Source organism: Nocardioides pyridinolyticus, assembly GCF_054653575.1.
The window spans coordinates 1-54,368 of the sequence record NZ_BAAIFY010000023.1 but is presented as its reverse complement, the minus strand read 5'-3'; the positions used below and the strand labels follow the sequence as shown (position 1 = coordinate 54,368).

Annotated in this window: 62 protein-coding genes and 1 pseudogene (1 of these 63 running past the window's edge); 42 read left to right on the top strand and 21 right to left on the bottom strand. The window is 72.3% G+C overall.

Annotation, left to right across the window (positions count from 1 at the left end; all coding sequences use genetic code 11):
• Positions 1-8: the beginning of a sugar ABC transporter ATP-binding protein gene (locus ACYQ0U_RS17795; protein ID WP_459975220.1), read on the bottom strand. It extends 1,522 nt beyond the left edge of the window; the window shows 8 of its 1,530 coding nt (coding positions 1-8); the start codon lies at positions 6-8; the stop codon falls past the left edge of the window.
• Positions 9-85: 77 nt separating this feature from the next.
• The gene (gene torT / locus ACYQ0U_RS17790) at positions 86-1,189 is read right to left on the bottom strand and encodes a TMAO reductase system periplasmic protein TorT (protein ID WP_459975219.1); all 1,104 of its coding nucleotides are present in this window, start codon (positions 1,187-1,189) and stop codon (positions 86-88) included.
• A gap of 220 nt (positions 1,190-1,409) precedes the next feature.
• Here torT and ACYQ0U_RS17785 point away from each other — a divergent pair, with 220 nt between their 5' ends.
• Entirely contained in the window at positions 1,410-2,897 is a 1,488-nt protein-coding gene (locus ACYQ0U_RS17785) for a PucR family transcriptional regulator (RefSeq protein ID WP_459975218.1), read from the top strand.
• Between the two features lie 85 nt (positions 2,898-2,982).
• On the opposite strand, the gene ACYQ0U_RS17780 is transcribed toward ACYQ0U_RS17785, so the two are convergent.
• The 3 genes from ACYQ0U_RS17780 to gabT are packed head-to-tail and all read right to left on the bottom strand — an operon-like array spanning position 2,983 to position 7,096.
• Positions 2,983-4,440: an NAD-dependent succinate-semialdehyde dehydrogenase gene (locus tag ACYQ0U_RS17780; protein WP_459975217.1), complete on the bottom strand. Its 1,458-nt coding sequence runs from the start codon at positions 4,438-4,440 to the stop codon at positions 2,983-2,985.
• Positions 4,437-5,768 (bottom strand): Glu/Leu/Phe/Val family dehydrogenase, encoded by a 1,332-nt coding sequence (locus ACYQ0U_RS17775; protein ID WP_459975216.1) that lies wholly within the window; start codon positions 5,766-5,768, stop codon positions 4,437-4,439. The genes ACYQ0U_RS17780 and ACYQ0U_RS17775 overlap by 4 nt, the downstream gene beginning before the upstream one ends.
• The gene (gene gabT, locus ACYQ0U_RS17770) at positions 5,765-7,096 is read right to left on the bottom strand and encodes a 4-aminobutyrate--2-oxoglutarate transaminase (RefSeq protein WP_459975215.1); all 1,332 of its coding nucleotides are present in this window, start codon (positions 7,094-7,096) and stop codon (positions 5,765-5,767) included. The genes ACYQ0U_RS17775 and gabT overlap by 4 nt, the downstream gene beginning before the upstream one ends.
• Positions 7,097-7,257: 161 nt before the next feature.
• Between gabT and ACYQ0U_RS17765 the strand changes: the two genes are divergently transcribed.
• A complete protein-coding gene (locus tag ACYQ0U_RS17765) occupies positions 7,258-8,136 on the top strand; it encodes a LysR family transcriptional regulator (RefSeq protein WP_459975214.1) in 879 nt (292 codons plus the stop codon).
• A 138-nt stretch (positions 8,137-8,274) separates the two neighbouring features.
• Here the strand turns inward: ACYQ0U_RS17765 and ACYQ0U_RS17760 are convergent, their stop codons facing one another.
• On the bottom strand, positions 8,275-8,517 hold the full coding sequence (locus ACYQ0U_RS17760) for a DUF6458 family protein (protein ID WP_459975213.1): 243 nt from the start codon (positions 8,515-8,517) through the stop codon (positions 8,275-8,277).
• Between the two features lie 87 nt (positions 8,518-8,604).
• A complete protein-coding gene (locus ACYQ0U_RS17755; protein WP_459975212.1) occupies positions 8,605-9,753 on the bottom strand; it encodes a saccharopine dehydrogenase family protein in 1,149 nt (382 codons plus the stop codon).
• A 44-nt stretch (positions 9,754-9,797) separates the two neighbouring features.
• Between ACYQ0U_RS17755 and ACYQ0U_RS17750 the strand changes: the two genes are divergently transcribed.
• The gene (locus ACYQ0U_RS17750) at positions 9,798-10,067 is read left to right on the top strand and encodes a DUF2277 domain-containing protein (RefSeq protein ID WP_459975211.1); all 270 of its coding nucleotides are present in this window, start codon (positions 9,798-9,800) and stop codon (positions 10,065-10,067) included.
• 18 nt (positions 10,068-10,085) lie between these two features.
• Positions 10,086-10,898, top strand: coding sequence for a Sir2 family NAD-dependent protein deacetylase (locus tag ACYQ0U_RS17745; RefSeq protein WP_459975210.1), 813 nt, complete (start codon positions 10,086-10,088; stop codon positions 10,896-10,898).
• Here the strand turns inward: ACYQ0U_RS17745 and ACYQ0U_RS17740 are convergent.
• Together ACYQ0U_RS17740 and ACYQ0U_RS17735 are read right to left on the bottom strand one after the other, a co-directional pair.
• Positions 10,891-11,244, bottom strand: coding sequence for a hypothetical protein (locus tag ACYQ0U_RS17740; RefSeq protein ID WP_459975209.1), 354 nt, complete (start codon positions 11,242-11,244; stop codon positions 10,891-10,893). The genes ACYQ0U_RS17745 and ACYQ0U_RS17740 overlap by 8 nt on opposite strands.
• A 135-nt stretch (positions 11,245-11,379) precedes the next feature.
• Positions 11,380-12,066 (bottom strand): iron-dependent transcriptional repressor DtxR, encoded by a 687-nt coding sequence (locus ACYQ0U_RS17735; RefSeq protein WP_459975208.1) that lies wholly within the window; start codon positions 12,064-12,066, stop codon positions 11,380-11,382.
• A gap of 46 nt (positions 12,067-12,112) precedes the next feature.
• Here ACYQ0U_RS17735 and ACYQ0U_RS17730 point away from each other — a divergent pair, with 46 nt between their 5' ends.
• Genes ACYQ0U_RS17730 through ACYQ0U_RS17720 form a run of 3 tightly spaced genes read left to right on the top strand, consistent with a single transcriptional unit; the run spans position 12,113 to position 15,850 of the window.
• Positions 12,113-13,435 (top strand): cryptochrome/photolyase family protein, encoded by a 1,323-nt coding sequence (locus ACYQ0U_RS17730; RefSeq protein WP_459975207.1) that lies wholly within the window; start codon positions 12,113-12,115, stop codon positions 13,433-13,435.
• Positions 13,436-13,495: 60 nt separating this feature from the next.
• A complete protein-coding gene (locus ACYQ0U_RS17725; RefSeq protein WP_459975206.1) occupies positions 13,496-14,236 on the top strand; it encodes a hotdog family protein in 741 nt (246 codons plus the stop codon).
• Between the two features lie 27 nt (positions 14,237-14,263).
• Positions 14,264-15,850 carry a glycoside hydrolase family 13 protein gene (locus tag ACYQ0U_RS17720; protein ID WP_459975205.1) on the top strand — a complete coding sequence of 529 codons (1,587 nt, stop codon included), beginning with the start codon at positions 14,264-14,266 and terminating at the stop codon, positions 15,848-15,850.
• Here ACYQ0U_RS17720 and ACYQ0U_RS17715 read toward each other — a convergent pair.
• The 8 genes from ACYQ0U_RS17715 to ACYQ0U_RS17680 all read right to left on the bottom strand — a co-directional run bounded on the left by ACYQ0U_RS17715 (position 15,847) and on the right by ACYQ0U_RS17680 (position 21,893).
• Entirely contained in the window at positions 15,847-16,014 is a 168-nt protein-coding gene (locus ACYQ0U_RS17715) for a hypothetical protein (RefSeq protein WP_459975204.1), read from the bottom strand. The two genes, ACYQ0U_RS17720 and ACYQ0U_RS17715, sit on opposite strands and share 4 nt — an antisense overlap.
• Positions 16,015-16,183: 169 nt before the next feature.
• Positions 16,184-16,639, bottom strand: coding sequence for a MarR family winged helix-turn-helix transcriptional regulator (locus ACYQ0U_RS17710; protein WP_459975203.1), 456 nt, complete (start codon positions 16,637-16,639; stop codon positions 16,184-16,186).
• A gap of 58 nt (positions 16,640-16,697) precedes the next feature.
• Positions 16,698-18,284, bottom strand: a complete 1,587-nt coding sequence (locus tag ACYQ0U_RS17705; RefSeq protein ID WP_459975202.1) for an MDR family MFS transporter — start codon at positions 18,282-18,284, stop codon at positions 16,698-16,700.
• 89 nt (positions 18,285-18,373) lie between these two features.
• The gene (csrA, locus tag ACYQ0U_RS17700) at positions 18,374-18,634 is read right to left on the bottom strand and encodes a carbon storage regulator CsrA (RefSeq protein ID WP_459975201.1); all 261 of its coding nucleotides are present in this window, start codon (positions 18,632-18,634) and stop codon (positions 18,374-18,376) included.
• Between the two features lie 37 nt (positions 18,635-18,671).
• Positions 18,672-19,091, bottom strand: coding sequence for a flagellar assembly protein FliW (gene fliW / locus ACYQ0U_RS17695; RefSeq protein ID WP_459975200.1), 420 nt, complete (start codon positions 19,089-19,091; stop codon positions 18,672-18,674).
• A gap of 7 nt (positions 19,092-19,098) precedes the next feature.
• A complete protein-coding gene (gene flgL, locus ACYQ0U_RS17690) occupies positions 19,099-20,019 on the bottom strand; it encodes a flagellar hook-associated protein FlgL (RefSeq protein WP_459975199.1) in 921 nt (306 codons plus the stop codon).
• Complete coding sequence (flgK, locus tag ACYQ0U_RS17685; RefSeq protein ID WP_459975198.1) at positions 20,016-21,410, bottom strand: flagellar hook-associated protein FlgK; 1,395 nt, start codon at positions 21,408-21,410, stop codon at positions 20,016-20,018. The genes flgL and flgK overlap by 4 nt, the downstream gene beginning before the upstream one ends.
• Positions 21,411-21,413: 3 nt before the next feature.
• Complete coding sequence (locus tag ACYQ0U_RS17680) at positions 21,414-21,893, bottom strand: flagellar protein FlgN (RefSeq protein ID WP_459975197.1); 480 nt, start codon at positions 21,891-21,893, stop codon at positions 21,414-21,416.
• Between the two features lie 245 nt (positions 21,894-22,138).
• Here ACYQ0U_RS17680 and ACYQ0U_RS17675 point away from each other — a divergent pair, with 245 nt between their 5' ends.
• From ACYQ0U_RS17675 to ACYQ0U_RS17515, 33 genes are all read left to right on the top strand, one after another.
• Positions 22,139-22,981, top strand: coding sequence for a sigma-70 family RNA polymerase sigma factor (locus ACYQ0U_RS17675; RefSeq protein WP_459975196.1), 843 nt, complete (start codon positions 22,139-22,141; stop codon positions 22,979-22,981).
• Between the two features lie 194 nt (positions 22,982-23,175).
• On the top strand, positions 23,176-24,309 hold the full coding sequence (locus ACYQ0U_RS17670) for a flagellin N-terminal helical domain-containing protein (RefSeq protein ID WP_459975195.1): 1,134 nt from the start codon (positions 23,176-23,178) through the stop codon (positions 24,307-24,309).
• Positions 24,310-24,434: 125 nt separating this feature from the next.
• The gene (gene fliD / locus ACYQ0U_RS17665) at positions 24,435-25,778 is read left to right on the top strand and encodes a flagellar filament capping protein FliD (protein WP_459975194.1); all 1,344 of its coding nucleotides are present in this window, start codon (positions 24,435-24,437) and stop codon (positions 25,776-25,778) included.
• Positions 25,779-25,795: 17 nt separating this feature from the next.
• Positions 25,796-26,203, top strand: a complete 408-nt coding sequence (gene fliS / locus ACYQ0U_RS17660) for a flagellar export chaperone FliS (protein WP_459975193.1) — start codon at positions 25,796-25,798, stop codon at positions 26,201-26,203.
• An 8-nt stretch (positions 26,204-26,211) separates the two neighbouring features.
• The gene (locus tag ACYQ0U_RS17655; RefSeq protein ID WP_459975192.1) at positions 26,212-26,535 is read left to right on the top strand and encodes a hypothetical protein; all 324 of its coding nucleotides are present in this window, start codon (positions 26,212-26,214) and stop codon (positions 26,533-26,535) included.
• Positions 26,536-26,744: 209 nt separating this feature from the next.
• A complete protein-coding gene (locus ACYQ0U_RS17650; protein WP_459975191.1) occupies positions 26,745-27,107 on the top strand; it encodes a flagellar basal body rod protein FlgB in 363 nt (120 codons plus the stop codon).
• Positions 27,107-27,499, top strand: coding sequence for a flagellar basal body rod protein FlgC (locus tag ACYQ0U_RS17645; protein ID WP_459975190.1), 393 nt, complete (start codon positions 27,107-27,109; stop codon positions 27,497-27,499). Before ACYQ0U_RS17650 ends, ACYQ0U_RS17645 begins: the two co-directional genes overlap by 1 nt.
• Positions 27,499-27,822: a flagellar hook-basal body complex protein FliE gene (fliE, locus tag ACYQ0U_RS17640; RefSeq protein WP_459975189.1), complete on the top strand. Its 324-nt coding sequence runs from the start codon at positions 27,499-27,501 to the stop codon at positions 27,820-27,822. Before ACYQ0U_RS17645 ends, fliE begins: the two co-directional genes overlap by 1 nt.
• Before the next feature lie 10 nt (positions 27,823-27,832).
• Positions 27,833-29,446, top strand: a complete 1,614-nt coding sequence (gene fliF / locus ACYQ0U_RS17635; RefSeq protein WP_459975188.1) for a flagellar basal-body MS-ring/collar protein FliF — start codon at positions 27,833-27,835, stop codon at positions 29,444-29,446.
• Positions 29,443-30,456: a flagellar motor switch protein FliG gene (gene fliG, locus ACYQ0U_RS17630; RefSeq protein WP_459975187.1), complete on the top strand. Its 1,014-nt coding sequence runs from the start codon at positions 29,443-29,445 to the stop codon at positions 30,454-30,456. Before fliF ends, fliG begins: the two co-directional genes overlap by 4 nt.
• Entirely contained in the window at positions 30,440-31,117 is a 678-nt protein-coding gene (locus ACYQ0U_RS17625) for a FliH/SctL family protein (protein ID WP_459975186.1), read from the top strand. The genes fliG and ACYQ0U_RS17625 overlap by 17 nt, the downstream gene beginning before the upstream one ends.
• Complete coding sequence (locus ACYQ0U_RS17620; RefSeq protein WP_459975185.1) at positions 31,114-32,427, top strand: FliI/YscN family ATPase; 1,314 nt, start codon at positions 31,114-31,116, stop codon at positions 32,425-32,427. The genes ACYQ0U_RS17625 and ACYQ0U_RS17620 overlap by 4 nt, the downstream gene beginning before the upstream one ends.
• On the top strand, positions 32,424-32,867 hold the full coding sequence (gene fliJ / locus ACYQ0U_RS17615; protein WP_459975184.1) for a flagellar export protein FliJ: 444 nt from the start codon (positions 32,424-32,426) through the stop codon (positions 32,865-32,867). The genes ACYQ0U_RS17620 and fliJ overlap by 4 nt, the downstream gene beginning before the upstream one ends.
• The gene (locus ACYQ0U_RS17610) at positions 32,864-33,805 is read left to right on the top strand and encodes a transglycosylase SLT domain-containing protein (RefSeq protein WP_459975183.1); all 942 of its coding nucleotides are present in this window, start codon (positions 32,864-32,866) and stop codon (positions 33,803-33,805) included. The genes fliJ and ACYQ0U_RS17610 overlap by 4 nt, the downstream gene beginning before the upstream one ends.
• On the top strand, positions 33,802-34,914 hold the full coding sequence (locus tag ACYQ0U_RS17605) for a flagellar hook-length control protein FliK (protein ID WP_459975182.1): 1,113 nt from the start codon (positions 33,802-33,804) through the stop codon (positions 34,912-34,914). The genes ACYQ0U_RS17610 and ACYQ0U_RS17605 overlap by 4 nt, the downstream gene beginning before the upstream one ends.
• Positions 34,915-34,924: 10 nt before the next feature.
• The gene (locus ACYQ0U_RS17600) at positions 34,925-35,404 is read left to right on the top strand and encodes a flagellar hook assembly protein FlgD (RefSeq protein ID WP_459975181.1); all 480 of its coding nucleotides are present in this window, start codon (positions 34,925-34,927) and stop codon (positions 35,402-35,404) included.
• Positions 35,405-35,422: 18 nt separating this feature from the next.
• The gene (locus ACYQ0U_RS17595) at positions 35,423-36,304 is read left to right on the top strand and encodes a flagellar hook protein FlgE (protein WP_459975180.1); all 882 of its coding nucleotides are present in this window, start codon (positions 35,423-35,425) and stop codon (positions 36,302-36,304) included.
• 203 nt (positions 36,305-36,507) lie between these two features.
• Positions 36,508-36,807, top strand: a complete 300-nt coding sequence (locus ACYQ0U_RS17590; RefSeq protein WP_459975179.1) for a flagellar FlbD family protein — start codon at positions 36,508-36,510, stop codon at positions 36,805-36,807.
• Position 36,808: 1 nt separating this feature from the next.
• On the top strand, positions 36,809-37,573 hold the full coding sequence (locus ACYQ0U_RS17585; RefSeq protein ID WP_459975178.1) for a flagellar motor protein: 765 nt from the start codon (positions 36,809-36,811) through the stop codon (positions 37,571-37,573).
• Between the two features lie 3 nt (positions 37,574-37,576).
• Complete coding sequence (locus tag ACYQ0U_RS17580) at positions 37,577-38,431, top strand: OmpA/MotB family protein (protein WP_459975177.1); 855 nt, start codon at positions 37,577-37,579, stop codon at positions 38,429-38,431.
• Entirely contained in the window at positions 38,428-38,865 is a 438-nt protein-coding gene (locus ACYQ0U_RS17575; RefSeq protein ID WP_459975176.1) for a flagellar basal body-associated FliL family protein, read from the top strand. Before ACYQ0U_RS17580 ends, ACYQ0U_RS17575 begins: the two co-directional genes overlap by 4 nt.
• A 5-nt stretch (positions 38,866-38,870) precedes the next feature.
• Positions 38,871-39,863, top strand: a complete 993-nt coding sequence (locus ACYQ0U_RS17570) for a flagellar motor switch protein FliM (protein WP_459975175.1) — start codon at positions 38,871-38,873, stop codon at positions 39,861-39,863.
• On the top strand, positions 39,860-40,636 hold the full coding sequence (gene fliN, locus ACYQ0U_RS17565) for a flagellar motor switch protein FliN (protein WP_459975174.1): 777 nt from the start codon (positions 39,860-39,862) through the stop codon (positions 40,634-40,636). The genes ACYQ0U_RS17570 and fliN overlap by 4 nt, the downstream gene beginning before the upstream one ends.
• A 2-nt stretch (positions 40,637-40,638) precedes the next feature.
• A complete protein-coding gene (locus tag ACYQ0U_RS17560; RefSeq protein WP_459975173.1) occupies positions 40,639-41,085 on the top strand; it encodes a flagellar biosynthetic protein FliO in 447 nt (148 codons plus the stop codon).
• Positions 41,082-41,873 (top strand): flagellar type III secretion system pore protein FliP, encoded by a 792-nt coding sequence (gene fliP / locus ACYQ0U_RS17555; protein ID WP_459975172.1) that lies wholly within the window; start codon positions 41,082-41,084, stop codon positions 41,871-41,873. The genes ACYQ0U_RS17560 and fliP overlap by 4 nt, the downstream gene beginning before the upstream one ends.
• Complete coding sequence (gene fliQ / locus ACYQ0U_RS17550) at positions 41,873-42,142, top strand: flagellar biosynthesis protein FliQ (protein WP_459975171.1); 270 nt, start codon at positions 41,873-41,875, stop codon at positions 42,140-42,142. The genes fliP and fliQ overlap by 1 nt, the downstream gene beginning before the upstream one ends.
• A gap of 6 nt (positions 42,143-42,148) precedes the next feature.
• On the top strand, positions 42,149-42,910 hold the full coding sequence (locus ACYQ0U_RS17545; protein WP_459975170.1) for a flagellar biosynthetic protein FliR: 762 nt from the start codon (positions 42,149-42,151) through the stop codon (positions 42,908-42,910).
• 7 nt (positions 42,911-42,917) lie between these two features.
• Positions 42,918-44,072, top strand: a complete 1,155-nt coding sequence (locus tag ACYQ0U_RS17540) for an EscU/YscU/HrcU family type III secretion system export apparatus switch protein (protein WP_459975169.1) — start codon at positions 42,918-42,920, stop codon at positions 44,070-44,072.
• Between the two features lie 7 nt (positions 44,073-44,079).
• Positions 44,080-46,128, top strand: a complete 2,049-nt coding sequence (gene flhA / locus ACYQ0U_RS17535) for a flagellar biosynthesis protein FlhA (protein ID WP_459975168.1) — start codon at positions 44,080-44,082, stop codon at positions 46,126-46,128.
• 1 nt (position 46,129) lies between these two features.
• Positions 46,130-46,372, top strand: a complete 243-nt coding sequence (locus ACYQ0U_RS17530) for a hypothetical protein (RefSeq protein ID WP_459975167.1) — start codon at positions 46,130-46,132, stop codon at positions 46,370-46,372.
• A 487-nt stretch (positions 46,373-46,859) separates the two neighbouring features.
• Entirely contained in the window at positions 46,860-48,479 is a 1,620-nt protein-coding gene (locus ACYQ0U_RS17525) for a sensor histidine kinase (protein ID WP_459975166.1), read from the top strand.
• Positions 48,476-49,114 (top strand): response regulator, encoded by a 639-nt coding sequence (locus ACYQ0U_RS17520; protein ID WP_459975165.1) that lies wholly within the window; start codon positions 48,476-48,478, stop codon positions 49,112-49,114. Before ACYQ0U_RS17525 ends, ACYQ0U_RS17520 begins: the two co-directional genes overlap by 4 nt.
• Positions 49,115-49,275: 161 nt before the next feature.
• Positions 49,276-49,905 (top strand): hypothetical protein, encoded by a 630-nt coding sequence (locus ACYQ0U_RS17515; protein ID WP_459975164.1) that lies wholly within the window; start codon positions 49,276-49,278, stop codon positions 49,903-49,905.
• A 33-nt stretch (positions 49,906-49,938) separates the two neighbouring features.
• Here ACYQ0U_RS17515 and pdxH read toward each other — a convergent pair whose 3' ends face one another.
• Positions 49,939-50,568: a pyridoxamine 5'-phosphate oxidase gene (gene pdxH / locus ACYQ0U_RS17510; RefSeq protein WP_459975163.1), complete on the bottom strand. Its 630-nt coding sequence runs from the start codon at positions 50,566-50,568 to the stop codon at positions 49,939-49,941.
• A gap of 24 nt (positions 50,569-50,592) precedes the next feature.
• On the opposite strand from pdxH, the gene ACYQ0U_RS17505 reads away from it, so the two are divergent.
• Positions 50,593-51,705 carry a citrate synthase 2 gene (locus ACYQ0U_RS17505; RefSeq protein ID WP_459975162.1) on the top strand — a complete coding sequence of 371 codons (1,113 nt, stop codon included), beginning with the start codon at positions 50,593-50,595 and terminating at the stop codon, positions 51,703-51,705.
• A 4-nt stretch (positions 51,706-51,709) separates the two neighbouring features.
• Here the strand turns inward: ACYQ0U_RS17505 and ACYQ0U_RS17500 are convergent.
• From ACYQ0U_RS17500 to ACYQ0U_RS17490, 3 genes and pseudogenes are all read right to left on the bottom strand, one after another.
• Positions 51,710-52,126 (bottom strand): annotated as a pseudogene (locus ACYQ0U_RS17500) (VldE C-terminal domain-containing protein); the annotation flags it as partial.
• A gap of 127 nt (positions 52,127-52,253) precedes the next feature.
• Positions 52,254-52,742, bottom strand: coding sequence for a GNAT family N-acetyltransferase (locus tag ACYQ0U_RS17495; RefSeq protein WP_459975160.1), 489 nt, complete (start codon positions 52,740-52,742; stop codon positions 52,254-52,256).
• The gene (locus ACYQ0U_RS17490) at positions 52,735-53,100 is read right to left on the bottom strand and encodes a zinc-ribbon domain-containing protein (RefSeq protein WP_459975159.1); all 366 of its coding nucleotides are present in this window, start codon (positions 53,098-53,100) and stop codon (positions 52,735-52,737) included. The genes ACYQ0U_RS17495 and ACYQ0U_RS17490 overlap by 8 nt, the downstream gene beginning before the upstream one ends.
• Before the next feature lie 51 nt (positions 53,101-53,151).
• On the opposite strand from ACYQ0U_RS17490, the gene serC reads away from it, so the two are divergent.
• Positions 53,152-54,273, top strand: coding sequence for a phosphoserine transaminase (gene serC, locus ACYQ0U_RS17485; RefSeq protein ID WP_459975158.1), 1,122 nt, complete (start codon positions 53,152-53,154; stop codon positions 54,271-54,273).
• The last annotated feature ends 95 nt before the right edge of the window (positions 54,274-54,368 follow it).

The following is a 54,368-nucleotide window of genomic DNA, read 5'->3' as shown; positions in this document are numbered from 1 at the left end:
GTGGTCATCCCTGGCTCCTACTTGTCGTCGGTGGAGCGGGGCGGGCGAGCAAGAGAGCCGGCCCGCCCCGCTGGTCGAGAGTTGGTCAGTCGGCGCTGACGTTGAAGACGGGGCTCCAGCCGTCGGGCGCCAGGGTGGTCTCCCGGTCGAACGACTCAACGCCCGACTCGTCGACCATGACCAGCTGCGGGCCGACGTGGATCATCAGCTCCTCCTCCTGCAGCGCGCGGACCGCCTGATCGACGGCGATGCGCGCCTGGATCACCGTGCTGTCGCTCGGCGCTGCGGCGACGCTCCCGGAGAGCAGGCCCTGGTGCGTACCCGGGGTGTAGTAGTAGCCCACCACCCCCACCTGGTCGCTGAGCCCGCGGTCTCGCAGGATCGGGCCCGCCGCCTCCGCGGTCACCGCGGTGCCGACGATGTAGTCCAGGTCCGGGTTGGCTGCGAGGGCGTCCTCGATGAGCGTCGACTGCGCCTCCTTGCCGGTGTCGCCCCACAGGGTGTCGACGACCTCGACCTCGCTGCCCTCGAGCGCCTCCTTGAAGCCTGCCTCGCCGGCCTCGGCCCAGCCCGCGCCCTTGGGACCGGGGAACCACGCGACCTTGATCGGCTCCCCGCCGCTCTCCTCGACCAGCCACTCCGCCGAGATGGTCGCCAGCTCGCCGAACGACACCAGCGACTTGGCCGTGACATCCGGCGACGACATCCCGTTGATGACGTCGATGACCGGCTTGCCGTCCTCGACCAGCTGGCTCACCGTGTTGTTGATGCCGTCGTAGGAGATCGCGCCGATGATCACGGCGTCCGCGCTCTGGGCGCAGTCCTCGATCTGCGAGATCTGCGTGGGGAGGTTCTCGTAGCCACCCGCCTCGACGATCGACAGGTTGACGCCGAGCTCCTTCGCCTGCTCGGTGGCACCGTAGGCGACGCCCAGCCAGTAGGCGTCCTTCATGTGCGGGACCGAGACGCACAGGTTCCAAGGCTCGTCGGCCTTCTCGAGGGGGACGTAGTCGGCGACGGAACGAGCGCTGTCCATCGACAGCTCCTCCCAGACGTCGACCTTGACCGGCGCCCAGTCGGCGGCCGGCGCCTCCTCCGCACTGGTGTCGGTGGCGCCGCCTCCGCAGGCGCTGACGGCCAGCACGAAGGCCGCCGATCCGGTGAATGCAGCCAGACGCTTCCTTGCCACGGGCACTCTCCTCCTTCTTGCCGGGGACGGTGTCCACGCGGCGGTGAATGGCGAACGGCCAGAAGTGAAACACGGTCGAAGGCGGAGTTCCCATGAGCACCTGCACAAAAGGCAGGTCCCTACTATCGTGCAGTTGCACGACGCGGAGCACGGTCGAGATCGACTGAAATCGGCCGGTTACGACCCGGAAACATGTCACCATCGAACGCCAGGAGAAGCCGTGAGCCTGACCGTCCGCCAGCTCATCGCGGAGCCCTCGCTCGAACTCGTTCTGGTGGCCGCTGCGACTCCGGCGGCCTTCGGCCGGGCCATCCGGTGGGTGGCGGCCTCCGACCTCGTCGACCCCACCCCGTTCCTGTCGGGCGGCGAGCTCCTGCTGACGACGGGCAGCGCCATCGCCTTCGATGACGACGACGCATGGGAAGCCTTCGTCGGACGACTCCTCTCGGTCTCCACGTCCGCAGTCGGGTTCGCCACCGGCCTGCGGCACGCCAGCGTGCCGCCCGCGCTCGCCAGGGCGGCCGGAGCCGCGGACCTCCCGTTGGTCGAGGTCCTGTACCACGTCCCCTTCGTGAAGATCACCCAGTTCGTCGCCGACGCGCTCGTGGCCGGTCAGCTGCGGGACCTCGGCAAGGCGGGTGCCCTGGCCTCCCGGCTCGCCACTGCCATCACCGGCGGCGCCGGTCTCAGCGAGCTGTTGCGCCAGATCGCTGAGGAGATCGAGGGCACGGCGGCGGTCCTGGACCTCGACGGGGCTGTCGTCGCCTCCTACCCCTCCACGACACGCTGGGAGGTCGAGGCTGCACTCGCCGGGCACCGAGCCGACGAGGCCGAGCTCCGGGTCATGCCGCTCGATCAAGCCGGCGTCCGGGACCACGTCCTCGTGGCGCGCTCATCCCTGCCGCTGCAGACCGCCGAGGCCGTGCTCTCGGCGGCCTCCACCCTCGTCGCCATCGACCTGTCCCGGCGGCTGGCCGAGGAGGACAGCAACGCGGATCGCATGAGCCGGCTGCTGGACGCACTGACCGACTGGACGACGCCGACCGCCACCCTCTCCCGGGCGATGCGGGTTGCCGGGCTCGCCAGCGACGCCCCGACGCTCGTGCTGGCAGCCGTCCTCGACGGGCGCGAGCAGTCGGTCTTCTCGTTCCGGCTGCGTCTGGCTGTGCAGAAGCACTGGTCGACGGTCCAACAGGTGCGCCGCGGGAAGGCGATGCTCCTCCTGGCGCAGCGCCCGGTGCCGGACACCGACGCCGGCCTGCTGGAGGACCTCCGCCATGAGTTCGGCAAGCGCCAGATCGTCGTCGCCGAGCCCGCCGCGGACGTCGACGAGCTGCGGATGGCCGTGGCCGCCGCCCGCAGCCGGATCGACGAGGCGACCGAACCGACGCAGATCCCGACCTACGACCTGTTGGCGATCGTCGCCTCGGCGGTGGGGCGGGGTGCCCGGCGGGCAGCGGCACACTTCCTGGCCCCGGTCGAGCAGCACGACGACCGCTACGACAGCGAGCTGGTGAAGACCTTGCGCGCGTACCTCCGAGCCGACGGGCGCCCGGCCGATGCCGCGGCTGCCCTCCACATCCACCGCAACACCCTGCGATACCGGCTGATCCAGGTCGAGAAACTGATGGGGGTCGACCTCCAGACCCTGGACGGGCGTACGGCGGCAGCGCTGGCGCTCCGGCTGCACGACGTCGGCACGAGCTGAGTCGCGGTGCGGCGCCGCGTGTCCGGGACGGTGTCGCAGCGTCGTCCCGGGCACGCGGCCACCGCGTGACGTCTCCGCAGGCCGGTCACCAACCGACACTGAGATACTGCGTCTCCTGGAACTCCTTGAGCCCCTCGTGGGCACCTTCGCGGCCCAGGCCGCTCTGCTTGACGCCGCCGAACGGCGCGGAGGGGTCGGACACCAGGCCACGGTTGACGCCGACCATGCCGGCGTCGAGGCTCTCGGCGATCCGGATGGCCCGCTGGAGGTCGCGCGAGAAGACGTACGCCGCGAGCCCGTACTCGCTCGCGTTGGTCATCTCGAGCAGTTCCTGCTCGGTGCCCCACACGACGATCGGCGCCACCGGGCCGAAGATCTCGTCGGCCACGATCGAGGCGCCGGGAGCCACGTCATCGAGGATGACCGGCGGGACGAAGTAGCCCGCGGCGTCGGGCCGCTCGCCGCGGAAGCGCACCGTGGCGCCCTCGGCGACGGCCTGCTCGACGGCCGCCTCGACACGGTCGGCCGCGCGGCGGGTGATCATCGGGCCCAGGTCGGCGCCCGTCTCCGCCGGACCGACGCGCAGCCTCGCGGTGCGCGCGGTGAGCTCCTCGAGGAACTGCTCGGCGACCGACTCGTGCACGTAGAACCGGTTGGCGGCGGTGCAGGCCTGACCGGCGTTGCGGAACTTGGCGATGATCGCGCCGTCGGCCGCGGCGGCGAGGTCGGCGTCGTCCGCGACGACGAACGGCGCATTGCCACCGAGCTCCATGCTCGCGTTGACGACGCGGTCGGCGGCCTGGCGCAGCAGCACCCGGCCGACGCCGGTCGAGCCGGTGAAGGAGATCTTGCGGACCCGCTCGTCGGACAGCCAGGTGCTCACGACACCCGCGGCGTCGAGGGTCGGGACCAGGTTGACCGCACCGGCCGGCACGCCGGCCTCGTGCAGCAGGTCGCTCACGGCGAGCGCGGTCAGCGGCGTCTCGGCGGCCGGCTTGAGCACCGTGGTGCAGCCCGCGGCGAGGGCCGGGGCGAGCTTCCGGGTCGCCATGGCGGCCGGGAAGTTCCACGGGGTCACGAGCGCGGCCACGCCCACGGGCTTGTGGGTGACGAGGTTGCGGACGCCGCCGGCCGGCGCCTCGGCGTACGCGCTGTCGTGGCGGACGGCCTCCTCGCTGAACCAGCGGAAGAACTCGGCCGCGTAGACGACCTCACCGGCCGCGTCGGCGCGCGACTTGCCGTTCTCGGCGCTGATCAGCTCGACCAGCCGGTCCTTGTCGTCGAGCATCGCCTCGTACGCGCGGCGGAGCACGTCCGAGCGCTGCCGGGGCGAGGTGCTGCTCCACTCCGGGAACGCCGCCGCGGCCGCGTCGACCGCGGCGGTCGCGTCGCCGACGCCGCCGTTGGCGACGGTCGCGATCGCGGCGGTGGTCGCCGGGTCGTCGACCTCGAAGGTGCCGTCGGCGCCGGCGCGGCGCTCGCCGCCGATGACGAGGGCGTGGGCGGGGTCGAGCTTGTCGATCTGCTGGGCACGGTCGGTCACGGGTAGAGCCCTCTCTGGCGGTGCGCCTCCGCGACCCGGTGGACCGCGAGGCAGGTGGCGGCGGTGCGCAGCGTCGTACGACGCCGCTCCGCCTCGGTCAGGACGTGGTGCCAGGCGGCGGTCATCCGGTCGGCGAGGCGGGCCTCGACCTCGGTCTCGCTCCACCAGTAGGCCTGGTTGGCCTGCACCCACTCGAAGTAGGAGACGAGCACGCCTCCGGCGTTCGCGAGGATGTCGGGCACCACCAGGACGCCGTTGTCCCGGAGCAGCTCGTCGGCGTCGGCCGTCGTGGGACCGTTGGCTCCCTCGACGACGACGCGTGCGGACACGTTGCCGGCATTGCCGGCGTGCAGGACGCCCTCGACGGCCGCCGGCACGAGCAGGTCGACGTCGAGCTCGAGCAGGTCGTCGCCCGGGATCGGCTCGGAGCCGGGGAACCCCACGACCGTGCCGTGCTCGTCGACGTGCGCCTCGAGGGCGGGCAGGTCCAGGCCGCCGGCAGCGCACACCGCGCCGTACTGGTCGCTCGCCGCGAGCACCCGCAGCCCGGCGTCGTGGAGGAACCGCGCCGCGCCGCGGCCCACCTTGCCGAAGCCCTGCACCGCCGCGGTCGCGCGCCCCGGCTCGATGCCGAGGTGGGCCAGGGCCTGGAGCGCCACGTGGACCACGCCGCGCGAGGTGGCGCTGGCGCGGCCCAGCGAGCCGCCGAGGCTGATCGGCTTGCCGGTGACGACGCCGAGGACCGTGTGGCCGTGGCTGACGGAGAACGTGTCCATCATCCAGGCCATGGTCTGCTCGTCCGTGCCGATGTCGGGCGCCGGTATGTCGCGCTGCGGGCCGAGGATCGGGGCGATCTCGGACGTGTACCGGCGGGTGACCCGCTCGAGCTCGGCCGTCGAGAACTGCCGCGGGTCGATGTTGACCCCACCCTTGGCGCCGCCGTACGGCACGTCGAGCAGCGCGCACTTCCACGTCATCCACATCGCCAGCGCCCGGACCTCGTTGAGGTCGACGTGCGGGCTGAACCGCAGGCCGCCCTTGGCCGGGCCGCGGGACAGGTTGTGCTGCACCCGGTGGCCGGTGAACACCTGCACCGAACCGTCGTCGCGGCGCAGCGGGACGCTGACGGTCATCTCGCGCCGCGGCGCGGCGAGCATGTGGTGGAGCCCCTCGTCGTAGCCGAGGTGCGCCACGGCCTCCGCGAGCTGCCGGTGGGCGTCGCCGAGCGGCCCGGCGACGGGTACGGCGACGGGTACGGCGACGGGTACGCCGACGGGTTCGTCGACCGCTCCGGGCGGCGCCGGCGGCGCCGGCGGCGCGATCGTCATCGGGCCACCGCAGCGAGGCCGGACTCGACCTCGTCCAGGCCCTCGTTCAGCAACTCGTCGGAGATGGTGAGCGGCGGCAGGAAGCGGATCACGTTGCCGTAGGTGCCGCAGGTCAGCACGATCACGCCGCGCGAGTGCGCGTATGCCGCGACGCTCTTGGCCAGATCGGCGTCGGGCTCGCTGGTCCCCGGGCGGACCAGCTCCACCGCGATCATCGCGCCGCGGCCGCGCACGTCGCCGATGCGGTCGTCGCGCCTCTGCAGGTCGCGCAGCCGGCCGAGCATGAGCTGCTGGATCTTGCCGGCGCGGCCGACCAGGTCGTCCTCAACGATCGTCTCGATGGCGCCCAGCGCGGCGGCGCAGGCGAGCGGGTTGCCGCCGTAGGTGCCGCCGAGGCCGCCGACGTGGGTGTCGTTCATGATCTCGCGACGGCCGGTGACCGCGGAGAGCGGCAGGCCGCCCGCGATGCCCTTGGCGGTGACGATGAGGTCGGGGACCACGCCTTCGTGGTTGCAGGCGAACAGGTCCCCGGTGCGCGCGAAGCCGGTCTGCACCTCGTCGGCGACGAACACGACGCCGTTGGCGCGGCACCACTCGACCAGCGCCGGCAGGAAGCCGGTGGCCGGCTCGATGAAGCCGCCCTCGCCCTGGATCGGCTCGATGACGACCGCGGCGAGGTTGTTCGCGCCGACCTGCTTCTCGATCACGTCGATCGCGCGACGGGCCGCGGCCGCGCCGTCGGCGCCGAGCTCGCCGTCGCGGTAGGGGTAGGACAGCGGCGCGCGGTAGACCTCGCCGGCGAACGGGCCGAAGCCGTGCTTGTAGGGCATGTTCTTGGCGGTCATCGCCATCGTGAGGTTCGTGCGGCCGTGGTAGGCGTGGTCGAACACGACGACCGCGTCCTTGCCGGTGTGGACGCGCGCGATCTTGACGGCGTTCTCGACGGCCTCGGCGCCGGAGTTGAACAGCGCGGTGGTCTTCTCGTGGTCGCCGGGGGTGAGCTCGTTGAGCTTCTCGGCGACGGCGACGTAGTCCTCGTACGGCGTGACCATGAAGCAGGTGTGCGTGAACCGGCCGAGCTGTTCGCGGACGGCGTCGACCACGCGCGGCGCGCTGTTGCCGACGGTCGTCACGGCGATGCCGGAGCCCAGGTCGATCAGGTGGTTGCCGTCGACGTCCACCACGATCCCGCCGGCCGCCTCCGCGGCGAAGACCGGCATGGTCGCGCCCACGCCGGTGGCGACCGCCGCCTGCTTGCGGGCGGCGAGCTCCTGGGACACCGGTCCCGGGATCGGCGTCACGAGTCGGCGTTCCTGGGCGATGGTCACGTGCTGCTCCTCGGTGTGCTGCGGCGCGCCCGTGGGTGTCCTTCGGTGCGGATGCCGGCGATGATCCTGGGGGTGTCCCCTCCATGGTCCGCCCCCGGACCTAGACTGTCCAAGACTGGTTCGGACTACATCCCATGCCGTGACGGCATAGAAGGGGCGTCATGGAGCTACGCAGCCTGCGCGCGTTCGTCGCCGTCGCCGACCGGGGCACCGTCAGTGCCGCGGCCGCCGGCCTGCACGTCGCCCAGCCCGCGTTGTCACGGACGCTGCAGCAGCTCGAGTCGGAGCTCGGCGTACCCCTCTTCGACCGGGCCCGCGGCCGGCTGTCGCTCTCGGCCGCCGGACGGCAGCTGTTGCCGCTGGCCCGCCGCTGCCTCGACGAAGCGGCCGAGCTGCGGTCCGCGGCCGGCTACATCGCCGCGGGGCGGCTCCGCGACATCACGATCGCCGCGTCGGCCACCACGCTGGCCGACGTCATCTCGCCGTTCGTCGCCACCCTCCGCGCGGACGACCCGACGCCGCACCTCCGCACGACCGAGGGACAGGACGCGGCCCGCGCCGTCGAGGGCGGGGCCGACCTCGTCGTCACCGCGGCCTCCGGGGTCGGCGCGCTCGACAGCGCGCGGGTCGGCTCGTTCCCGGTGTGGGCGTACGTGCCGGCGACCCATCCGTGGGCCGCGCGGGCGACCGTGACCCTCGAGGATCTCGGCACCACCACCGTGATCGTGCCACCCCGCGGCTTCCTGGCTCGCGCCGCCATCGACTCCGCCGGCGCGGCCGGCGCCGCGCTCGCCTGGAGCACCCGGGTCGAGGCCAGCGACGGGACGGTCGCACAGGCACTGGCCGCCGCCGGTCGCGGCGTCGCCCTGGTCTCCGACGACCCCCGCTTCGACCTGCGGCAGCTCCCGGTCGTCGACGCCGACGGTGCGTCCCTACGCTTCGACCTGCATGCGGTCTGGGACCGCCGCCACCTCGCCGCCGCCACGCTCCGCGACATGGCCGAGCGGATCGCAGCCTTCACGGCCGAGCGCTACGGCTGAGCCGAGTCGGCGTCCGGGCCGGTCAGCGGAACATCACGCCGCCGCAGGAGGCACAGCCGTACTCCTCGGTGGCGTGACCGTCCTCCAGCCACACCTCGCTCAGGTGCCAGTCGTGCTCGTGCACGGCCGGCGCGGCCATCAGATGTCCGAGCGGGACTCGCGCACCGACTGGCTGCCGTCGGCGTGCGTGGTGGTGGTGCGGACGCGCGACCCGTTGCCGCGGCTGTTGAGCGTCACCGCGGTCAGGACGAGCGCGAGCAAGCCGACCGCGGCCAGGATCCAGCCGATCATGGTCAGGTCCACACCGCTGATCGCGTCCTGGACGGCGAGCGCCAGGATCAGCCCGAGGGCAAGCAGGAACACACCTACGCCGTAACCCATGTCGATCTCCTCTTGTCAGGTCCCCCGACCGTTGACAAGGAGGTGACCGATCGGGCCGACCGGCAAACCAGCGGCCTGCTCCACGACCTACTCCACGACCTCGAACCGGATCCCCGCGGCCTGGAGCCGCGTGAGCAGGTTGTCGCCCATCGCCTGCGCCGTCGTGACCTGCCCGGCGGTCTCCGGGTTGTCGTCGAGGGCGAGGCACAGGGCCGACTCGGCGAGCATCTTGGCGGTCTCGTCGTAGCCGGGGTCGCCGCCGCTGACCCGGGTGTGCACGGACCGGCCGTCCCCCTCGGCGACGAAGTCGACGGTGAACCACGACGCCGACCGGCGCTGCTCGTCCGGGCCCTCGCCCTGCGGGACCTTGCCCAGCAGGAAGTTCCGCAGCGGCGGCACCTGGGCCGCGCCGAAGACGGCGGCCACGGCGACCACGCCGCCGGCGGCGTACCGCAGCGTCTTGGTGCCGGCGTAGTGGGAGTAGAAGAAGTCCGGGCCGTACGCCGGCAGCGCGGCCGCACTGCGCGCGACGACGAACGGGTCGATCGTCGGCATCGGCAGCAACCAGTAGCCGAGGACCGGGTCGCGGCGCGGCTTGCCCTGCACCGCCCGCGCCCTGCGGCCCTCCGGCCGCGGCTCGGCGCGGCGACGCTCCTGCAGGGCCGTGCGCATCTGCCGGGCCCGCGAGAACTGGCCGAGCGCCGAGTGGAAGGTGCCACCGGAGAACATCGCGCCGGAGCGCACGACCCCGCGCAGCCGCACCGGACCGGTCGCGGCCAGCTGCTGCACGGCGTGCAGGGCGCCAAGGTCGTGCGGCACCGAGTCGAAGCCGCACGCGTGCACGATCCGGGCGCCGGTCCGCTCGGCGGTGGCGTGGTGGGCGAGGTAGACCCGGTCGACGAACTCGGGCTCGCCGGTGAGGTCGACGTAGTCGGTCCCGGCCTCCGCGCACGCGGCGACCAGCGGCTCGCCGTGGGCGAGGTAGGGGCCGACCGTGGTGATCACGACCCGGGTCGCGTCGGCGACGTCGGCCAGCGAGACCGGGTCGGTCGAGTCCGCGTGCAGCAGGGGCACGTCGACGCCCAGCCGGTCGCGCACGGCCTCGAGCTTCTCCCGATTGCGGCCCGCCAGTGCCCACCGCAGCCCGCTCGGCGCGTGCCGGGCGAGGTACTCGGCGGTCAGGCCCCCGGTGAACCCGGTGGCGCCGAACAGGACGACGTCGTACTCGCGAGACATGCGGACCACTCTGGCAGGTCGGCCGCGCGACGTAGGCTCGGGGCATGTGCCGCAACATCCGACCGCTCAACAACTTCGAGCCGCCGGCGACGTCGGAGGAGGTCGCCTCGGCCGCCCTCCAGTACGTCCGCAAGGTGAGCGGCACGACGAAGCCGAGCCAGGCGAACCAGGCGGTGTTCGACCAGGCGGTGCGCGACATCGCCCACATCACCCAGCACCTCCTCGAGGACCTCGTGACCACCGCGCCGCCGAAGGACCGCGAGGTCGAGGCGGCCAAGGCACGGGCCCGCGCGGAGCTCCGGTACGCCCGGTGACCGCCCGGTGACAACTGCATGAACCACGCGCTCGACCTCCTGCGCGACCGTCCCCTGGTGGTGCTCACCGGGGCCGGCCTGTCGACCGACTCCGGCATCCCGGACTACCGCGGCCCGGGCTCCCCCGCGCGCACGCCGATGACCTACCAGGAGTTCGTCTCCGGGCCGGTCGCCCAGCAGCGGTACTGGGCGCGCAGCCACCTCGGCTGGGGCCGGATGGGTCGCGCCGAGCCGAACGCCGGCCACCGGGCGCTCGCCGCGCTCGCGCCCGACCTGCTCATCACCCAGAACGTCGACGGCCTGCACGAGCGGGCCGGCACGCCGCGGCTGGTGGCGCTGCACGGGCGGGTCGCGGACGTGGTCTGCCTCGGCTGCCGGGCCACCTCGCCGCGGGCCGCGCTCCAGGAGCGGCTGGAGGCGCTCAACCCCGGCTTCGCGGAGCGGTACGCCGACGTCGCGGTCCGCCCCGACGGCGACGTCGACCTCGAGGAGACCGGCGGGTTCGTCGTACCGGGGTGCGATGGCTGCGGCGGCGTCCTCAAGCCGGACGTGGTGTTCTTCGGCGAGAACGTCCCGGCCCCGCGGGTGGAGCGCTGCTACGCGGCGGTCGACGCGCTCGCGGACTCCGGCGGGGCGCTGCTGGTGGCCGGGTCGAGCCTGACGGTGATGTCGGGCCTCCGGTTCGTCCGGCGGGCCGCGAAGGCCGGCGTGCCGGTGGCGATCGTCAACCGGGGCGCGACCCGGGGCGACGAGCTCGCGACCTGCACGGTCGACGTCGGGTGCAGCGAGTTCCTCGTGGAGCTCGCCGGGTCCTGCACACCGGTCAGGTGACGGCGAGACCAGGAGCGAACCGGGCAGCGGCCTGACGCCGCAGGCCGTGCAGGAGGTCGATGATCTCCTGGAGCGGGAGGTCGTGCCTGGCCGGGTCGAGGCCGGCCGCGCGCTCCTGGGCGAGGTCGGCGGGGATGCGGCCGCCGACCTCGATCGTGTAGATCGTGTCGTCGAGCTCGAACGCGATGTCCGTCACGCGCGCGACGTGGTGCTCACCGTCCTCGGCGACCAGGATCACGGCTTCCCCGTGGTCGAGCCCACGGGCGAGGTCGGTCTGCGAGTGCGCGACGACCACGAGCCGGTCGTCCGTGCCACGCGCGAGCTCGCGCGGCGCGATGATCTCCATCAAATCCCCCTTGCTCGGCGCCACCCCTGCGCCGCGGTCCCCCCGGACCGACAGTGCAAGTTATCCGTCCGGGACAACTCCCCGCAGGGAGCGACGGAAATTCGCCCTTTTCGGGGACCCTCGTCCAGACCGGTCCTAGAGTCGTCGCACGAAGATGTGGTCGGCCGCCTCCGGCACGATCTCGGCGCTCTCGCCGCCGGAGCCGATGAGCACACCCTCCGCGGTCGCGACCACGGTGACGGTCTTGTCGGGCAGCGCGCCGACGCGGCGCATCGCGCTCATCAGGACCTCGTCCTTCTGCATCTCCTCGGAGATGCGGCGGACCAGCACCCGGCCCTCCTGCGGGTCGGCGGCCTGAGACAGCGGCTCGACGCCGTCCATGAAGTCCTCGCCGACCTGCACCTCACCGAGCTCGTCGAGGCCGGGGATCGGGTTGCCGTAGGGCGACTCGGTCGGGTGGTCGAGCAGCTCGAGCAGGCGGCGCTCGACCGTCTCCGACATCACGTGCTCCCACCGGCACGCCTCCTCGTGGACGAGCTCCCACTCGAGGCCGATGACGTCGGTGAGCAGCCGCTCGGCGAGCCGGTGCTTGCGCATCACCCGGGTCGCGAGCCGCAGCCCCTCGTCGGTCAGCTGGAGGTGCCGGTCGCCCTCGACGGTGAGCAGGCCGTCGCGCTCCATCCGCGCCACAGTCTGCGACACGGTCGGCCCGCTCTGGTGCAGCCGCTCGGCGATCCGGGCGCGCAACGGGACGATGCCCTCCTCGACCAGCTCGTAGATGGTCCGGAGGTACATCTCGGTGGTGTCGATCAGGTCGCTCACCCGCCCATTCTGTCCCATCCACCGATCGGCTGGCAGGCTGGTCGGGATGCCATCCGTGATGTGGTTCCGCCGCGACCTGCGTCTCCGGGACAACCCCGCCCTGGCCGCCGCGGCCGCCGACGGAGCCGTGCTGCCGCTGTTCGTGCTCGATCCCACGCTGTGGAAGCCGGCCGGGGCCGGCCGCCGCGGCTACCTCGCCGCCTCCCTCCGGTCGCTCTCCGACGACGTCGGCGGGCTCGCCGTCGTCGAGGGCGACCCGGTACGCCGGGTGGTGGAGGCCGCGCGTGAGGTCGGCGCCGACCGCGTGCACGTCGCGGCCGACTTCGGGCCGTACGGCCGCCGCCGCGACACCGCGGTCGAGGAGGCGCTGGCCGAGCACGGGGTCGAGCTGGCCCGGACCGGCTCGCCCTACGCGGTGGCACCGGGCCGCGTGACGACCCGGGCGGGCGGGCCCTACCAGGTGTTCACGCCGTACCACCGCGCGTGGGCCGACCACGGATGGCGGGCTCCGGTCGAGGCGCCGGACGTCGAGTGGCTGCGGCTCGACCGAGACGACGGCCTCCCCGAGCCCGGCCACCCCGACGACCTGGAACTGCCCCCCGCCGGCGAGGACGCGGCGCTCGAGCAGTGGGCGGCGTTCCTCGACCGGGTCGCGGACTACGACGACGAGCGCAACCGCCCCGACCTCGACACCACCTCGCGGATGTCGGTGCACCTGCGCTGGGGTGAGCTGCACCCGCGCACGCTGCTGGCCGACCTGGCCCGGCTGCGCGGCGACGGGGCGGCGACGTACCGCAAGGAGCTGGCCTGGCGCGAGTTCTTCGCCGACGTGCTGGCCGCGCGGCCCGAGACCGCCCGGGAGTACCTCCACCCCCAGTACGCCGGCATGCGCTACGACCGGCCCGGCCGGGCGTTCGTCGCCTGGCAGGAGGGGCGCACCGGCTTCCCGTTCGTGGACGCGGGCATGCGGCAGCTGCGCGCGACCGGCTGGATGCACAACCGGGTCCGGATGGTCGTCGCGAGCTTCCTCGTCAAGGACCTGCACGTCGAGTGGCAGCACGGCGCGCGGCACTTCATGGACCGGCTCGTGGACGGCGACCTGGCGTCGAACCAGCAGAACTGGCAGTGGGCGGCCGGGAGTGGCGTCGACGCGGCGCCGTACTTCCGGGTGTTCAACCCGACGTCGCAGGGGCGCAAGTTCGACCCGCGCGGCGGGTACGTGCGGCGATGGGTGCCCGAGCTCGCCGACGTGGCCGACCCGCACGACCCCGGCCCGGAGGACCGCGACCGGGTCGGCTACCCCGCGCCGCTCGTCGACCACGCCGCCGAGCGCCGCGAGGCGCTCGACCGGTGGGAGGAGATCCGCTGACGTCGGGGGCGGCCCGGACGGGGTGGACCTGACCGCGCCCGGCGTGCGAGCGTCGGATCCGTGCCTGTGCCCGAACTCATCGTCCCGAGCCGCTTCTGCGGCCCGGCCTCGAGCGGCAACGGCGGCTGGACCGCCGGCGCGCTGGCCGCGCTCGTCGAGGCCGAGGAGCCGTGGCCGTCGATCGCGGTGTCGCTGCGCAAGCCCCCGCCCCTGGACACGCCGATGACGGTCACCCGGCGCGACGGCGTGACCCAGGCCGTGCACGGCGAGCACGTCGTCGCCCAGGCGGAGGTCGTCGACGCCGACCTGGTCGTCGTGGATCCCGTCGACGCCGAGCGGGCGCGGGCCGCCGAGGCGGCGTACTCCGGCCACGGCTTCCACCCCTTCCCGACCTGCTTCTCCTGCGGCACCGGGCGGGCCGAGGGCGACGGCCTGCGGATCTTCGCGGGGCAGGTCGAGCCCGACAGCGAGGGCAGCTCGCGGACGGCGGCGACGTGGACCCCGGACGCGTCCGTCGCGGGCGCCGAGGGCCGCGCGACGCTGCCGGTGACCTGGGCGGCGCTCGACTGCGTCGGCGGCTGGGCCGGCGACCTCGAGGAGCGGATGATGGTGCTGGGTCGGATGACCGCGCGCGTCGACGCGCTGCCGGTGCTCGGCGAGGAGCACGTGGTGGTCGGCCTCGACCGGGGCAGCGAGGGCCGCAAGACCTGGACCGCGGCCACGCTCTACGACAGCGACGGCCGGGTGGTCGCGCGCGCCGAGCACACGTGGGTGGCGGTGAACCCCGCCGACTTCGCGTGACCCATCGGATTCCCTAGAATGGAGAGCATGGGTTTGAACGATCAAAAGACCGTCGCGCGCCAGGAGTGGTGGCGCCACGCGGTGACCTACCAGATCTACCCGCGCAGCTTCGCCGACGCGAACGGCGACGGCGTGGGCGACATGGCCGGCATCACCTCGCGCCTGCCCTACCTGCGTGACCTCGGCGTCGACGCGATCTGGATCTCGCCGTTCTACACCTCGCCGCAGAAGGACCACGGCTACGACGTCGCGGACTACTGCGACGTCGACCCGCTCTTCGGGACCCTCGCGGACGCCGACGCGATGATCGAGCGCGCCCACGAGCTCAACCTGAAGGTGATCGTGGACCTGGTGCCCAACCACACCTCGAGCGAGCACGTCTGGTTCCAGCAGGCGCTGGCCGCCGGGCCGGGCAGCCCCGAGCGCGAGCGCTACATCTTCCGGGACGCCAAGCCCGACGGCTCGCTGCCCAACAACTGGAGGTCGGTCTTCGGCGGCGCCGCCTGGACGCAGGTCGAGGACGGCCAGTACTACCTGCACCTGTTCGACAGCAGCCAGCCCGACCTGAACTGGCGCAACCCCGAGGTCGGCGACATGTTCGTCGAGGTGCTCCGCTTCTGGCTCGACCGCGGCGCGGACGGCTTCCGCGTCGACGTCGCGCACGGCCTCTTCAAGGAGGAGAGCCTGCGCGACCACACCAACGCCGACCCGACCGAGCCCACCGCGGACGTCCCCATGGTCGAGCGCTCCCTGCGCGACGAGCCGATGTGGGACCAGCCCGAGGTGCACGACGTCTACCGCCGCTGGCACGACGTGCTGGCCAAGTACGACGGCGACCGGATGTTCGTCGCCGAGGCCTGGACCCAGACGCCCGAGTCGATGGCCCGCTACATCCGCGAGGACGAGTTCAGCCAGGCCTTCAACTTCGCCTGGCTGCTCGCGAAGTGGTCGGCCGAGGACTTCACCGAGGTCATCACCCGCACGATGGAGTCCGTCGGCCTGGTCGGCGGCTCCCCCACGTGGGTGCTGAGCAACCACGACGTGGTCCGTCACGTGACGCGGTACGGCGGCGGCGAGGTCGGCCTGGCCCGGGCCCGCGCCGCGACCATGTCGATGCTCGCGCTCCCCGGCTCGGCCTACCTCTACCAGGGCGAGGAGCTCGGCCTGCCCGAGGTCGAGGTGGCGCCGGAGCACCGGTCGGACCCGCTCTTCGTCCGCACCGGCGAGGGCGGCCGCGACGGCTGCCGGGTCCCGATCCCGTGGAGCGGCACCACGGCACCGTACGGATTCGGCCCGGGGACCGGGCAGCCGTGGATCCCCCAGCCCGAGGACTGGGCGCCGCTCACCGTCGAGGCCGAGACCGGCGACGACGCCTCGACGCTCGAGTTCTATCGGGCGGCGCTCGCCGTCCGGCGTACCTTCGCGACCACCGCGGGCGACGACGTGGAGATCCTCGACCTCGGCCCCGACCTGGTCGCCTTCCGCCGCGGCCCGGTCACCGCCGTCGTCAACTGCGGGACCGCCCCCGTCGCACTGCCCGCCGGCGACGTGCTGATGGCCAGCGGCCCCGTGTCCGCCGAGCTCCCTCCGAACACGGCGGTGTGGCTGGGCTAGTCGCGAGCGAGCGACGCGACGATGGCTCGGTAGGTCGCGTCCTCGTCGCCCTCGATGCTCGGGATCGCCGCCGCGTGCGGCCGCCGCGCGAGGTGCGTCACGAGCCGCGCGTGGTAGTCGGCCAGATGGGCGTCGGCACCTTCGCGCTCGACGATGGCTCGCACCTGGGCGTGCCACGGGTCGGGCGCGGATCCGGCCCCGCGCCGATGGAACCGCCTGACCGCCGCGCCCGCACCGTCCAAACAGCGCCCCGCCCGCACGGTCCAAACAGCGCAATTGCGCCACACGGACACCCCAGGCGCCCCTCAACCACCGGGACAGGGCGCGGAGCGGTCAGCCCCGGGCGTCCAGCGCCGCGTTGTAGCGGGCGAGCAGGTCGACCATGCCGGAGAGGTCGTCGTCGGACCAGTCGCGGAGGCGGTCGTCCAGCCAGGCGCGGCGCTCGTCGTTGACGGCGGCCATCCGGGCGATGGCGTCGGAGGTGGCCGAGATCAGGGTCGCGCGACCGTCGTCCGGGTCCGGAGCACGGTCGACGAGGGCGAGGTCCACGAGGTGCTGGATCTGGCGGCTGATCGCGCCCTTGTCGATGCCGAACGCCTCGGCCATCGCCGACGCCCGCTGGGCGCCGTGCTGGCCGAGCCAGGTGAGCATCAGGTACGACGAGGTCTGTAGCTCGGGATGCACGGCACGGGCGCGCTCGCCGATGACCCGGCGGATCCGGCGGATCATCACGCCGACCTGCTGCTCGAGTCCGCCGAGCAGCTCGGCGCGGGCGACGGAGGTGGTCACGCTGGTGCCTTCCACATGGCCCAGCATCTCAGTTGACGGCTGGTCAGCGGATGCCATGTCAGCGCTCGGCCTTCGCGACAGCGGGGCGCGGCTCGGCCACCTCGGGCGCCGCGGGCTCGGCGGTCTCGAGGTTGGAGGTGCGCAGCGGCACCTCCTTGATCAGCAGCACGCAGACGAGCGCGACCAGGGCGAGCGGCGCGGCCACGAGGAAGATGTGGCCGAACGACGTGCCGAAGGCGTGCTCCCAGATCGACTGCTCCCAGCCGGGCAGCGACGACACGTCCGGCACCGCGTGGCTGCCGGCGTCGAACGACGGCGGCTGCTGTGCGGCGGCGTACTCCTCGGCGACCTGCGCGGCCACCTGGTGGCTGAGGATCGCACCGAGCACGGAGACGCCGATCGAGCCGCCCATCGAGCGGAAGAACGCAACGACGGAGCTCGCGGCACCCATGTCCGACATCGCGACGTTGTTCTGGACCGAGAGCACGAGGTTCTGCATGGTGGCACCGAGGCCCACGCCGAGGATCGCCATGAACGCGCCGATCACGACCAGGCTGGTGGTCTCGTCGATGGTGCCGAGCAGGCCGAGGCCGATCACCACGAACACCATGCCGCCGACCAGCCAGTGCTTCCACCGGCCGGTGTCGGTGATGACCCGACCGCTGACGACGCTGGAGACGAACAGGCCCCCGACCATCGCGATCGACATCAGGCCGGCCTCGGTCGGCGTCATGCCGCGGGAAGTCTGGAAGTACTGGCTCAGGTAGACCGTCGAGCCGAACATCGCGACACCGATGAGCACCGAGGCGACGGTGGCGAGGGTGGTCGTGCGGTCCTTGAAGAGACGCAGCGGGATGACCGGCTCCGCGGCGACCGCGGCCTCGACCCACACGGCCGCGCCGAGCAGCAGCGCACCCACGACCACGAGCACGCCGCTGATGCCGGAGACCCAGTCGAAGCTGTTGCCCGCCAGGCTGACCCACACCAGGAGGACGGAGACGCCGGCGACGAGCAGGGTCGCACCGAGGTAGTCGATCTGCACCGGGCGCTTCACGACCGGGAGGTGCAGGGTCTTCTGAAGGAGGACGAAGGCGAGCACGGCGAACGGCAGGCCGATGAAGAAGCAGCCGCGCCAGCCCAGCGTGGAGTCGACGACCACGCCGCCGATGAGCGGTCCGCTGACGGTGGCCAGGGCGAAGACCGCACCGAGGTAGCCGGCGTACCGGCCGCGCTCGCGCGGGGAGATCATCGTGGCGATGACGACCTGCACGAGCGCGGTGAGGCCGCCGACGCCGAGGCCCTGGACGACGCGGGCGCCGATCAACACCTCCATCGAGGGCGCGAACGCCGCGATCACCGAGCCGGCGATGTAGATCAGCAGCGCCAGCTGGACGAGCAGCTTCTTGCTGAACAGGTCGGAGAGCTTGCCCCAGATCGGCGTGGTCGCCGTCATCGCGAGCATGGTCGCGACCACGACCCACGTGTAGCCGGTCTGGCTGCCGTGCAGGTCGCTCACGATCGCCGGGAGGGCGTTGGTGACGACGGTGCTGGACAGCATCGCGACGAACATCGCCAGCAGGAGGCCGCTGAGGGCCTCCAGGATCTGCCGGTGGGTCATCTCGGTGGGTTCGGACGCTGAGGCCACGGGAGCTGCTCGATTCACGGGGTCATAAGGTTGCTGAGGTCAACTGTATTCCCGATCGTTGACGCCGGCAACGATGCCGGCCCGTGCTCTCAGTCGGTGCGGGGGCCGGACCCGCTGTCGGGATCCGTGCCCAGCTCCTTGGCCAGACTGGCCACGACGTCCTCGCTCGGCGACGCGGCGCGCTGGTTCTCCTCCTGGAGCTGCTCGAGCAGCTCGGCGCGGTGGACCTTGAGCGACCGCGGCGCGTCGATGCCGACCCGCACGACATCACCTCGGACCTCGAGGATCGTGATCGTGACGTCATCGCCGAGGACGACGCTCTCCCCCGGGCGACGACTCAGAACCAGCATGTGCCCACGCTACCGGGCGTGGGTGTGGGGCCGGGCCTCACGCGATGAGCGGCGCGGCGAGCGGCAGCCCGGGCTCGTCCAGGACGATCTGGCCGGCCCGACGCGTGGCCGGGTTCACCAGCACCGGCGCCGCGAGGTTGGCGGTCGTCGAGGCGAGCGAGGTGCCGGCCTTCAGCACCACGAGGAGCAGCACGTCCTCGGGCGACCCGATCTCGAGGTCGGCGACCACGTCCTCCGCGACCTCGGGGGCGTAGTCGGGGAAGAACCGCGTCGGCGGCACCACGAGGAAGCGCAGCTCGGGGTCGTCGAGCGACGTCAGGCTGCACAGGTCGCCGGCCTCGTCCAGGCGGACCAGCGCGAAGCGGCGCTGCTCCGGGAAGCCCGGCATCGGCCGGACCATCTCGATCACGGGGACGTCGGCCTCGTCGGCCGCCCTCGGGGACATCGTCGGAGTCATCAGCGGATCACCTCAGGAAGTCGAGCAGGCTCGGCTGCATGACACGGGCAGTGGCCGCCAGCGCGGCCTGGTAGGCGACCTCCTGGAGCTGGAGGTCGACGGTGGCCTTGACGATGTCGGTGTTCTCGAGCTCCGACAGCGACGACGTCAGCCGCAGGCCGGCGTCGAGCGCCGCGGTGCGCGCCTGCTCCACGCGCTTGGTGCGCGCGCCGATGTCGGCCTGGACGTTGACGATCCGCTTGCTGTCGGCGTCCAGGTCCCCGAGCGAGGCCGAGATGTCGTCGGTCACACCGGATCGCAGGGCCGCGGCCAGCTCCGTCAGGTGGTCGAAGAGGGAACTGCCGTCGCTGCCGAACACGGTGGGCCCCTCGACGTCTACTCGCACCTGCGCGCCGTCCGCGACGGTCCGCACCACGCCGGCGCTGGTGCCGGTGATGGGCGCGCCGACGTGCGTGACGACACCGGTGCCCGGGTCGGTGACGTAGGCCTTGCTTCCGGGCGCGATCCCCGCGAAGACCGGTCGGTCGATGTACGTCGCGTTGGCGGTCGACCCCAGGCCGGCCCTGATCTGCTCCACCTCGAGCGCCAGAGCCTCGCGAGCGTCGGGTCCCAGTGCACCGGTGTTCGCGCCCTGGAGCGCGATGTCACGGGCGCGCCGCACCTGGTCGGTCACGCTGCGCAGCGTCGAGTCGATCTGGTTCAGCCAGCCCAGAGCGTCGTCGGCGTTGCGGACGAACTGCTGCTGGGCAGCGATCGATGCGCGCGTCCGCATCGCCGACGTCGCGGCCGTCGGGTCGTCGGAGGGGCGGTTGAGGATGCGCCCGGTCGACAGCTGCTCCTGCACCTGGGCCAGCCGGTTGAGCCCGGTCTGCATGCCGGTGATCGCCTGGCGGCTCATCATGGCCTGCGTCATGCGCACGGTGCTCATCGCGTCACCCCGGTCCGGTTGATCAGGGTGTCGAGGACCGAGTCGACCGTGGTCATCACCCGGGCGGCGGCCTCGTAGGCCCGCTGCGCCGACAGCATGTTGACGGTCTCCTCGTCCAGGCTCACCCCCGTGAGCTGCTCGCGGGCCGAGTCGACCTGGGCCGTCAGCGCCTGCTGGTTGCGGGCCAGCGCCTGGGCCGAGGCCACCTGGCTGCCGAAGCCGTTGACCAGTCGCTGGTAGTCGTCGTCGACGTCGACCGCGGCGGCCAGGGCGGCACCGTTGTTGCCGTCCAGGTTCCCGACGCCGGGCGAACTCGGGGCGGCGAGCGACAGCGCGAGCTCAGCGGGGTCGCCGATGGCGACCTTCAGCGACCCCAGGATGCCCGCGGGCTGGAGGGTGCCGTCGTACTGGAAGAGCTCTCCGCCCTGGGCGCCGGTGGCGTCCCATCCGGACTGGTGTGCGGTGTTCACGTGGTCGGCGAGGTCCATGGCGACGCCGGCGAGGTCCGCCAGGTAGCGCGGGATCACGGTCGTGATCAGCTCGAGCGTCGCCCCCAGGCCGCCACCCAGGTCTCCGGCGATGTCGGCGGTCGCGGACCCGTCCGCAGGAGCCAGCGTGAGGGTGACCGGACTGGCGGCTGCCGCGAGCTCGCCGGCCCGGGCGCCCTCGACCAGCGCCTTGTCCCCCAACACGGCCCGCATGCTCCCGTCGGGCTGGATGGTCGCGGTGGCGCCGGTGAGCTCGGCGAGCCGGAGCGCGAGGGCGTCGCGCTCGTCCTGCAGGGTGCTGGCGTCGTTCCCGCCGCTGCGCGCGGTCGCGATCGTTCGGTTGGTGGCGGCCAACTGGGCGGCCACCGCGTTCGCCTCGGTCACGGTCGCATCCAGATGCGACCGCTGGTCGACGGCCTCGTCGGACAGGTGGGCGGCCTGGAGCCGGATCGCGTCGACCAACGTCTCGGCCGCGGTCAGCACCTGGCTGCGGGCCGCGTGGCTACCGGGAGCGTTGCCGGCGTCCGCGAGGGTCTTGCGGAGGTCCGCCAGCGCCGCCGCGACCCCGGAGTCGCCGGGCTCGGCGAGTCCGGTCTCGATCCGGCGCAACGAGTCGGCCTTCACGTCGAGGTAGGTCTGCCGTCCGTGTTCGCGCCGCACCCGGAAGTCGAGCAAGGCATCGGTCATCCGGTCGATGCCGGACGGCTGGACACCGCCGGCGGGGGGCGCCGGTCGTGACCAGAGGGCCGGGGTGATCGAGCCGCCGATGGTCTCGGCGACGACGCGGCGACGGACGTAGCCGTCCGTCCCGACATTCGCGACGTTGTTGCTCGCGACGTCGAGCGCGACCTGCTGGTAGCGCAGCGCGGTCAGCGCGGAGTTGAGGGACCCGAACGAGGACATGACTTACAGGCTCCTGTCGACCACGACCGCGCCGCGGCCACCGTCGGTCACCGCGGCGCCGGCCGCGGTGTACATCTGGTTGCCGTTTGCGACCCCGAGCAGGGTCTCGTGCGCGGCTCGCAGGCCGTTCGCGATCAGCACTCGGTTGGTCGTCGCGACCCGCTCGATGTCCTCGCTGATCGTGGCGAAGGCCTCGCGGTGGTCAGCGAGGATCGAGCGCCAGGGCTCCTCGGCGGCCGCGATCAGCGCGGACAGGCTGGGGTTCGCCTCGAGTCCCGCCGCCAGGGCGGCCTCGTCGGCGGCCACGGCGCGCAGCAGCTCCATCTCCCGCAGCCGGTCGACCGCGTCCTCGACCTCCCGCGCGGCGTTCGCGAGCCAGCGGGTCTGGCCGGCGGCCATCACCAGCTGCTCCACCTCGAGGCGGTACTGGAGGGTCTCGAGCAGTTCGCGTTCCCGCCACAACACCTGGGAGAGCTTCTCCACGCGTTCCCAACTCCTCTTGCTCGGTCGTCCGGTACGTTCTGTCGTCCCTCCGCGCAGGACCCATCGGGAGCCGGACCGCCGACCTGAGGAAGTCGCGGAAATCGCGACACGGCCGATTCGTGGATTGGACTTGTATCGGAGCCCGAAGGGGCCGACTTGAGACCCGACCAGACAGATATTCATCACCCTGGGACAGTGGCCCATTTTCCGGAACTTGGGCGTCCTGAAGGTGCACTATTCCGGGTGTGACCCCCCACCCCGACGTCCCGCCCAACTCGGAGGCGCTGATCGAGGAGAACATGGCTCTCGTCGGACACATCGTCCGCGAGACCATGGCTCGGGTGCCTGCGCACGTCGATCGTGACGACCTCACCTCGGCCGGGCTGGCAGCGCTCGTCCAGGCGGCCCAGGCCTACGACCTCGACCGCGGTGTCCCGTTCGCGCGCTACGCCGCCACGCGCATCCGCGGCGCGCTCGTCGACGAGCTGCGCAGCATCGACTGGGCGTCCCGTTCGGTGCGCCGGCGAGCTCGAGAGCTGGAGTCGACGCGGTCACGGCTGGCCGCAGCGCTGGGCCGGCCCGCCACCGACGCCGAGGTCGCCTCGGCGTCCGGACTGGCGGTCGAGGAGGTCGCGGCCAACAACGACGACGTGGCGCGCGCGCAGGTGCTCTCGCTGAACGCGTCGGAGGACACCGACCTCACCGAGCACCTGGTGAGTGCCACTCCGAGCCCCGAGGTCATGGTCGAGCTGCGCGAGCGGCTCACCTACCTGGCCGAGGCCGTTTCCGAGCTGCCCGAGCGGCTCCGCATCGTGGTCGAGCAGTATTTCCTCGCGGAGCGGCCGATGGCCGAGATCGCCGAGCAGCTCGGGGTGAGCGAGTCGCGGATCTCGCAGATCCGCGCCGAGGCGCTGGTGCTGCTGCGCGACGCGCTCAACCGGGAGCTCGACCCCGACCTCGTCCCAGCCGCCGTGCGACCCCAGGGCGCCGCCGCTCGGCGGCGCGAGGCGTACTTCGCGGCCGTCGCCGCCCGCCACGCGAGCAGCCGACGACGTCCGGGGACCGCTGCGGTCAACGCGACGGCGTGAGCTCAGCAGCCGTCGAGGCGATCGACGAGATCCGGAGTGGTCGCGGTCCCGAGTGGGACCGCAACCACTTCGCGTATCTCGACACCGGTTTTCGCGGTTTCTTCTCAGGTCGGGCTCCCGCGGACCGATCAGTCCCGGCGGATGCCCACGGACGGGCGCCATCAGCGACTCGATTCCAGGAAGGAACCCCCCTCATGAGTCTTCGCATCAACCAGAACATCGACGCCCTGAACTCGTACCGCAACCTGTCGGTCACCCAGGGCCAGATGAGCAGGTCGCTCGAGAAGCTGTCGAGCGGCTATCGCATCAACCGGGCCGCCGACGACGCCGCGGGCCTGGCCATCTCCGAGGGCCTGCGCTCGCAGGTCGGTGGCATCAAGATCGCCGTCCGCAACGCGCAGGACGGTGTCTCGGTCGTGCAGACCGCTGAAGGTGCGCTCACGGAGACCCACTCCATCCTGCAGCGCATGCGCGACCTGGCCGTGCAGTCGGCCAACGACTCGAACGACCAGACCTCGCGCGACGCCATCAACGCTGAGGCCACGGCTCTGAAGTCGGAGCTCGACCGCATCGCCGACAAGACCAGCTTCAACAACATCAAGCTGCTCGACGGCAACTTCACCGGCAAGCAGATCCAGGTCGGCTACGGCGCCAACGACACCATCCAGGTCGACGTCCAGTCCCAGGGCGCCCAGGGCGTCAAGGCGACGTGGGCGAACGGCGCGGCGAGCACCACCGCGGCGACCGCGACCCTCGAGGTCGGCGGCGTGACCGTCACCACCGGCACGCTGACCGCGAGCTCGGACGCGAACAACATCGCCACCCAGCTCAACAACGACAGCGCGTTCTCGGCCGTCTTCACCGCCTCGGTGACGGCGGCCGGCGGCCTCCAGATCAAGACCAACGACGCGTCGCTGTCGGACACGTTGATCACCATCACCGGGACCGGGCTCGCGGGCGCCAAGACCGACACCGCCAACACGGTCGGCACGGGCGGCTTCAGCTCGGCCGACCTGGGTGTCAGCGGCGTCAACCTGTCCACCCAGACCGGGGCCAACACCGCGATCAACTCGCTCGACACCGCGATCAAGGCGGTCTCGACCTCGCGTGCGAACCTCGGTGCGCTGCAGAACCGGTTCGAGCACACGATCAACAACCTGAACGTGACGCAGGAGAACCTCTCGGCCTCCGAGAGCCGGATCCGCGACACCGACATGGCCAGCGAGATGATGTCCTTCACCCGGTCGCAGATCCTGTCGCAGGCCGGCACGGCCATGCTGGCGCAGGCCAACCAGGCGCCGCAGGGCGTCCTGTCGCTCCTGCGCTGACGGCGGCGGTGGACTGGTCGAACGCCGACCCACCGACGACACGCGGTCCCCGGGAGAGCATCGCCCTGCTCTCCCGGGGACACCCGGGGCCCCCGGGCCCCGTCCGCACCGACCAGGAGGATCCCGTGCCCAGCAGTAGCATCAGCGGACTCTCGAGCGGTCTCGACACCGCGACGATCATCGACCAGCTCATGCAGCTCGAGGCGATCCCCCAGGCGCGGCTCAAGGCCCAGCAGGACACCCACAAGTCCGTGCTCGCGGCGCTCCGCGCACTCAACACCGACACCGCGCTGCTCGCGGGCAGGGCCGACGCACTGGCCAAGCCGGACACCTGGCAGACCATGAAGGCGACGAGCAGCAACAGCCTCATCACGGTGAGCGCCACCCGGGCAGCGGTCGCCACCAAGCTCAGCGTCACCGTTCTCCAGCCGGCAGTCGCCCACCAGCTGACCTACGGTCAGGCCGTAGCGCTCGACGCCACCGTGGTCACCAGCCCGGACGGGTCGTTCACGATGACCGTCGCCGGCGTGGCGCACACCCTCACCTCGGACGGCACCCTCGGGGGCGTGACGACGGCGATCAACGAGGCCGGGCTCGGGGTCACGGCCGCGCCCGTCAAGACCGGCGAGGGCGTCTACCGGCTCCAGATCACCGCCGACCGGGCGGGCTCCGACTCGGTGTTCGAGATCAGCGGCCTCGACACGGCGGTGCTCGGCGGCGTCACGGAGCGCACCGGTGTCGGCGGCCAGATCGACGTCGGCGGCATCGTCGCGACGTCAACGACCAACGTGTTCGCCGACATCGTGCCGGGCCTCACCATCACGCTCGCCGACGGCGTGGTCGGGGGCGCCGAGCCCACCAAGGCCACGGTGACCGTCGCCCAGGACACGTCCGGTGTCAAGGCGGCGGTGAGCGCCCTGGTCGAGCAGCTCAACGCGCTGCTGACGAAGATCGACACTCAGACCGCCAGCAGGACCGCCACGACCTCGGCCGGCGTCCTGGCCGGGGACTCCACCGCCCGTGGGCTGCGCAACGAGCTGCTCAACACCGTCTTCGGCGACGGCACCACGTCGATGGCGTCCCTGGGCATCCAGACCGACCGCTACGGCAAGCTCGTGTTCGACGCCGCGAAGTTCGACGAGGCCTACGCCGCCGACCCCGCCGGCACCGCGGCGAAGTTCACCACGGCCACGGCGCCCGCGCCCGACGGGTGGGCAGCTCGCGTCGCCCGGGTGGCGAAGGCCGCGAGTGACTCCATCGACGGCACCATCGCGTCGGCCATCGCCGGCCGCACCACCACGCTCGACCGGCTCACCAAGAGCATCGAGGACTGGGACAACCGGCTCGACCTACGCCGCACCGCCCTCGAGCGCACCTACACGGCGCTCGAGACCGCGCTGAACAGCCTCCAGAACCAGGCCAGCTGGCTGGCGGGCCAGATCGCCTCGCTCCCGACCTACTCGTCGTGACCACGGAGGGAACACCGATGACCACCATGCAGAACCCCCGCGAGGCCTACCTGGCCGCCTCGGTCTCGACCGCCAGCCCCGCCCAGCTGCTGGTGATGCTCTGCGAGCGCCTCAACCTCGACCTGCGGCGCGCGACCGACGCGCTGCGGCGGGGTGAGCCGGGCGCGGCGCACGAGCCGCTGCTGCACGCGCAGGAGATCGTGATGGAGCTGCGGAGCAGCCTGAAGGTCGACGCGTGGGAGGGCGGTCCTGGGCTCGCCGCGCTGTACGACTTCCTGTACGGCGAGCTGGTGAAGGCGAACGTGGCGAAGAACCTGCCGGCGGCCGAGTTCTGCCTCGGCATGGCCGGGGAGCTGTGCGACACCTGGCGCGAGGCGGCGCTGGAGCAGGCGGCGACGCGAGCTCGCGTCTCGCAGAGTGCTTGAGGACACGAGTGCTTGAGAACACGAGCGACCGGCATTACTCGCGCTGGGCGGCGGCACTGGACCGGCTCGAGCTCGACGTGAGTCTCGCCGAGCGCAGGCTCACCGACTCCGACGCGCCCGACCCCGAGCCGTGGTCGGAGCCGGACCTGCGGGGACCGATCCCCGAGGACCTGCGCCCGCGGGCCCGCGCCGTCCTCGCCCGCCAGCAGGAGGTGCGTGAACAGGTCGCGGCTGCGGCGTCGTCGGTGCGCCGCCAGCTGGACTTCACCGCGCGGGTGGACCGCGCCGTGACCCCGCCGGCCCGTCCGGTGTACCTCGACGTCGACGCCTGACCGACCGCTCGGCCGGGCCCGGGGCCAGCAGACCGGGGACGCCGGGCGCTCGGAGGCCGCCCGGCGTTTCCCCCCGCTCGAGGACAAATCTCGAAAAGTCCTCAAGCCCGGTGCACAGATGCCGAAGTACCTCCTGAGCACGGACCGCTCTCCCCCCGCCGACGGATCGGCATCATTGCCCACGCTTGACTCGGAGGCTTGGCGTGCCCATGGCCGGATTCCGCCTTGGTGGCCCGGACGCGGTCGATGCAGTCCTGCATGCCGCGCTCGACGGCATCGCGACGCGACAGCGCGTGATCGCCGACAACATCGCCAACGTCGACACCCCTGGGTTCCGTGCGACCTCGGTCGACTTCGAGACCAGCCTGCGCTCGGCGATCGCCTCCGGCGACCCCACCGCGCTCGAGACCACGACGACGCCGACCGACACCCCGGTGGGACCCAACGGCAACAACGTCGACCTACGCAAGGAGACGCTCGCAGCGGTGCAGTCGCAGTTCCAGTACCAGATCATGACCCGCGCGGTCAGTGACCGCGCCGAGCTGCTGCGTGCCGCGACCGGGAGCGCGTGATGGGTGCCTTCGACACGCTCCGCATCGCGGGGTCTTCCCTCGGCGTGCACCAGACCTGGCTCGACACGCTTGCCAGCAACATCGCCAACGTCAACACGGTGACCGGCACCGACCAGGACGCCTTCCAGGCCCAGATGCTCGTCGTGCGCTCCGCACCGGGTGGCGGCGTCGAGGTGGCCGGCATCGCCCAGAGCGACCCCGAGGGCCGCCTCGTGCACGACCCCGACCACCCGCTCGCGGACGAGGACGGGTACGTGCGCGCCCCCGAGCTCGACCTGGCCAGCCAGATGACCCAGCTGATCATGGCGCAGCGCGGCTTCCAGGCCGCGGTCCAGGTGACCAAGGACGCCCAGGACACCTACAGCAGCGCGCTCCAGATCGGGCGGCGCTGATGAGCGTCCCCGGCATCGAGGGCCTCGGCTTCACGCCGTACGTCGCCCCGACCGTCAACGTCCCCTCCCCCGCGTCGACCCAGGGCACCACTGCCTCCGGCCAGGCCTTCGGCGACATGGTGCTCGACGGCCTCGACCGCCTCGAGGCGGTGCAGGACAAGGCCGACCAGCTCTCCGTGCAGGCGGCCACCGGCACCCTCGACGACATCCACGACTACACGATCGCGGCGACCGAGGCCTCGGTGACGACCCAGTTGACCGTCGCGGTGCGCAACCGCGCGCTCGAGGCGTTCACCGAGATCATGCGGATGCCGATCGGGTGACGGGCACCTCATGAAGCAGCAGCTCACACGGACGCTCACGCGGGTGCGCACCACGTTCGCGGCGTTCACGATCGGGCAGAAGGTCGTGGCGGTCGTCGGCACCGCCGCGGTGCTGGTCGCGGCGGTCATGGTCTTCCGCTGGATCGCGACGCCCAACTACGCGCCGCTCTACAGCAACCTCGCCGCCGAGGACGCCTCCGCGATTGTCGACGAGCTCAACTCGCAGGGCGTGCCCTACAAGCTCGCCAACAACGGCGCGACCGTGATGGTGCCGCGCAACCAGGTGTACGACACCCGCATCTCCCTCAGCGGTCAGGGCCTGCCGAACTCGTCCTCCGACGGCGGCTACGGGCTGCTCGACGACCAGAGCCTCAACACCTCCGAGTTCCAGGAGCAGACCGACTTCAAGCGGGCGATGGAGGGCGAGCTCTCCAACACCATCGAGGCCATCGACGGCGTCAACACCGCGGTCGTCCACCTCGCGCTGCCGCCCAAGGAGGTCTTCGCCCGGGAGCAGGAGCCGCCGACGGCGTCCGTGCTGCTCGACACCGCGCCCGGCGCGACGTTCGCCGCCGAGCAGGTGCAGGCGGTCGTCCACCTCGTCGCCTCCAGCATCGACGGACTCGACCCCGACCGGGTCACCGTGGCCGACGCGCAGGGCCGCGTGCTCTCCAGCAGCGACGGCGGCGCGCTCGGCGCCAGCACCCGCGACCAGCAGGTGTCCGACTTCGAGCAGAAGAAGGCCGGCCAGATCCAGGCCATGCTCGACCGCGTGCTCGGCCCCGGCAACGCCACCGTGCAGGTGACGGCCGACCTGGACTTCGACCGGGCGGTCACCGAGTCGACGACCTACGCGACCGATCCGGACGCCGTCCCGCTCTCGGAGTCCGAGACCAGCGAGGAGTACACCGGCGGCGCCAGCGGCGCCGCCGGCGACCTCGGCGTGGTCGGCCCCGACGGCCAGATGGACGGCGGTGGAACCACCGCCGGATCGGACTCCCGCTACGTCAAGGAGTCCTCCACCCGGGACAACCCGGCCAACGTCGTCACCGAGCGCCGCGAGAACGCGCCGGGCGCCGTGGAGAAGCTGAGCATCGGTGTCGTCATCGACTCAGCCTCGCTCCAGGGCCGCAGCACCACCGACATCGCCGACCTGATCGCCGCCGGCAACGGCGTCGACCGCAGACGCGGCGACATCGTCGAGGTGACCGACACGCTCTTCGACCGGTCTGCCGACGAGGCGGCCGCCGCGGAGCTGGCCGCCGCCGCGAAGGCCGAGAAGGACGACCGGATGTGGCAGCTGATCCGCTACGGGGCCATCGGCCTCGCCGTCCTCGCGGTGCTCGTGCTCGCCTGGGTCCGTGGCAACCGCCGGTCCAAGCAGCGCGACGAGGCCGCGAGCTACATCGTCGAGCAGCTCAAGAGCGACGCCGCCGAGCGGGCCGCGCTGGCCGCCGCGGCCACCCAGGCCACCGCGGTCGAGCAGTCGGTGGCGCTGGCCGCCCTCGAGCGCGCCGACGCCGCCAACCGGACCGACCTGCGTGAGGAGCTCGCGTCGATGGTCGAGAAGCAGCCCGAGGACGTCGCGGCCCTGCTGCGAGGTTGGCTGGTGGAACGCAAGTGAGGTCCGCAGTCGCCAACCTCGGCCTGCGCAAGGCCGCCATCGCGCTGATCCAGCTCGGCAACGAGCACGCCGCCACGATCCTGAGCCGCATGTCGGACGCTGAGGTCGAGGCCATCTCCGCCGAGATCGCCCGCCTCGACGACATCGACGCCGCCGAGAGCGAGGCCGTGCTCGCCGAGCTCACCGAGCTCGCCCAGGCTCGCTCCAACATCAACCAGGGTGGCCTGGCCTATGCGCACAACCTCCTCGTGCAGTCCCTCGGCGAGGAGCGGGCATCGGAGATCATGGAGCGGCTCCAGGCTGCGGCCATCCAGCTGCCGTTCCAGTTCCTCCACCAGGCGGACCCGCTCCAGCTGCGCACGTTCATCGCCGACGAGCACCCGCAGGTGATCGCGCTGGTGCTCGCGCACATGACCCCCGACAAGGCGTCGATCGTGCTCTCCGGCCTGGCGCCCTCGCTGCAGGCGGAGGTCGCGCACCGCATCGCGGTCATGGACCGGACCACGCCCGAGATCATCTCGGCCGTCGAGACCAGCCTCGAGCGCAAGCTCTCCTCGGTGCTCCAGCCGGCCGAGATGTCGCGGGTCGGCGGCGTGGACCCGCTCGTCGAGATCATCAACCGCTCCGACCGGCTCACCGAGCGCCAGATCGTCGAGGGGCTGGAGTCGCTGGACGCCGAGCTCGCCGACGAGGTCCGCAGCCGGATGTTCATGTTCGAGGACATCGTCGAGCTCGAGGATCGGTCCGTGCAGCTGGTGCTGCGCCAGGTCGACAGCGCCGAGCTCGCGCTCGCGGTCAAGGGCGTCGCCCCCGACGTGCACGACAAGATCACGTCGAACATGTCCGAGCGCGCCGCGGCCACGCTGCTCGAGGAGGTCGAGCTGCTCGGCGCCGTCCGCCTCGCCCAGGTCGAGGAGGCGCGCCAGTCGATCATCCGCACGATCCGCCTGCTCGAGGAGGAGGGCCAGATCATGGTCCGGCGCGGAGGTGACGATGAGCTCGTCGCCTGACACGGGCGCCCGCCCCTGGCGGCACGCCGACCGCCCCGAGCTGCGCTCCGGCGTGTGGACCCGCCTCGGCCACCCGAGCGTGCTCGGTGACGACGTCACCGAGCAGGCGCTGGGCAAGCTCGCCGCTCGCACCCGCGAGGCCGCCAGCGCCCAGGGGTACGCCGTCGGCTGGGCCGAGGGCCGCAAGGAGGCTCGCGCCCGGGCGGAGGAGGCGGCTCGCGCCGCCGAGCGCGCCGCCGTGGAGCACGAGGCACGGCGGGACGCCGAGGTCCAGCAGGCCGTCGCTGCGCTCCTGGCCGCCGCGGCCGACCTGCGCGGCGCCGTCGCCGAGGCATGCGACCGGGTGGCAGCGCAGGCCACCTGCCTGGCCTTCGAGGTGACCCGCGAGCTCGTGCACCACCAGCTCTCGGTCGACACCGATCCGGGCGCCGGCGTGGTCCGCCGCGTGCTCGCCAGCCTGCCCGGCACCGACCACGCCACCGTCCGACTGCACCCGGCCACCGCCGAGTCCGCGGCCGTCCGTGCGCTCGCCGAGCAGGGCGTCGACGTACGCCCCGACGCCACGCTGGCCCCCGAGGACGCCGTCGTCGAGCTCGACGGCTCCGCGATCGACCTGCGGATCGAGTCCGCGATCGAACGGCTGAGGCAGGCGCTGCGATGAGCGTCCTGACGACCGACCACCGCGACGCGGCCCTGGCCGCGGTCCGGCCGCTGCACCTGGGCCGGGTGTCCGGGCTGCTCGGCATCCGGGTCACCGTCACCGGCCTCTCGGCGGCGGTCGGCGACCTGCTCGAGATCCTCGGTCCCGACGGCATCGTGCCGGTCGAGGTCGTGGCCAGCGCCCCGGGCCTCCTCACCTGCCTCCCGCTGGGCGACACCACCGGTCTGCGCGCCGGCGACCACGTGCGCGCCACCGGGTCCGGCCTCCGCATCGGCGTCGGCGACGCGCTGCGCGGCCGCGTGCTCGACGGACTCGGCCGCCCGATCGACGGCGGCCCCGGCCTGACCGACCTCCCCCAGGTCCCGGTCGACCACCCCACTCCCCACGCGCTCGAGCGCCCGCGGATCGACCGCCAGCTCGGCCTGGGCGTCCGTGCGCTCGACGCACTGACGCCCTGCGGTCGCGGTCAGCGCATCGGCTTCATGGCCGGCTCCGGGGTCGGCAAGTCCAGCCTGCTCTCGATGATCGCCCGCGGCACCGAGGCCGAGATCTCGGTCATCGCGCTGATCGGTGAGCGCGGTCGCGAGGTGCGCGAGTTCCTCGAGAGCGACCTCGGCCCCGAGGGCCTGAAGCGCTCGGTCGTGGTGGTCGCCACGTCCGACCAGCCGTCGGTCGTCCGCCTGCGCGCGGCGTTCGTCGCCACCCGCATCGCGGAGTCGTTCCGCGACGCGGGCCGGCACGTGGTGCTGATGATGGACAGCCTCACCCGCGTGGCGCTCGCCCAGCGCGAGATCGGCCTGTCCGCCGGCGAGCCTCCCGCGACCCGCGGCTTCCCGCCGAGCGTGTTCGCCCTGCTCCCCAAGCTCCTCGAGCGCGCCGGCACCTCCCCCGAGGGCAGCATCACCGGCCTCTACACCGTCCTCGTCGAGGGTGACGACATGCAGGATCCGGTCGGGGACTCGGCCCGCTCCATCCTCGACGGCCACGTCGTGCTCTCCCGCGACCTCGCGACCGCCGGCCACTTCCCCAGCATCGACGTGCTCGAGTCGGTCTCGCGCGTCGCCAACGCCGTCACCAGCCCGGTCAACCGGGCCGACGCGACCCGGCTGCGCCGGCTGCTCGCGGCGTACCGCTCGGTCAAGGAGCTCGTCGAGATCGGCGCCTACGTCGCCGGCAGCGACGCCGACGCGGACGACGCGCTGGCGCTGATGCCGCAGATCGAGGCGTTCCTCCAGCAGGGCATGGGCGACAGCAGCGAGGTCGCTGCGACCTGGGCCGCCCTGCACCAGCTGGTCGGAGGTGCCGCATGAGCAGCGAGCTGCGGCTGGGCGGCGTTGTGCGGGTCCGCCGTATCCGCGAACGGGACAGCCGCACCGGCCTCAGCCAGGCGATCGACGAGGAGCAGCGCGCCGCCGACCGCGTGGCCCGCATCACGCAACAGCTGGCGGGGCTGGGCGACGCCGCCGCCACCGACATCGCCGCGTTCACGGCCCGCCAACACACGGTCACCGCGCTCAGCGAGGCGCTCACCCAGGCCCGCGACGCGCTGGCCGCCGCCCACCGCATCACCGCCGCCGCCCGCGACCGGTGGCACCTCCACAGCAGCCGCCTGGCCGCCGTCGAGTCGCTGGTCGAGCGGCGCGAGTCCGCCCGCCGCCTGGCGCAGCGCCGCCGCGAGGACCGCGAGCTCGACGAGATCGCCCAGGACCTCTGGCGGCGCACGGTGCACGCGGAGGAGGTGGTCCGGTGAGCGTCTCCGACGTCACCGTCCGGATCGCCCAGATCCAGGCCCAGCTCTCGCTGCTCGCCCCCGCGCCGACCAACGCGGCCACGGCCTCGGCGTTCGCCGGTGCCCTGCGCGACGCCACCGGCACGAGCTCGCCCAGTGTCGGCAACGCCGCGGGCGAGGCGGTTGTCGCCAAGGCCGAGCAGTACCTCGGCGTGCCCTACGTGTGGGGCGGCACCGACCCCGAGAAGGGGCTGGACTGCTCCGGGCTCGTGCAGCGCGCGTACGCCGACCTCGGCTACGACCTGCCGCGCCTCTCGTACGAGCAGGCCAAGGCCGGCCGTCCCGTCACGGGCGGCCTCGACAACGCCCAGCCCGGCGACATCCTGGCCTTCGGCTCCCCGGTCCACCACGTCGGCATCTACGTCGGCAACGGGCAGATGATCGAGGCGCCGCGACCGGGCCTCGACGTGCGCATCGGACCGGTGTACGACACGCCCACCGCGATCCGCCGGATCGTGCCCGACGCCGTCCCCGGCGCCGTGTCCCCGGTGCCGGGCACGGCCGGGCGCACCGTCGCGAGCGGTACGCCGTACGCGAGTCTCTTCGAGGAGGCCGGGCTCGCCCACGGCGTCAGTCCGGCGCTGCTCGCCGCCGTCGCGCGGCAGGAGTCCGGCTTCGACCCGCAGGCCGTGAGCCCGGCCGGCGCCCAGGGCCTCATGCAGCTGATGCCCGGCACCGCCGCCGGTCTCGGCGTGACCGACCCGTTCGACCCGACCCAGGCCGTCGACGGCGCGGCGCGCCTGCTGCGCACCCTGCTGGACCGGTTCGGGGGCACCGAGCTCGCCCTGGCGGCGTACAACGCCGGCCCGGGCGCGGTGCTGCGCTACGGCGGCATCCCGCCGTACCCCGAGACCCAGAACTACGTCCGTTCCGTCCTCTCCCAGGTGGTCGCCGCGTGAGCACCGTCCCAGCCGCCCTCCCGGGCACGATCCCGCTCCCGGGCGCCCAGGCGCTCCCGGGCACCACGCCGAACCCGCACGACCCGTCGGCCGATCCGTTCCTCGCGCTCCTCACCCAGCTGGTCGGCCCGGCCGCCGGCGCAGCCTCGACCGTTCCCGGTCAGGCCGCGCCGGGCCCACACGACGCCGAGGGCCGGGCCCAGGAGGACACGACGCCCACGTCGGAGGACGCGCCCGTCGAGACCGGCGCGCTCCCGGCCGTCGCCCTGACGGCGCCTCCCGTGCTGCCGGTGTCGGCGCTCGCCGTCCCGGCGCCGACGGTCGCGCCGACCGCAGCCGACGAGGCGACCGCCCCGGCCAGCCTCGCCAGCCGGCACGGCCAGCCCGGCCCTGCGGCCGCGGCCGAGCCGGTCGCGCCGGCGAGCACGAACGCCGCGGCCGCACCGGAGACGGCAGCGCTCCCGCCGGCGCCCGCAGCCCCGGCTCCGGCCGGGTCCGCGCCGGTGGCGGTGGCTCCTGCCTCCGTCGCCGCAGTCACCGCGGTCGCCGCCCCGGCCGCCACCTCCGAGGGACCGGCACCGGTGGCGCAGCAGGTGTTCCCCGAGGTCGTCCGCGCTGCGGGCACCGGCGTGACCCCGAACCGGGTCGTCGTCCGGCTCCAGCCCGAGCACCTCGGGGAGGTCCGCGTCGTGCTCCGCACGGACCGGTCGGGGGCGCTCGAGGTCAGCCTGGCCGGCGGACCCGAGGCTCGCGCCGCGATCCGCGAGGGAGCGCCCGAGTTGCTCCGGATGCTCGAGGTCGCGGGCAGCCATGACGCCAAGGTCGTGGTGCGCCACCTCGCCGAGGCGGCTGCCGCCGGGCCGGTCTCCTCGACGGCCGGCGGCCCCGCGACGACGACTCGCACGGACGTCCCGACGCCCACCGGCGACCTGCTCACGGACGCCGGCAGCACAGGCGGCACCGCCGCCGGTGCGTCCCACGGCGAGGAGCGCCGTGGCCAGAACCCGCAGGATGCACGCCCCGGAGCCATGGACGGCATTCCCGACCCGACCGTCGAGACCACCCGGCCGGCCGCGCGCCGCGCCGGTGGGCTCGACGTCATGATGTGAGGAGGTCCCCGTGTCGATTCCCGCGACCGAGAGCGTGACCGGCAGCACCGGCTTCTACCAGCCCTCGACCCAGGCCCCGGGCACCAGCGAGGACAAGCAGATGTTCCTCGAGCTGCTCGTGGCCCAGCTGCGCTACCAGGACCCGATGAAGCCGGCCGACTCCGGCGAGTTCCTCGCCCAATCGGCCCAGTTCACCGCCCTGGAGAAGATGCAGGACGTCGCCGACCGGACCGCGGCGCTGCTCGCGGCGCAGGTGTCGTTCGGCGCGACCGGCCTGGTCGGTCGCTATGTGAGCTACCTGGACGAGAACGGCGACAGCCACACCGGCCAGGTCGGGTCGGTGAGCTACAACGTCGCCGGCCCGACCCTCGACGTCGGCGGCGAGCAGGTCGCGCTCGGCCAGGTCCAGACCGTGTCCGCCACCCCGATCCAGACCCCCGCCGACCCCGGCGCCGGCTCAGACGCCGGTACCGACTCCACCACCCCCTGACCGAAAGGCGGCGCCCCCATGCTCCGTTCCCTCTTCGCCGGCATCAGCGGCCTGCGCGTGAACCAGACGATGCTCGACGTCACCGGCAACAACATCGCCAACGCCAACACCATCGGCTACAAGGCGAGCACGACCGTCTTCAAGGACACGCTGAGCCAGATGCTCACGGCGGGCGCCGGAGCCAACGCCAACACCGGCGGCACCAACCCGATCCAGGTCGGCCTCGGCGTGCAGATCGCCGCGACCGGCACGACCTTCGGCCAGGGCTCCGCGCAGACCACGGGCCGCATGACCGACCTGATGATCCAGGGCGACGGCTTCTTCGTGGTCCAGTCCGGCGGCCAGCAGCTCTACACTCGCGCCGGTGCGTTCACGTTCGACAACCAGGGCGTTCTGGTCACCCCCGACGGCGCTCGGGTGCAGGGCTACGAGCTCGATGCCACCGGCGCCCCGGTGGGGACGCCACCCACCCTGACCAACATCACGCTCAACCGCGACGACATCGCCCACATCCCCGACACGTTCGGCACCCCGGCGCAGCCGAACGAGCTGACGACGTACGAGATCGGCAGCGACGGCACCGTCACCGGCACGTTCTCCGACGGTAAGCGCTACCCGATGTTCCGGGTCGCCGTCGCCGACTTCAACAACCCGATGGGCCTGATCAAGGTCGGCAACACGTCCTTCAGCGAGTCGGCCAACTCCGGCGCTCCGGAGATCGGCGTCTCCGGCGAGGGCCGCCGCGGCGAGCTCGTGTCCGGCACGGTGGAGATGTCCAACGTCGACCTGGCCGCGGAGTTCACCAACCTGATCCTCGCCCAGCGTGGCTTCCAGGCCAGCTCGCGGGTGATCACCACCTCCGACCAGGTGCTCGAGGACCTGGTCAACATCAAGCGCTGACGGTCCGCACGACCTCGCAGGAGCCGCTGTCCGTCCAGGACAGCGGCTCCTGCGCGTCCAGGCCGGGGCGTGACCGCGGACCACCGCCGGCATCGGGCGAGCGAATACTTGACGCCAAGTGCTCAGGTGACGCCCGTCGGCGCCGATGGATCCCTCCGAGAGGCCATGGAAGGCGGCTCGCAACGCACAAGGACGGTGCACGCATGATCACACTCACGCGACTCTCGGGATCGGTGTTCGCCCTGAACTCCGACCTGATCGAGCGCGTCGACGCGACCCCCGACACGGTGGTGACGCTGGTCGACGGCAAGAAGTACGTCGTCACGGAGTCCCTCGACGACGTCGTCGACTCCGTCCGCCGTCACCGCGGCGAGGTGCTCGCCATGAGCACCTACCTGGAGTCCGAGGCCTGGGGCGGGTCGGCAGCCAGCTCGCCGCCGCGCCTCGGCACCGTCAGCGAGCACCCGGCGAGCCGAGGTCGGGTCGCCCGGACGGAGTCCTGAGGTGGATCCCGCAACCCTGATCGGCGTCCTCCTGGCGCTGGCCGTCGTCGTCGTCGCCAACATGATGGAGGGCGGCGACCCCACGGCCCTGATCCTCCTCCCGCCGATGCTGCTCGTCTTCGGCGTGACCCTGCTGATCTCGATGGCCGGCGGCACGATGGCCGACACCAAGGGCGCCTTCCGCGGCCTCAAGCGCGCGTTCACCGCGCCGGTCAGCACGCCGGCCGACCTCATCCCCGAGATCGTCGCGCTCGCCGAGAAGGCACGCCGCGACGGCCTGCTCGCGCTCGAGGACGCGCTCGCGTCCGTCGACGACCCCTTCCTGGCGCGCGCCCTGGCCCTGGCCATCGACGGCACCGACCCCGAGGAGCTCCGCGAGATCCTCGACGCCGAGATCGACGCCCAGGCCAACCACGACAAGCAGGCCGCGAAGTTCTGGGCCGCCGCCGGCGGCTACGCGCCCACGATCGGCATCGTCGGCACGGTCATGGGCCTCGTGCACGTCCTCGAGTCGCTGGCCAACCCCGAGGAGCTCGGCCACCTCATCGCCGCCGCCTTCGTCGCGACCCTGTGGGGCGTGCTCTCCGCGAACCTGATCTTCCTGCCGGTCGCCGCCCGGCTCAAGCGCCTCGGCGAGCTCGAGGTCAGCCGGATGGAGCTCATCGTCGAGGGCGTCGTCGCCGTCCAGGCCGGCTCCAACCCGCGCATCGTCGCCCAGCGCCTGTCCTCCCGTCTGCCCGCCGAACAGCGGACCGAGGCGGCCTGACCGATGTCCACACGCACGAGCCGTCATGAGCTTCACGACGACGAGGAGCACCAGAACCGCGAGCGCTGGCTCGTGACCTACGCCGACATGCTCACCCTGCTCATGGTGCTGTTCATCGTGATGTTCGCGATGAGCCAGGTCGACGAGCAGAAGTTCAACGCCCTGCGCGCGGGTCTCGCCGACGGCTTCGGCAACAGCAGCGCCTTCATGCGGGGCTCGGACTCGCTGCTCGAGGACCAGCCCGACGCCCCGAAGCTGGGCGTGATCAGTGCCGACGTCTTCGACTCCGAGCCGGTCGACACCGCGGTCGGTCGTGCCGCCGAGACCGCGCGCCGCGAGGTGAGCCGGCTCCAGAAGATCCAGGCCGAGGTCGAGCGGATGCTCCGCGAGCAGGGCCTCAGCCGGGACGTCAAGATGTCCATCGACGAACGTGGGCTGGTGATCAGCCTGGTCTCGCGGCACGTCGTCTTCGAGAACGACGTCGCGGACCTGAGCCCGCGCGGCCAGAAGGTCGTCGACGCGCTCGCGCCGGTGCTCCGGCGGCTCCCGGACGACCTCCGGGTCGACGGGCACACCAACCAGGTCCAGGTCCGCCCCCTGTACTACGCCACCGACTGGGATCTCTCGGCTGCGCGCGCGGTCACCGTGCTGCGCCGGCTCGACGAGGTCGGCCGGGTGCCCGAGACCCGGCTCTCGGTGGCGGCCTTCGGTCACGAGCGCCCGCTCGTCGACCCCGACAAGCCCGGTTCGCAGCAGGTGAACAAGCGCGTCGACATCGTGGTGCTCTCCCCGATCGCCGAGGAGTCACGCGCGCTGCTGGACGACTTCGCCCGGGCCGGAGAGGAGCCGCAGTCATGATCACCGTCACCGAGATCCCGAAGGACGCCACGGCCTCGCGGGGGAAGGGGGGGCCCGGCCGCGGCACGAAGGCCCTGGCGCTGCTGGCCGCCGGGGTCGTGGTCGCGACGGCAGCCTGGTTCCTCCTGCTCGACGGCAGCCCCGAGGAGCCGAAGCCGGGCGAGATGCTCGCGCTGGAGTCCACTCAGATCAACCTGGCGGACGGTCACTACCTGAAGATCGGCCTCGCCCTCCAGCTCACCGAGAGCGCCCACGAGGTCGACGGCAGCAAGGCCCTCGACGCCGCGATCGAGCTGTTCAGCGGCCGAGACGTCGACGAGCTGGCCCGGACCGAGACCCGCCAGGCGCTCAAGAGGAGGCTCACCACCGAGCTCGAGCACCGGTACCACGGCGACGTGATGGAGGTGTACTTCACCGAGTTCGTGACCCAGTAGGGGAATTGCCTCAGGTCGGCCGCCGGGAGGCCGATCTGCTCGTCGTGCTCATCTCGGCGGGCCCTGCGCACCCCGACGCGTCATTGGACGGTCGGGGACCTCGGCGCGCCGGCGAGGCGGTGCCCTATGACTTCCGCCGGCCGATCCAGCTCTCCCGGGAGCACTCGCGGATGCTCCAGCTCGCCTTCGACGGGTTCGCCCGTCAGGCGACCACGGTCTTCACCTCCGCGCTGCGCACCGTCTGCGCCGTCCACCTGGTGTCCGTCGAGCAGCGCACCTACGCCGAGTACGTCGACTCGCTGAACTCCATGACGTACCTGACGATCTTCTCGGCCGAGCCGATCCACGCCAGCGGCGTGCTGGAGATCCCGCTCGCCGCGGTGATGACGTCCATGGACCACATGCTCGGCGGCTCGGGACCGACCCAGCAGCCGGAGCGTCCCCTCAGCGAGATCGAGTCGTCGGTCGCGGGCAGCCTGATCGGGCGGCTGCTCGGCGAGATGCGCTACTCGATGGCCGGTGTGCTGCCACTCCAGCCGGCCGTCACCGGGGTGGAGTACAGCCCGCAGTTCGCCCAGGTCGCCAGCGCCGGCGACGTCATGGTGGTCGCGGTCCTGGAGCTGCGCATCAACGAGCGCAGCTACCCGATCACGGTCTGCCTGCCGTTCGGCGGCCTGCTCCCCCACCTGGTCCGCGCCTCGGAGCCGGTGCCGGTGTCCGACGTCGAGCGGGCCCAGCAGACCCGGGCCGGCGAGCAGCTGCTCGCCGGCTTCCAGCGCGTGCCCGTCCCCGTCTCCGTGCGGATCCGGCCGACCACGCTCGGCCCGGACGACCTCGCCCGGCTCCAGATCGGTGACGTGATCCGCCTCGACCACCCCGCGGCCGCGCCACTCGAGGTGGTCGTGGACGGCACCACGTTCGCGCACGCCACCGCCGGGACCCGTGGCCCCCGCCTCGCCGCCCTCATCGTGGGCACCCCCAAGGAGAACAACGCATGAGCAGCAGCACTCCCTTCGACGAGCAGCAGCGGACGGCGCAGGCCGCCGCGAACGCCGCGGCGTCGGTCCTCCCGGCCGGCGAGCCGCTCCACGCCGGCGCTCCCGTGTCCGGCACCGACGCCGTGCTCGAGGGGTTCGCCGGCGCGGTCGTCGCCGACCTCGAGGCGCCCATCAGGGGCCGCATCGCGGTCCTCGTCGGTCCGGACCTGGTCGGCGCGCTCGCCGCGAGCCCGCTCGGCGGCCTCGACCTCGCCGCCGCGCTCCAGCCGACGGTCGACGCCGCCGCCGGCGCGCTCGGCGCCGCCGCGGGCGCCGCCCGGCAGGTCGGGCTCGAGCTCGTCCTGGGCGACCTGGGCAGCCCGTTCACCGCCGTACCCCTGGTCGGCGGGACGCCGGTCGCGACCCTGCTGCTCCCGGACGACGTGGTCGCCGCGACCGTCACCGCCCCCGCGGGATCCCAGCCGCACCCGGTCGCGGAGGTGACCCCCGCCGTGGCCGCCGCGCCCTCGCGCGGCGGGGACCTCCCGCGCGGCATCGAGCTGTTGCACGGCGTGGACATGGAGGTCACGGTCGAGATCGGCCGGACCCGGATGACCGTGCGGGAGCTGCTGGACCTCGCCCCGGGCGCGGTCCTCGAGCTCGACCGCGCCGCGGGCAGCCCGGCCGACCTGCTGGTCAACGGCCGGCTGATCGCGCGCGGCGAGGTCGTGGTGATCGACGAGGACTTCGGACTGCGCATCACCGAGATCGCCGTCGACGCGGCGGCGGGCTGACGATGCTCGAGCTCACCGTGCGGCTGGTGTTCTCGCTGGCCGTCGTCCTCGGCCTGCTGCTGCTGATCGCCCGGATCAGCGCGCGGCGGTTCCGTGGTCAGCACGACTCCCTGGTGCAGGTGATCCACCGGCAGCCGCTGAGCCGCAACAACGCCGTGTGCGTCGTGGCCGTCGGTACGCGCATCCTGGTGCTCGGCACGACCGAGCACCAGGTTCGCGTGCTCGCCGAGCTCGACCCCGACGAGGTCGAGGGGGTCGAGGAGGTCGAGGAGCCGGGCGCGATCGCGTCGCTCGCCGTCACTCCCCCGCGGCCGCTGACCGGCGGCGCCCACCGGGCCGGTGCCCGGGTCGCGACCCTGCCCGAGGACGGTGGCGCGCTGTCCGGCTCGATCCTGTCTCCCTCGACCTGGAAGCAGGCCCTCGCGGCGGCCACGAAGCAGGCGTCGTGATCCGCCGCACCCTCCTCGTCTGCCTCGGGGTGGTGCTGACGCTCGTCGCGCTCCCCACGGCGGCGTACGCCGACGAGCTCGGCCCGGCCGGCCCGACGGGTCCCGCGGGCCCGGGCCGGGGCGGCTCGCAGGTCACCATCGACCTGAACGGCCTCACCGACACCCCGAGCGGCTCGGTGACGGTGCTGATCGGGCTCACGCTGATCTCGCTGCTGCCGGCGATCCTGCTCAGCTGCACGGCGTTCACGAAGATCTTCGTGGTGCTCGGGCTCACCCGCAACGCGCTCGGACTGCAGCAGACCCCGCCGAACCAGGTGCTCGCCGGGCTGGCGCTCTTCCTCAGCCTGTTCGTGATGGCGCCGGTGCTGTCGACGATCAACGAGGTGGCGCTCCAGCCCTACCTCGACGGGGAGAAGACCGCCTCCGTCGCGCTGAGCGAGGGCATGGAGCCGCTGCGCGAGTTCATGCTCGACAACACCGACGACGCCGAGCTCGAGCTGCTCACCAACGTCGCCGACCGCGAGATGCCCGCCAACCGCGAGGACGTGGCGACCTCGACGCTCATCCCGGCGTTCGTGCTGAGCGAGCTCAAGCAGGCCTTCATCATCGGCTTCATCATCTTCATCCCGTTCCTCGTCATCGACATCGTCGTGAGCGGGGCGCTGATGGCACTGGGCATGATGATGATGCCGCCGGTGATGGTGTCGCTGCCCTTCAAGCTGCTGCTGTTCGTGCTGGTCGACGGCTGGGCGCTCGTCGTGGAGTCGCTCATCGGGAGCTACGGCTGATGTCCGACACCGCCATCATCGAGATCGCGCTGCAGACCATGCTCGTGGCGCTCAAGCTCTCGGCACCCATCCTGGTCACCTCGCTGGTGATCGGGTTCGCCGTGTCGCTGTTCCAGTCGGTCACCCAGATCCAGGAGTTCACGCTCTCCTTCGTGCCGAAGGTCGTCGGCGTCGGGATCGCGCTGCTGCTCTGCGGCAACTGGATGATGCACACCCTGGTCTCCTTCACCGAGGACCTGTTCGACGCGCTCTCGGCGATGCTGGGGTAGCCGCTCATGACGCTGACCATCGCCGGTGAGCCGCTCGTCGCCTACCTGCTCGCCTCGGTCCGGATCGGGGCCTGGCTGGCCGTCGTACCGCCGTTCGCCGGTCGGTCGATGCCGACGATGGCCAAGGTCGTGCTCAGCCTCGGGCTGGCCTTCGCGGTCACGCCCAGCGCGGAGGCGATCCCCACGTCGACCCTCGGGCTGCTGCTCAACGTCGGCAGCCAGGCGCTGATCGGGCTCGCGATGGGCTTCGTGACCTACCTGCTGTTCGCCGCGGTCTCCGCGGCGGGCAGTCTGATCGACGTCTTCGGCGGCTTCTCGCTCGCCCAGGGCTTCGACCCGCTCGGCATGACCCAGACGACGATCTTCGGCAAGTTCCACCAGATGCTCGCGGTGGTGCTGCTCTTCGTGAGCGGCGGCCACCTGATGGTGATCGGCGGCCTGCTCCGCACCTTCGACTTCCTGCCGCTCGGGACGACCCCCGACTGGGCCGTCGCGCCCGAGGTGATGACCCGGGCGTTCCACCTGTTCTTCGTCACCGCGGTGCAGATCGCGCTGCCGATGATCGCGGTGCTGTTCCTGGCCGACGTCGGCCTCGCGGTGATGACCAAGGTCGCGCCGCAGCTCAACGCGCTCAACGTGATGTTCCCGGTGAAGATCGGCCTGACCCTGCTGCTGGTCGGGCTGTCCTTCCCGGTGCTGCCGCAGGCCATCGAGCGGCTCACCGACCTCGCGACGCAGGCGATGGCCACGCTCTCGGGAGCGGGGTGATCCCCCGATGAGCGAGGAGCGCACCGAGAAGCCCACCCCGAAGAAGCGGAAGGAGAACCGCAAGGAGGGACAGGTCCCGCGCACCCAGGAGATCGGCGCCTGGTCGGCGATGCTGCTGTTCGTCTCCTTCCTCCCGCTGCTGCTCCGCCGTGAGCTCGAGGCGCTCCGGGAGGTGATGGCACGCTGCTTCCTGGCCGGCGAGCACGCGAGCACCGGCCTGGCGCTCCAGCTGCTCGGCGAGGGGCTCTGGCACGCGATGGTCGCCATCGTGGTGGTGGGTGCGGCGATCATGGTCGTCGGCGTCGCCGGCGCGCTCGCCCAGGGCGGCTTCTACCTCGCCACCAAGTCGGTGCAGCCCAAGCTCTCCAAGCTCAACCCGATCCCCGGCTTCAAGCGGATCTTCGGCGTCCAGGCCCTCTGGGAGGGCGTGAAGATGCTGCTGCGCTCCGCCGTGGTCGCGCTGCTGGTGTGGCTGGCGGTCGAGAACCTGATGCCGCTGATCGGCGGGCTGATGCCGATGGGGATCATCCTCGACGCCTTCGCCGACGGGGCGCTCACGATGCTCCGGAACGTCGCCGTCGCCGGCCTCGTGCTGGCCGGCGCCGACTACCTCGTCCAGCGGCTGCGCGTCGGCAAGAAGGCGCGGATGACCAAGGAGGAGGTCAAGCAGGAGCACAAGAACTCCGAGGGCGACCCGCTCGTGAAGAGCGCGATCCGCTCCCGCCAGCTGGCCGCCGCGCGCAACCGGATGATGGCCGACATCGCCGACGCCGACGTCGTGCTCGTGAACCCCACCCACGTCGCCGTCGCGCTGCGCTACGAGCCCGAGCGCGGCGCTCCCCGCGTGGTGGCCCGGGGCGCCGGCGTGATCGCCGCCGCTATCCGCGCCCGGGCCGAGGAGCACCGCATCGAGATCGTCCGCGACGTCCCGCTGGCACGCGCGATCTACACCTCCACCGAGGTCGGCATGGAGATCCCGGCCGAGCTGTTCGCCGCGGTCGCCCAGGTGCTCGCGTTCGTGATCAACCGCCGCAGCGCCGGCCAGCACGGCGGGGCGCACCGCAGCCCCCGCACCGAGGCCGACCTGCCCGCCGTACCCGCCGCCGGCAGGCGCCGCCGTGTCGCCGCCCCCGCTTCAGGCCTGCTCGCGGCCGGCCGATAGGAGAACCGTGCCCTTCAAGAGGCTGATGCAGCTCGCCGTACCCGTCGGGATCGTCGGGATCGTCGTCATGCTCGTGGTGCCGCTGCCCGCGGTGGTGCTCGACCTGCTCATCGCGCTCAACATCACCACGGCCCTGCTCGTGCTGATGGTCGCGATGTTCGTGCACCGCCCACTGGAGTTCGCGGCGTTCCCGGCCGTGATCCTGGTGCTCACGCTCTTCCGGCTCGCGCTCAACGTCAGCGCGACCCGCCTGGTCCTGCTCGACGGGTACGCCGGCAAGGTGATCGACACGTTCGGCCACTTCGTCATCGGCGGGTCGCTCATCGTCGGCCTGATCGTCTTCTCCATCCTGCTCGTCATCCAGTTCGTCGTCATCACCAACGGTGCGGGCCGCGTCGCCGAGGTCGGGGCGCGGTTCACCCTCGACGCGATGCCCGGAAAGCAGATGGCGATCGACGCCGACCTCAACTCCGGCCTGATCACCGAGGACGAGGCGCGGCAGCGCCGGGCCGACGTGCACGCGGAGGCGGACTTCTACGGCGCGATGGACGGCGCCTCGAAGTTCGTGAAGGGCGACGCGATCGCGGCGGTCATCATCACGCTGGTCAACCTCATCGGCGGCTTCGCCGTGGGCGTGGCGCAGCACGGCATGCCGGTCGGCGAGGCGATCACGACGTACAGCCTCCTGTCCGTCGGCGACGGCCTGGTCTCCCAGATCCCGGCGCTGCTGCTGTCGGTCGCGACCGGCCTGATCGTGACCCGGTCCGTCGGCAACGAGGACATGGGCTCGGACATCCTGCGGCAAGTCAGCGGCTACCGGACGCCGCTGCGGGTCGCCGGCTTCGCGGCGCTCGCGCTCTGCGTGATCCCGGGCATGCCGAAGATCCCGTTCATTCTGGCCGGCGGTGCGATGCTGCTCGCGTCGACGCGGGTGACGCCACCGGACCCGGCCGCCGATGAGCAGGTGGGCGCCACGGTCGCCGCCCCGGCCGAGACGCCGGAGCTGCTCGCCGCTGAGATCCAGGTCGACCCACTCGGCCTCGAGCTCTCCGCCGACCTGATCGACCTGGTCGACGCCAGCAACGGCGCGGACCTGCTCGAACGCGTGAAGTCGCTGCGCCGCAAGCTCGCCATCGACCTCGGCATCGTCGCACCGCCGGTGCGCACGCGCGACAACCTCCTGCTGCCGAGCCGGACCTACGCGATCATGCTGTTCGGCATCGAGGTCGCCCGCGGCGAGGCACCCCCGGGCACGGTGCTCGCGATCGGCGAGTTCCTCGGGTCGCTCCCGGGCGAGCCGACCCAGGAGCCGGTGTTCGGGCTCGGGGCGAAGTGGATCCCGGCCGAGCTGCGCAGCCAGGCCGAGCTCTCCGGCGCCACCGTCGTCGACCGCGCGTCGGTCATCACCACCCACCTCGCCGAGGTCGTCACCCGGCACGCCGCCCGGCTGCTGGGCCGCGAGGACGTGCGGATGCTCGTCGACGTCGTCAAGCGCACGCACCCCGTGGTCATCGAGGAGCTCACGCCCGCCGCGCTCAGCCTCGGCGAGGTGCAGCGCGTGCTCCAGGAGCTGCTCGAGGAGGGCGTCTCCATCCGCGACCTGGTCCGGATCTTCGAGGCGCTCTCGCTGCGCGCGGCCCGCACCAAGGAGCTGGACCCGCTCGTCGAGTCGGCCCGGCTCGCGCTGGGGCCGGCCATCGCGGCGCCGTACCTCGCCGACAAGGTGCTGCACGTCCTCACCTTCGACCCCCAGCTCGAGCAGCGGATCCTGGAGTCCCTCCGCCCCTCCGAGCAGGGCCACTCCATCGCGCTCGACCCCGACTCCAGCCAGGCGCTGCTCACGAACCTGGCCCAGCTGGCCGCCGAGGTCGAGAACCGCAACCTGCGTCCGGTGCTCGTGTGCGCGCCTCAGCTGCGCGCCGCCGTGCACCGGCTGGTCCACCCGATCGTCCCGCGCCTCGCGGTGCTGTCCTACCAGGAGCTCGTCGGAGCGGAGCAGATCCGCTCCGAGGGCACGGTCGGCACCGAGCAGCGCCTGTCCTCCGTAGGAGCGTGAGATGAGTCCCCTGTCCCTGCCCGTGGTCGTCGGCACGTTCGTCGTCGGCTCCCCCGCCCTCTACGCCGCGCTGGGCGCCGGCACCCTCTCCGTCGACGTCGCCCTGGTGCGCGTCCTCCTCTGCGCCATCGGCGTCTGGGCGGTCTGCTCGCTCGTCGCGTCACTCGCCTCGAAGGCGGTCGCGACGAGCACGGCCGAGGTGGCCGAGCTGCCCGGGGAGGCAACGCGGTCCGAGACGGCCTGAGCGGGGCTCGTGGTCCGGTGCGTGCCCGCCGCTGATTCATCACGGTAGGCAGGTCAGTTCGCACTCCCCGTGCTGGGTACGCCGCGGGGAGTGCCGGCTCACCCGCCTACCGTGATGAATCGGCAGCGGCAACCCAGCCCCCACACATGCAGCGACCCGCAGACGTGGACTCCTGACGGAGCCCGCTCCGGTGGACGTGATGACCGGATCGTCTGCGGGTCGGGTGACTGCTTGGGATTCACCAGCAGCCTTCCCGGAGTGACTCCACCCCGGGCGATGCCGGTGGGCTGCTAGCGGGCAGCCACCTCACGCGTCCTGAAAGAACTCATTCTTCGGACCACCTCCTTTCCCGTGTGCGGTAACCGTAGGTCGGGCGCCGACGGCGTTCAAGGCAATTACGTCCGGCAACTCGGCATCACCCAGCGCTCGTTCCAGGGTGGTACTCGAGGAGGATCCCGGCCAGGACGTCGAGTTCTACGCTGAGGACATGAAGCGCCCCGACCGGCTTGACGCCGCGGTCGTCGCCGGCGCGGTGGTGGCGGCCGGGCTCGCGGCCGTCGGCCTCGGCGCCGGGACGGCTGAGTGGGTCTTCTTCGCGGCGCTGCTCACCGGGTTCATGTTGGCGATCCGGTCGCTCGTCGACGCGTGGCAGGCCCAGGGTCGGCAGAGGCGCCGGGCCGAGGTGGCCCGGTCCATTGCCCCGGAGGATGCTGCGGCCGAGGCCGTGCGCCGGGAACGGGCACGGATGGCAGCGGACACCGCCGCCTCCCTGCGCGAACACCTGTCGACCGTCCATCGACTGGCGTCCACCTGCCTGGTCAGCCCCGAGATCGAGCAGGTGCGCCTGATCCACGCCCGGTCCCAGCAGGCGTCCAGCGAGCTGCGTCGGCACCTCGGACTGCTCCGTGACCCCGATCCGTTGGTGACACCGACCCGCCAGGACGCTCGCGACCTGGAACGTCCGCGAGCGAGCGGGCCTCCCGCGAGGCCGCGGTTCGCCGACCTGGTGGTCGGCACGGCCGCGGCGCTCGTCGCGTTGACCGAGTCCCTGGTGGCCCGGTCCACCGAGTACTCCGATCGCGGGTGGCTGACCGTGGCGTTGACGACCGCGGCCGCGTTCACGGTCTCCTGGCATCGAGCGGCGCCAGCCGGCGCGAGCCTCGTGGCTGCGGGGCTCTTCCTGACGGGTGCGGTGCTCGGAGAGGGAGTGTTGCCGGGGCTGTGGCTGCTCGGATCTCTCGGGCTGATCCTCTGGGGCACGCTGGCTCGACGAGGCCGAGGGTGGTCGGATGCCGGCGCCGGCTTGACCCTCGTCGGCGTGGCTGCCTGCGCGACGATGTTGACCGATCCGGACAACGGCCGGATGACGTGCGCCGTCCTCGCCGTGTTGGTGGTGGTGGCCGGAGCCACGGGGCTGGCTCGCCAGGTCGCGGCCCGTCATGCGCACGATGCCGGCGAGCACGAGGCGACCATCGAGCACGCCAGCGGCCTCGCGGTACACGCCGAACGCACCGCGTTCGCACGTGAGCTCCACGACGTGGTGTCGCACGCCGTCGGGCTGATCGCGATGCAGGCAGCGGCCGCCGAGGTCTCCTGGACCACGAACCGGCCCGGGGCCCTGGAGGCGGTGGCCACGATCAAGAGCACCGCTGCGGCGACCCTGGCCGACCTGGACCGACTCGATCCGGATGCCCGTCACTGCGTCAGGTCTCTCGGCGACCTCGAGGCACTGCTCCAGCGGGTCGCGGCTGCCGGTACGCCCGTGGAGGCGACCGGGCTGGGCCTGCTCCCGGAAGCACACCTCGCAGTCGCGTACCGGCTGGTGCAGGAGTCGCTCACCAACGTGCTGTGCCACGCCCCCGGCGCACGAGCACACGTGGAGGTCCGCCAAGACCCCGGGGCGACGCTGGTCATCGTCAGTGACGACGGTCCGGGTGGGCCGGCGTCCTCGGACCGCGGTTTCGGGCTGGTCGGACTGCGCGAGCGGGTGGGCTACGCCGGCGGAACGCTGACGGTCGGTCCAGGGCCGCGCGGGTTCCGAGTCGAGGCGGCGCTGCCGCATGCCCCGGATCCGGCCCGGCCGGACGGAACAGGCGTGGCGACGTGACGGTCCGCGTGGTCGTGGTGGACGACAACCGGCTGTTGCGGGCAGGGCTGGTGACCGTGCTGAACAGCGATCCCGAGATCGACGTGGTCGCCGAGGCCGACGACGGGCCCACCGGCGTGGCCGCGACCCTCGAGCTGGCGCCGGACGTGGTCCTCATGGATGTCGAGATGCCAGGTGGCGACGGGATCACCGCGACTCGCCGCATCGTCGCCTCCGCCGCACCGGCGCGGATCCTCGTGCTGACCATGTTCGACACCGACGAGTACGTCCTCGGGGCCCTCCGGGCCGGCGCCTCCGGGTTCCTCATCAAGACGACCGAGCCGTCCGGCCTGATCCGCGCCGTACACGCCTGCGCGGCCGGGCAGTCGACGATCGGGCCGACCGTGATGGAGCGGCTGGTGGCCAGCCTGACGCCGGCGCCCGTCACCGTCCCCGGTATCACCGACCTGACTGAGCGAGAGCTCGAGGTCTTGCGGGTGATGGCCACCGGCTGCTCCAACCTGGAGATCGCTGAGCGTCTCTACCTGGCGGAGACCACGGTCAAGACCCACGTCGGAAGGATCTTCGACAAGCTCCAGGTCCGGGACCGGGTGCAAGCCGTCGTGCTCGCCCATCGCGCCGGCCTCACCGACTGACCCGACGTCACCTGCCGCCGGACGTCCTCCTCGAGGAGGATGCCGAATGGAACTCCTGGGGCCATCAGGGCTGCCTCGCGGCCGATCACGCCGCGTCATCTTCCGGCGGAGGCTGAGAGCGCCCACCCATCCGCGCTCGACCCTCGCCAGGAGACACGACCATGAAGAAGCACCACGTCATCGCCCTCGGACTCGCGAGCACCATGGCGGCGCTCATCGCCGTCGACACCCTCGTGCGCGCGGCCACGGGCCACGCCAGCCTCATCACTGACGACGCCCGCGGCAGCGCCGCGGCGGGTATCGGCATGTCCGTCCTGCTGGGGCTGACACTCGCGGCATGTGCCACCGTCCTGCAGCGGGAGAGCGCGGCGTTCGCCGGGACGCGCACCGTGGTGCGCGCTGCACGGAGAGCCGCCATCGCGGGCCTGGCCGTCAGCGCCGTCGGCCAGATCGTCGTCCACCCGGTGGAGGTGGCGGTCGGCGTGGACGCCGAGGGCCCGTGGGCCGCGGCGACCGGAGTCGTCGCACTGCTTGCGCTCCTGGTCGTCTTCCTCAGCGCCCTGGTCCTCGGAGTCGCCTCGACCCGCCACAACCACCTCGGCGTCGGCGGACGGGTGCTGAGCCTGCTCCTCCCGGCCATCGCACTCACCGCCGTGCTGGTCGCGGTGACCCCGGCTCTCGCGTCCCCGGTGCTGTGCACTGCCGTGGTCCTGCTCGGCTGCGCCACCGTCGGCCTGCGCGCCACGACATCCCCCACGCGCATCGCGTCCGACGCGCACGCCTCAGCGTGACGCCAGCCAGAGCCCGCCGTGAGGCGAGGCCGGTCACGGCGCCAGGCGCACGGTCTCCCACCCGTCCGCCGTGCGCCGGTAGACGAGGCGGTCGTGCATCCGCCCCGGCCGGCCCTGCCAGAACTCCACGGCGTTCGGCCGTACGACGTACCCGCCCCACCCCTCGGGGACCGGCACCTCGTCGGGGAAGCGCGCCTCGGCGGCCTCGAAGGCGCCGGCCAGCTCCTCGCGGGTGGTCACGCGGGACTGGGGAGACGCCCAGGCGCCGAGCTTCGAGCCGCGTGGCCGGGTCGCGAAGTACGCCTCGACGTCGGGCAGAGGGAGCGGGGTCGCGACGCCGTCGACCCGCACCTGCCGCTCGAGCGGGTGCCAGGGGAACAGCAGCGCGCAGCGCGGGTTGCCGGCCAGCTCGGTGCCCTTGCGAGACCCGGTGTTGGTGAAGAACACGAAGCCGGCATCGCCCAGCCCCTTGAGCAGCACCATCCGCGAGGACGGCGCGCCCTCGGCGCCGACCGTGGCGACCACCATCGCGTTCGGCTCGTGCAGGCCGGCGTCCTGGGCGTCGCGCATCCACCGCTTGAACATCTCGATCGGGTCGGGCGCGAGGTCGTCCTCGTCCAGCCCGGCCCGGCCGTACTCCGCCCGGAGGTCTGCCAGGTCCATGCAGCGAACCCTAGACTCCGGAACGTGACCGACGTTGACGTGCAGCACGGGCTGGAGGGCGTCGTCGCCTTCGCCACCGAGATCGCCGAGCCCGACAAGGAAGGATCCGCGCTGCGCTACCGCGGCGTGGACATCGAGGAGATCGTCGGGCGGGTTCCGTTCGAGAACGTGTGGGGACTGCTGATCGACGGGTCCTACACCCCCGGCCTCGCGCCCGCCGAGCCCTACAACCTGCCGGTCCACACCGGCGACGTCCGCGTGGACGTCCAGGCGGCGGTGGCGATGCTCGCGCCGGCATTCGGGTTCGGGCAGACCTACGACATCAGCGACGAGCAGGCGCGTGAGGACATCGGGCGGCTCGCCGTCATGGTCCTCTCGTACGCCGCACAGTCGGCGCGTGGCCTGCACGAGGCCGTCGTCCCGCAGAAGGTCGTGGACGAGGGTCGGACGCTCGCGGAGAAGTTCCTGATCCGCTGGAAGGGCGAGGCCGATCCCAAGCACGCCCACGCGATCGACGCCTACTGGTCGTCCGCGGCCGAGCACGGCATGAACGCCTCGACCTTCACCGCTCGGGTGATCACCTCGACCGGCGCGGACGTCGCGGCGGCGTTCTCCGGGGCGATCGGCTCGATGAGCGGTCCCCTGCACGGGGGCGCGCCGTCGCGGGTGCTCGGCATGATCGAGGAGGTCGAGCGCCGGGACGGCGACGCCGCGTCGTACGTCAAGGAGCTGCTCGACAACGGGGAGCGGCTGATGGGCTTCGGGCACCGGGTCTACCGGGCCGAGGACCCCCGCGCCCGGGTGCTGCGGCGTACGGCCCGCGAGCTGGACGCCCCGCGCTACGAGGTGGCCGAGGCGCTCGAGCAGGCCGCGCTGGCCGAGCTCCGCGAGCGCCGCCCCGACCGGGTGCTGGAGACCAACGTGGAGTTCTGGGCCGCGATCGTGCTCGACTTCGCCGAGGTGCCCGCGAACATGTTCACCTCGATGTTCACCTGCGCCCGCACCGGCGGCTGGTCGGCGCACATCCTGGAGCAGAAGCGCACCGGCCGCCTGATCCGGCCCTCCGCGATCTACACCGGCCCGTCCGCGCGGCCCGCCTCGAAGGTGGACGGCTGGCAGGCCTCGTGGGCCCGCTGAGCGGTCAGCTCCGCCGGGTGAACCAGCTCGTCGCCGCCCGCGCGCCGGCCTTGCTCAGCGACACGTGCACGTGGTCGCGGTGGCGCAGCGTGCGCGAGCACTTCTTGCGCGAGTGGCAGGACGAGGAGAGGTAGGGCTCGGGCCGGAACTCGTTCCACGCGGCGTACATGCGGTCGTTCCAGATCAGGTACATCACGCCCATCCGGCGCGCGACCGCGTCGGTGTTGCCGTGCCGGTCGGTCGCGAACAAGTGCTGCTTGAAGGCCTTGACCCGCTCGCGGTCCTTCGCCGAGCCGGCGTCCACGCCCCAGTCCAAGGCCCGGCCGGACTCGTGCTCCGACTCGGGCTTGCGCTGGCAGTCGCGACGCATGCCGGCGTTGCCACCGCCGTACTTCTTCAGGACCCAGCGGGCGAGCTGGACCGTGCCCGGGCGGCGCGGGCCTGACCGCGGAGCGGACCGTCGAGCTGGTCGAGGATGCGGGGCTGACGGCCACGCTGCGGCCGCTGCCCGACCCGGCGTACTGGGGCAGGCGGATCGACGACGAGCGCTACCACGTGCTCGGCAGGCGGCGGGCGTAGCAGCGCGAGGTCGGCGAGTCCCGGTAGTGCCCGAACCCGGGGATCGGCGTGTAGCCGCTGGACTCGTAGAGCGCGATCGCCTCGGGCTGGCGCATGCCGGTCTCGAGGACGACCACGTCCGCCCCGTGCTCGGCCGCGCTCTGCTCGAGGTGGGCGAGCATCCGGCGGGCCAGGCCGACGCCGCGGGCCCGCGGGGCGACGTACATGCGCTTGACCTCGGCCGTGCGGGCGCTGCCCAGCGCGACCACCGGCGAGCGGCGCCAGGCCCCCCTCGCGACGGGTACGCCGTCGCGGTAGCCGACGAAGAAGCTGCCGTCGGGCGGCTCGAACATCAGCGGGTCGAGCGGGGTCTCGTCGCGACCGCCGTACCGGACGACGTACTCCTGCTGGACCTCCTCGATCATCAGCACCGCGTCCGGGTGGCCGTAGCCGACCCGGCGGATCTCGAGCTCAGCCAACGGCGTGCCCGCACGCCTCGCAGAACCGCGCGGTCGCGGCGACCGGCCGGCCGCAGCTGGAGCAGGACCTGCCGCTCGGCGCCTGCTGCGGGGCCGTGCCCTGCTCGATCGTGACTCGCGCGTAGGCGCCGTTCCGAGTCAGGATCGCGGCGCGGGTGAAGGCGACGATGCCGAAGCCGACCACCATCGCGAAGCCACCGGCTGCGAAGAGGGCCAGCGAGCCGTTGCCCTGCTGGACCTCGTCCTCGGTGAAGTCAGCGAAGTCGGCGAACCCCATGACGAGGCAGACGATGCCGCCGAGCATCACGACCACCCCCACGGCGAGCAGGAGCTTCTGGACGGGCGTGGCCTTGTTCATGATCTGTCGTCCCCCGAGAGTGGTCGTGGTGGGCTGACAGAATAGGGAAGCGTGAGCGACGCCCTCCAGATCCCCCGCGACCTTCTGCCTGCCGACGGCCGGTTCGGTGCCGGACCGTCGAAGATCCAGACCTCGCACCTGGACGCGCTGGCCGCGACGGGGACGTCGCTGATGGGCACCTCCCACCGCCAGGCGCCGGTCCGCGACCTGGTCGGGCGGGTCCGGTCGGGGCTGTCCTCGCTGTTCTCGCTGCCCGACGGCTACGAGGTGGTCCTGGGCAACGGTGGCGCGACGGCGTTCTGGGACGTCGCGACGTACGGCCTGATCTCGCAGAAGTCGCAGCACCTGTCCTTCGGTGAGTTCTCCTCGAAGTTCGCCGCCGCCGCGACCGCCGCCCCCTGGCTCGACGCGCCCTCGGTGATCGCCTCCGAGCCCGGCTCGGCCCCGGTCGCCGTGGCCGAGGACGGGGTCGACGTCTACGCGTGGGCGCACAACGAGACCTCGACCGCCGTGATGGCACCGGTCGTCCGGCCCACCGGGGCGTCCTCCGACTCGCTCGTCCTCATCGACGCCACCTCCGGCGCGGGCGGTCTCCCCGTCGACGTCGCCGAGACCGACGTGTACTACTTCGCCCCCCAGAAGTGCTTCGCCTCCGACGGCGGCCTCTGGATCGCGCTCTTCTCCCCCGCCGCGCTGTCACGCGCGGCCTCCCTCGCCGCGTCCGACCGCCACATCCCGGCGTTCTTCGACCTGCCGACCGCGATCGACAACTCGCTGAAGAACCAGACCTACAACACTCCCGCCGTCGCCACGCTCTTCCTGATGGCCGAGCAGCTGGACTGGATGAACTCCTCGGGCGGACTGGCCGGGATGGTCGCCCGGACGACGGAGTCCTCGGACATCCTCTACACCTGGGCCGAGAAGTCGCCGTACGCCTTCCCCTACGTCAGCGACCCGGCCCACCGCTCCCTCGTCATCGGCACGATCGACTTCGAGGACAGCATCGACGCGGCGCGGATCGCCGCGGTGCTGCGCGCCAACGGGATCGTCGACACCGAGCCCTACCGCAAGCTCGGCCGCAACCAGCTCCGCATCGCGATGTACCCCGCCGTCGACCCTGCCGACATCGAGTCCCTCACCGCCTGCATCGACTGGGTCGTCGAGCGCCTCTGACTCACGGTGGTTGAGGAAGGCGCTCCGGCGCCTGTCTCGAGACCACCGGTCCGCTGGCTTCGCAGATTTCCGGCTCATCCCAATCGAGGGTGTAA

What these genes read in the sequence shown, in the direction of transcription:
- ACYQ0U_RS17775 (WP_459975216.1), bottom strand. Translation starts at nt 5,768, where the DNA reads ATGACGATCGCGCCGCCGGCGCCGCCGGCGCCGCCCGGAGCGGTCGAC.
- ACYQ0U_RS17765 (WP_459975214.1), top strand. Translation starts at nt 7,258, where the DNA reads ATGGAGCTACGCAGCCTGCGCGCGTTCGTCGCCGTCGCCGACCGGGGC.
- ACYQ0U_RS17760 (WP_459975213.1), bottom strand. Translation starts at nt 8,517, where the DNA reads ATGGGTTACGGCGTAGGTGTGTTCCTGCTTGCCCTCGGGCTGATCCTG.
- ACYQ0U_RS17755 (WP_459975212.1), bottom strand. Translation starts at nt 9,753, where the DNA reads ATGTCTCGCGAGTACGACGTCGTCCTGTTCGGCGCCACCGGGTTCACC.
- ACYQ0U_RS17750 (WP_459975211.1), top strand. Translation starts at nt 9,798, where the DNA reads ATGTGCCGCAACATCCGACCGCTCAACAACTTCGAGCCGCCGGCGACG.
- ACYQ0U_RS17745 (WP_459975210.1), top strand. Translation starts at nt 10,086, where the DNA reads ATGAACCACGCGCTCGACCTCCTGCGCGACCGTCCCCTGGTGGTGCTC.
- ACYQ0U_RS17740 (WP_459975209.1), bottom strand. Translation starts at nt 11,244, where the DNA reads ATGGAGATCATCGCGCCGCGCGAGCTCGCGCGTGGCACGGACGACCGG.
- ACYQ0U_RS17730 (WP_459975207.1), top strand. Translation starts at nt 12,113, where the DNA reads ATGCCATCCGTGATGTGGTTCCGCCGCGACCTGCGTCTCCGGGACAAC.
- ACYQ0U_RS17720 (WP_459975205.1), top strand. Translation starts at nt 14,264, where the DNA reads ATGGGTTTGAACGATCAAAAGACCGTCGCGCGCCAGGAGTGGTGGCGC.
- csrA (WP_459975201.1), bottom strand. Translation starts at nt 18,634, where the DNA reads ATGCTGGTTCTGAGTCGTCGCCCGGGGGAGAGCGTCGTCCTCGGCGAT.
- fliW (WP_459975200.1), bottom strand. Translation starts at nt 19,091, where the DNA reads ATGACTCCGACGATGTCCCCGAGGGCGGCCGACGAGGCCGACGTCCCC.
- flgL (WP_459975199.1), bottom strand. Translation starts at nt 20,019, where the DNA reads ATGAGCACCGTGCGCATGACGCAGGCCATGATGAGCCGCCAGGCGATC.
- flgK (WP_459975198.1), bottom strand. Translation starts at nt 21,410, where the DNA reads ATGTCCTCGTTCGGGTCCCTCAACTCCGCGCTGACCGCGCTGCGCTAC.
- ACYQ0U_RS17670 (WP_459975195.1), top strand. Translation starts at nt 23,176, where the DNA reads ATGAGTCTTCGCATCAACCAGAACATCGACGCCCTGAACTCGTACCGC.
- fliS (WP_459975193.1), top strand. Translation starts at nt 25,796, where the DNA reads ATGACCACCATGCAGAACCCCCGCGAGGCCTACCTGGCCGCCTCGGTC.
- ACYQ0U_RS17650 (WP_459975191.1), top strand. Translation starts at nt 26,745, where the DNA reads ATGGCCGGATTCCGCCTTGGTGGCCCGGACGCGGTCGATGCAGTCCTG.
- ACYQ0U_RS17645 (WP_459975190.1), top strand. Translation starts at nt 27,107, where the DNA reads ATGGGTGCCTTCGACACGCTCCGCATCGCGGGGTCTTCCCTCGGCGTG.
- fliE (WP_459975189.1), top strand. Translation starts at nt 27,499, where the DNA reads ATGAGCGTCCCCGGCATCGAGGGCCTCGGCTTCACGCCGTACGTCGCC.
- fliF (WP_459975188.1), top strand. Translation starts at nt 27,833, where the DNA reads ATGAAGCAGCAGCTCACACGGACGCTCACGCGGGTGCGCACCACGTTC.
- ACYQ0U_RS17625 (WP_459975186.1), top strand. Translation starts at nt 30,440, where the DNA reads ATGAGCTCGTCGCCTGACACGGGCGCCCGCCCCTGGCGGCACGCCGAC.
- ACYQ0U_RS17620 (WP_459975185.1), top strand. Translation starts at nt 31,114, where the DNA reads ATGAGCGTCCTGACGACCGACCACCGCGACGCGGCCCTGGCCGCGGTC.
- fliJ (WP_459975184.1), top strand. Translation starts at nt 32,424, where the DNA reads ATGAGCAGCGAGCTGCGGCTGGGCGGCGTTGTGCGGGTCCGCCGTATC.
- ACYQ0U_RS17595 (WP_459975180.1), top strand. Translation starts at nt 35,423, where the DNA reads ATGCTCCGTTCCCTCTTCGCCGGCATCAGCGGCCTGCGCGTGAACCAG.
- ACYQ0U_RS17590 (WP_459975179.1), top strand. Translation starts at nt 36,508, where the DNA reads ATGATCACACTCACGCGACTCTCGGGATCGGTGTTCGCCCTGAACTCC.
- ACYQ0U_RS17580 (WP_459975177.1), top strand. Translation starts at nt 37,577, where the DNA reads ATGTCCACACGCACGAGCCGTCATGAGCTTCACGACGACGAGGAGCAC.
- ACYQ0U_RS17575 (WP_459975176.1), top strand. Translation starts at nt 38,428, where the DNA reads ATGATCACCGTCACCGAGATCCCGAAGGACGCCACGGCCTCGCGGGGG.
- fliN (WP_459975174.1), top strand. Translation starts at nt 39,860, where the DNA reads ATGAGCAGCAGCACTCCCTTCGACGAGCAGCAGCGGACGGCGCAGGCC.
- ACYQ0U_RS17560 (WP_459975173.1), top strand. Translation starts at nt 40,639, where the DNA reads ATGCTCGAGCTCACCGTGCGGCTGGTGTTCTCGCTGGCCGTCGTCCTC.
- fliQ (WP_459975171.1), top strand. Translation starts at nt 41,873, where the DNA reads ATGTCCGACACCGCCATCATCGAGATCGCGCTGCAGACCATGCTCGTG.
- ACYQ0U_RS17545 (WP_459975170.1), top strand. Translation starts at nt 42,149, where the DNA reads ATGACGCTGACCATCGCCGGTGAGCCGCTCGTCGCCTACCTGCTCGCC.
- ACYQ0U_RS17540 (WP_459975169.1), top strand. Translation starts at nt 42,918, where the DNA reads ATGAGCGAGGAGCGCACCGAGAAGCCCACCCCGAAGAAGCGGAAGGAG.
- ACYQ0U_RS17530 (WP_459975167.1), top strand. Translation starts at nt 46,130, where the DNA reads ATGAGTCCCCTGTCCCTGCCCGTGGTCGTCGGCACGTTCGTCGTCGGC.
- ACYQ0U_RS17525 (WP_459975166.1), top strand. Translation starts at nt 46,860, where the DNA reads ATGAAGCGCCCCGACCGGCTTGACGCCGCGGTCGTCGCCGGCGCGGTG.
- ACYQ0U_RS17515 (WP_459975164.1), top strand. Translation starts at nt 49,276, where the DNA reads ATGAAGAAGCACCACGTCATCGCCCTCGGACTCGCGAGCACCATGGCG.
- pdxH (WP_459975163.1), bottom strand. Translation starts at nt 50,568, where the DNA reads ATGGACCTGGCAGACCTCCGGGCGGAGTACGGCCGGGCCGGGCTGGAC.
- ACYQ0U_RS17490 (WP_459975159.1), bottom strand. Translation starts at nt 53,100, where the DNA reads ATGAACAAGGCCACGCCCGTCCAGAAGCTCCTGCTCGCCGTGGGGGTG.